This window comes from Bradyrhizobium sp. 186 (assembly GCF_023101685.1).
GTDB lineage: Bacteria > Pseudomonadota > Alphaproteobacteria > Rhizobiales > Xanthobacteraceae > Bradyrhizobium.
This window is the reverse complement of the sequence record NZ_CP082164.1, coordinates 6,817,324-6,872,275: the sequence shown is the minus strand read 5'-3', so window position 1 is coordinate 6,872,275 and position 54,952 is coordinate 6,817,324. Positions and strand designations below refer to the sequence as shown.

The window sequence follows — 54,952 nt, the reverse complement described above, 5'->3', positions numbered from 1 at the left end:
ACGTCGGTGAAGTCGCCCTTGAGATCGAGCTGGATTGTCGGCTGCGTGGCGCTCTGCGAGCGCCAGCTGTCGACGAGATTGACGAGGCTCACCTCCAGCCCGAGCTCCTCGGGTAGCGGATTGCGCAGGCGCTTCAGCGCATCGCGCAGCGACGTCATCAAATGATGGGTGGCCTGCGAAATCATGCGCGCGTCCTGCGCGATGCCGTTATCCTTGTTCTCCTTCGCGCCCGCCGTCTCGATCGTGTTGGCGAAGGCGAGGATCGCGGAGAGATTTTGCCCGAACTCGTCGTGCAGCTCGCGGGCGAGCGCGCGCCGCTCGTCATCGCGGATCTCGATCAGGCGCCGCGTCAGGGCCGCGCGCTGCTCGGTTGCCTCCTCCAGCCGGCCTCCGAGCGCGTCGACGGCGGTGCCGATCATCGCAAGTTCCATGGAGCGGAAGCGCGGAAGTTTCGTGCGGTACTGCCCGCGCGCCATGCGCTGCAGCGCAGTCACGATCGTGCGCGCCGGCGCCAGCGCGTGCGCGATTGCAAGCGAAGCCAGCAGCGCGATCGCCGCTGCCATCAAAAGCGCAACGTCGATCACGTTGAGGATGTACTCCCAGGCGAGCGAGATCGCGGCCGTGGCATCGGGTGTCGCAAGGACCGTGCCGGCGGCTGCGGCGCGGGGACTGACGGGCCGCACCACCTCGGCGTGGCTGCCAAGGAAGGTCGGCACGATGGAGGCAAACCAGCGCGGTGGCGCCTTGCCGATGCCCTGGCTCTGGCCGCAGAGCGGCTTTTCGAAAGCGGTCGCCGGCTGGAACTCGACGCAGACCCCCGGCGAGATCAGCTTCATCGTTTCCAGCGTGCGCCAGTCAGGAATAGGTAGCAGATGCTCGCGCGTTCTGCTGCTGCGCAACAGGAGCTCGTGCCAGTACAGCGCCTGAAGCGCCTGCGCGACCCGCTGAGCGGAGGCCGCAGTCGCCCGGTCGACACTGCGATAGGCCTCGAACGTGGCCCATACCGTCGCGGCACCAAGGCACAGCGCGACGATGAGGAGCAGACGGGCGACAAGCTGAAGCACAAGGCGCATGCGATCACCCCAAAGTTTGGTAAGGTCAGACTAACAACGCCGTCGCGCCTTGCCAATTGCGGGGATCGGCAGGATCGCTGCTCGGGCAAATTTCCCAAGCCGGATTGGGCATGGCTCTTTGGACCGGGCGCGGCGGCTTTGATCTAATGGGTGAGGAATCAGGCCGGGAGCAGTGCAGCATGAGTTCGATGACGATTGGACCGATCACGGGCACTGCTGCCGACCCATCCGAGCGCAGCGCGCTCCTGTTCTGGATGATCTTCACCGGGCTGTCCGTCTTCGCCGTCTTCCTGCTGTGGCGCTTCGGGCTGATCCGTCTGATGTTATCGTCGGATCGGACCTACATTTCGAGCGTGATTGCGCTCCTTTATGTCATCACCTGCGGTCACTGCTTCCTGCGGACGCGGGCGATTGCCCGTGAAGGCGCAGCGGCGCGGCGCTGCCGCGCGGTGCTCGCGGCTCCCGACGGCAGCAAGGCGCTCGATGCGAGCGCGACGACACTGCCGCGCGGGCTGGTGCGGGATCATATCGGGAGTCTGGTGACCAAGGCCACGGCACAGGACTACCGGCCGGTCGACCAGACGCTGCTGCTGCGAACGCTCGCCGACCGCCTGCGCGGGTCGAACGGGTTCGGTGCCTTCGTCTCCGACACGCTGATGAAGCTCGGCCTGCTCGGCACCATCGTCGGCTTCATCATCATGCTGGCGCCGATCGCGGGGCTCGACGCGGCCGACAAGGTCGCGATGCGCTCATCGATGGGGCTGATGAGCGACGGCATGGCGGTCGCGATGTACACGACGCTCGCGGGCCTCGTCGGCTCGATCCTGGTCCGCATTCAATACTACATGCTGGATGCCGCGACCCAGCGGGTGTTCTCCGACGCGGTGGTCCTGACCGAGACCTACGTCACGCCGGCTCTGGAACGCAGGCGTCCGGGAACGCCGTCATGATGGATGATTTCGGCCTCTATCCGCGCGAGGAGTCGTTCGATCCGCTGGGCGTGATGTTGTTCAAGGCGCTCCAGGTGATCGCCTTCCTGTTCTTCCTCGCGTTGCTCGCGGTGTCGCCGGACGCCAAGGAGGGCAAGATCGATTCCAAGGCCGAGTTCATAATCACGCTGGACTGGCCGGACAACCACCCCGACGATCTCGACCTGTTCGTGCAGGATCCCGTGGGCAATATCGCCTGGTATCGCCACCGCGAGGCCGGCTTCCTCACGCTCGACCGCGACGATCGGGGCGGGGCCAACGACTTCATCATGGTCAACGGCAAGAAGATCGCTTCGCCCATCCGCGAGGAGATCGTCACCGTGCGCGGCATCGTCGCCGGCGAATATACCGTCAACGTCTCGCATTTCGTGGCAACGACGGGCGAGCCGGTTTCGGCCAATGTGAAGGTGCAGAAGCTCAATCCGACCGCGCAGGTGATTTTCGACAACAAATTCACGCTCGATCACACCGGCGACGAGAAGACCGCGGTGCGGTTCCGGCTCGATCCCGAGGGCAAGGTCGTCAATGTGGACCAGCGGCCGAAATCGCTGCTGGAGACGTTCCGCAGCAGTTGGCGCAACGGCGCCGATCTCGACGCGAAGACGGGGGCGAGGGTGCGCCGTGAGTAATTTGCAAACGGTTATCCTCACGCTGTCGGTCGCCTACGCCGTCATTGGCGCGCTGTTGCTGGTCGTGCTGGTCTATGCGCGCCTTCACTGGTCGCTGAAGGCGATCGCGGTGGTCGTGACCAGCGCCTTCTATGTCGTCAGCTTCACGGAAATGCGTGGACTGCTCGGCTGGGCAAGCGCGGAACGCCTGCCGGCCTCCTTCAAGCTGCTGCAGTCCCGCATTGTCGAGCCGCATTCGCTGGAGGGTGATTCCGGCTCGATCTATCTGTGGGTCGAGGAGCTCGATGAGGACAACCGCCCGAGCGGCATCCCCCGGGCCTTTCGCATGCCCTACAACGACAGGGTGGCCGACAAGACCCACGCGGCGCAAAACGAGATCGCGGCGGGGCATCTGCAAGGCGGGCGCGCCGCCGATTTCGGCGGCGGCGACGGCAGCCTCATCGACGTGGTCCGGGAATATGTGACGCCCAAGACGATCATGGAGACGAGCGGCGGCGATTCCTCGACGGGTGAGTTCATCGCTCCGCCGGCCGGCGCGCAGGGTGCCCTGTTCACGCCGCTGCCGCCGCCCCGGATGCCGCCCAAGGACGAGCAATAGGCTCTTCGCCATCGCGGCAGAGGCGCGCTGGAAAACGGGCCCGCGCTGGCGCATCCTGTTGACCTCCCTCAATTTGGCCTTATCGGCTTTCGATAAGAACTTGAGGGTGGAGGGTGCGTGCTCCTAGCTGTCTTCTCGGATATCCATGGCAACCGGCAGGCATTCGAGGCCTGCCTGAAGGTGGCCCGCGCGAGGGGCGCGGAGCGGTTCGTCCTGCTCGGCGACTTCGTCGGCTATGGCGCAGATCCCGAATGGGTGGTGGATACCGCGATGGGGCTGGTCAAGGACGGCGCCATTGCCGTGCGCGGCAACCATGACGAAGCGGTCGGCACGGCCACCGAGACCATGAATGCCGAAGCGCAGGTCGCGATCGAATGGACTCGCGGGCGACTCGACGTGGCGCAGCGGCGCTTCCTGGCCGAGCTGCCGATGGCCGTGCAGGAGACGGAACGTCTTTACGTTCATTCGGAAGCTTCGCAGCCGTCGCGCTGGAACTATGTCCGCTCTACGGCGGATGCTGCCAAGAGCCTGATCTCGACGCCCGTCCACGTCACCTTCTGCGGCCACATCCACCGTCCCGCGCTCTATTCGATGTCGGTGACGGCGAAGATGACAAGCTTCGTGCCCAAGACCGATGTCTCGGTGCAGCTCCTGCGCGGGCGGCAATGGCTTGCCGTGCTTGGCGCAGTCGGGCAGCCGCGCGACGGCGATCCGTCCGCCGCTTTCGTGCTGTTCGACACGGTTTCGTGCGAGATCACCTATTGCCGCGTGCCCTATGATGTCGCGAGCGCGGCGACCAAGATCCGTGAAAATGGCCTGCCGCCTTGGCTGGCCGACCGGCTGTCGCAGGGACGCTGACGGCGATGCCGAAACCTCTGGTCAAGCCCGGCGCGGTGATCGACGGCTACACCATCGGCGAATGCGTCCACGCCGGCGGCATGGCGACGCTGTGGACCGTGACCTATCCCGGCATCGACGTGCCGCTGCTGATGAAGATCCCGCGGGTGTCGGAGGGCGAGGACCCGGTGGCGATCGTCTCCTTCGAGATGGAGATGATGATCCTGCCACGGCTGGCAGGGCCCCACGTGCCGTCCTGTTTCGGCACCGGCGATTTCGCCCACCAGGCCCATGTCGTGATCGAGCGGATTTCGGGGACCACGCTCTACAAGCGACTGCCCGACCTGCCGTTGCCTTACGAGGAGGCGCGGCTGCTGGTTGCGAAGATCGCGGCCGCGCTTGCCGATCTGCACCGGCAGAACGTGATCCATCACGACATCAAGCCGAGCAGCATCATGTTCCGCGATAGCGGCGAGGCGGTGCTGATCGACTATGGTTTGTCGCACCACAACCACCTGCCGGACCTGTTGCAAGAGGAGTTTCGCCTGCCTTACGGCACCGCGCCCTACATGGCGCCGGAACGGCTGTCAGGGGTGCGCGACGATCCGCGCAGCGATCTGTTTTCGCTCGGCGTCCTGCTCTATTTCTTCACGACGGGCGAGCGGCCGTTCGGTGAAGGCGAGACACTGCGCGCGATGCGGAGGAGGCTGTGGCGCGATCCGCATCCGCCGCGCAAGCTGCGCGCGGACTATCCGCCTTGGCTCCAGGAGGTGGTGCTGCGATGCCTGGAGATCGAGCCGGTCTGGCGCTATCCGACCGCGTCACAGCTCGCGTTCGATCTTACTCATCCCGACCAGGTCAGGCTCACCGCGCGCTCGGAGCGGATGAAGCGCGATCCGCTCAGCGTCGCGTGGCGGCGCCGCTTCAACCAGGGTGTCATGCAGCCGCGCGCGAAGTCGGATGTCGCAGAGCAGATCGCCTCGAGTCCGATACTTGCGGTCGCGCTCGACACCGTGGAAGGCGCGCCGGAGCTGAACGAGGCGTTGCGCATGACGACGGAGCGCATCCTCGCCACGCTGCCGTCAGCCCGGCTCGCCTGCGTCAACGTGCTCAAGCTCAACCGTATCGCGCTCGACCGCACGCTGGACGAGCAGGGCTCCAACAAGCATATCGACCGCCTGGTGGCGCTCCGCCATTGGGCGACGCCTCTGAAGCTGGACGAGAGCCGGCTGTCGGTTCATGTGCTGGAGGCGGTCGATCCCGCCGCCGCACTATTGGAATTCGCCGAGGTCAACCAGGTCGACCACGTCATCATCGGTGCGCGGCAGGGCTCGTTCCGGCGCACGCTGCTCGGCAGCGTTTCGGCCAAGGTGGCCTCCGAGGCGACCTGCACCGTCACCGTGGTGCGGCCGCCGCGGATGGCTGCGGATGCGGCTGATGCCGGCGACGCGGCTCGGTAGGCGAAATCAGGCCGCGTGGGCAGTGTGGACGGAGCGCTTGCGGCGGATGGGCCAGGAGAACCGCGGGCCGGGCTCGCTGTGCTCAGCATGGCCGCCGAAGAACTGGATGATCTCGCGGCAGGGCTCGCAGTTGAAGAGGTTGCGCGACGCGGTTGCCTTGGTCATTTCCTTCAGGCAGTTCGGGCAGTGCGGTTTCATGGGGCGTTCCGGAAAAAGGAATTCTCAGTGCCGGCGCGGCGCGTGCCACGGATGGTCCAGGTCCGAATTGTCGAACCCGGCATCGTCGATCGGTGCGCCATCGGCGTGCTCGAGGCGGCCGAAGAAATAGTCGAGGTTCGGATGTGGGCGGCGCGGGATACGGCACCTGCGCTTCGGCTGACGTTTCACGATGGCGACCTGCATGGCATCAACCCCGGCGAAGTCGAGAGTGAGTGATGCGGGCAGAACGTGCCGTGACCTTTACCGGTCCGGCTGATGGACCGAACACAACAAATGCACTGAAACCAAGCCACAACGCCACGCCAGTCCAAACCAGGGTCGTCGTCATGATGCGCTCCCGTCAAAAGCAGGCGAGATCACTTGCGGTGATTTGCGCGAATCAGGGAAGCCCGGATGAGTACGGATTCAGGTTGCAATTTTAGGCATTGCGCGCCGCAACAAGAGCCGCAGTTTTCGCCGGCTTGATGCGGCTCAGATCGCTTCGCCGCGGGCGCCTGCGGCAGCGTTGCGGATCGCGGCGATGTTGGTCTTGTAGGCCTCCATCGTGCCGCCCCTGAACACGGAGGTGCCGGCGACGAAGGCGTTGGCGCCGGCTGCGGCCAGCGCGCCGGCGACGTCGGGACCGACGCCACCGTCGACCTCGATGTCGATCGGCCGGCCTGCGGTCATCGCGCGGATGTCGCGGATCTTGCCGATCGCGGAGGGGATGAAGGCCTGGCCGCCGAAGCCTGGATTGACCGACATCACCAGCACGAGGTCGATCAGGTCGAGGACGTATTCGAGCGTGCTGATCGGTGTTCCCGGATTGAGCGAGACGCCGGCCTTCTTGCCGAGCGCGCGGATCGCCTGGAGCGACCGGTGCAGATGCGGACCGGCTTCCGCATGCACTGTGATGTGGTCGCAGCCCGCTTTCGCAAAGGCCTCGAGATAGGGGTCGCAGGGCGAGATCATGAGATGCGCGTCGAAGATCTTCTTCGTGTGCGGGCGCATCGCCTTGATGACGTCGGGGCCATAGGAAATGTTCGGGACGAAATGCCCGTCCATCACGTCGAGATGGAGCCAGTCGGCGCCGGCGGCGTCCACCGCGCGCACCTCTTCGCCGAGCCTGGAGAAATCCGAGGCCAGGATCGAGGGCGCAATTGCCAGGGGGCGGGGGGCGAAGGCTTGGGTCATGGCGCTGTTTCCCGTGGCGGCCGTGAGAATGGGCCTCGCCTAACATGGGCCTTGGCGTCGGGCAATGCAGGGGAGGCGTGCTTCCTGTGGGCGGAAATTTCTGCCGTCTGCGGCATGAATTGCCGGTGTTCCCAAGCTGCGCGAGGCGCGAGGGAAGCGGATTTCATTGAGCTTTTCGCGCTGGCACGACGCTTGCTGACCATCCGACGAACATTCGTCGCGGCATGCCGCATCGGTTGGAGTTGTGCAATGTTGTTTGCCCTCGGTGCCGTAGGCAGTGCGCTCGACGCGCTGCAGTCGCTGACGAGCTCGAAATCCTCGTCGACGCAGAAGACGCAGAAGACCGGCTCCTCGCAAGGAGCGACCAACCCGTTCGCGATCGACAGCGGCAGCAGCAGCACCTCCAGCAGCGCGACCTCGACGGCCAGTTCCGGCAATTGTCCACCAATTTCGCCGGAGACAATGAGCGCGCTGATCGCCGCGCAAAGCCAGTCGTCGGACAGCGCGAGCAGCACCACCAACGCGACCTCGTCGAGCTCTACTTCGACCTCGGCATCAACATCCACATCCACGAGCCGCGAGGACGCGCTGAAGGACCTGTTCTCGCAGATCGATGCAGACGGCGACGGCAAGATCACCAAGTCCGAATTCGAGGACGCGCTCGGCGCCGGCGGCACCAATTTGGCGCAGGCCGACGACGTGTTCTCGAAGCTGGATTCCAATTCCGACAGCAGCGTCAGCCTCGACGAGATGTCGAAGGCGCTGAAGAGCGGTCATCACGGCCACCACCAGGCCCAGGGCGCGGACGACGCGTCCGGCAGCGGTTCGGACTCCTCGTCGCAAGCGGGCGGCGGGTCGACCTCGACCACCACGACCGGCGCCGACGGCGCGACCACCACCACCGTCACCTATGCCGACGGCTTCAAGATGTCGACGACGGTCCCGGGTGCCTCCAACGCTTCAGGCGCCGGCAATTCGCCTTACAACTGGTTCGAGCAGATGATGCAGCGCCAGGCGCAGGCCTCGTCGGGGTCCGCGGCTTCTTCGATGTCGATGAGCGTGTGACGCAGGGTCGCTCGCTACGCAAATGACGGTGTCATGCCCCGCGTAAGCGCGGCATCCCGTACGCCGCGGCTTCTCGGTCCAATCACTGCTGTCTCTGGAATGCTGGATCGCCCGGTCTTCGCCGGGCGATGACCCGTGACGTGCGGCGCTAACCGAACCGATCCCTCCACGCCGGCAGCGCGCCGGTGAACGGCAGCGCCGTCGCGCTGAAAACGCCACGCGCGATAGCGCGTGCGACCACGTTGGCCGCGACCATGCCGAGCTCGGTGAGCTCGACCAGTGGCTCGATCGGCTTCTCGCAGGTGGCCGCGGCGAACAGCACGTCGCCGTCGAGCGGGGCGTGCACCGGATAGATCGCCCGGGCAAACCCGGTCTGGGCGATCATCGCGAGCCGCTTGGCCTGCACCTTGGTCAGGATGGCGTCGGTGACGACGAGGCCGATCGTGGTGTTCTCGCCCGCGCTTGCGGCAGGGCCGCCCTTGATCCGCATCGCCAGCATGTCCGGCGTGAACTTGTCCGGCAGGCCGCGCCCGCCGAATTCGCCGTTCTCCTCGAACGGCGCGGCCCAGAACCAGGGACCGGCGCCGACGGTGACACTGCCGACCGCGTTGACGACCATGATCGCTGCGACCTTGACGCCGTTGCGCATCGTCGCCGAGGCCGACCCGATCCCGCCCTTGAAGGTGGCCGTGGTGGCGCCGAGGCCCGCGCCGACGCTGCCGAGCGCCAAGTCGGTGCCGGCAGCCGCAGCCGCGGCGTAGCCGAGATCGCGATAGGGCGAGAAGCGGCCCCAGGCCTTGTCGCCGCCATTGAGCAGGTCGAACACGATGGCGCCCGGCACGACCGGGATCACGGCCTCCCGGATCCTGAAGCCGCGGCCCTGTTCGGCGAGCCAGGCCTGGACGCCGCCGCCGGCATCGAGCCCGAAGGCGGAGCCGCCCGACAGGGTGATCGCGTCGATCCGCTCGACCGTGTTGGCGACGTCGAGCAACGAGACCTCGCGGGTGCCGGGCCCGCCGCCGCGGATGTCGATCGCAGCGACCGCCGGGGAATCGAAGATGATCGCAGTCGTGCCCGAGGCGAGTTTCGCATCGCCGGCATGGCCGACGCGGACGCCGGCAATATCAGTGACGAGGTTTTTCAAGGACGGCACTCCATGCGCTGCAAGCGATTGGCCTGAAGCGATAGCGCACGCTTGCCACGGGCTCAACTGGCGAGCGCCGTCCTGAGCATTTTGGCGAGCTCGGACTTGCGGTAGGGCTTTGCCAGCAGCAGCACGCCGGAATCGAGCCGGCCGTGATGGACGATGGCGTTCTCCGTGTAGCCCGAGGTGAACAGCGTTTTCAGATCGGGGCGGCGCCGCGCCGCCTCGTCGGCAAGCTGGCGGCCGTTCATGGCGCCCGGCATGATGATGTCGGTGAAGAGCAGGTCGATCCCGGCGTCGGCATCGATGATGATGAGGGCTTCGGCCGCATTGGCGGCTTCGAGCGCGGCATAGCCGAGGCTCTTGATCTGGGTCACGACATACTGCCGCACCAGCGCGTCGTCCTCGACGATCAGGATTTTCTCGTCACCGCCGGTGACGGGCACGTTCTGGAGCACCTCGAACTCGGTCTCCTGCACGCCGGTGGAGCGCGGCAGGTAGATCTTCACGCTCGTGCCGTGGCCTTCCTCGCTGTAGATCTTGATGTGGCCGCCGGACTGCTTGACGAAGCCGAACACCATGCTGAGCCCGAGGCCCGTGCCCTTGCCGACCTCCTTGGTGGTGAAGAAGGGATCGAACACCCGGTCGATCAGATCGGCCGGGATTCCGGCCCCGGTGTCGCTCACCGCGATCATGACGTAGTTGCCGGGGGTGATGTCGACATTCATGCTGGCATAGCCGTCGTCGAGAAAAATGTTGCGCGTCTCCAGCACCAGCGTGCCGCCATCAGGCATGGCGTCTCGCGCGTTCAGCGCGAGATTGAGGATCGCGGCGGTGAGCTGGTTCGGATCGACCAGCGCCGGCCAGGCATCTTCGGTGAGCTGCGGCGTGATGGTGATCTGCTCGCCGAGGGTGGGATGCAACAGCTTGGCGGCCTCGAGCGCCAGCGCATTGACGTCGATCTCGCGTGGCTGGAGCGGCTGCTTTCGGGCGAAGGCGAGCAGATGCTTGGTCAGTTGCGCGCCGCGCTCGGCGGCATCGTCGATCAGCCTGGTGATGGCGGCGAGCTCGGGCCGGTCGGCGACGGCGTCCGCCAGGATGCCGATCGTGCCGGTGATGACGGTGAGCACGTTGTTGAAGTCGTGGGCGACGCCGCCGGTCAACTGGCCGATGGCGTCCATCTTCTGGACTTGCCTGAACTGGGCCTCGGCGGCCTGCTTGTCGGTCAGGTCGCGCCCGATGAAGAAATGGCGTTTCACCGGCTCCGACCAGGTGCCCATCCAGTTCAGCGTGACCTCGTGACCATCGTAGTGGTAGTAGCGCGCCTCGAAGCTGCGCTTGATCTGGCCGCGGCGCGCCGCGCGCATCTCGTTGCGCGTCCTTTCGAGATCGTCGGGATGGATGAACTCCGTCGCGCTGTGTCCGATCATGTCGTCCGGGCTGAAGCCGAGGATGTCCTTCGCGCTAGGGCTGACCTGGACGAAATTGCCGAAGCCGTCGGTGACCAGGATCAGGTCCTGCGAGGTCTCGAAGATGCGCTGGCGCTCCTCGATCTCCCGGCGCAGCTTCTCCCTGGACTGCTTCTCTTCCGTGATGTCATGCGCGATCTTGGAGACGCCAATGATCTCGCCGCGGTCGGATCTAAGTGGAGAAATATTCAGGACGACGTCAAGCGGGCGGCCGTCCTTTCGGATTCGGACCGTCTCATGCTGGGCGATCGTCTCGTTGCTGGCGATCCGGTTGAGGATACCCCTGACTTCATCCCTTCGATCCTGCGGGACGATGATGTCGATCGGCTGGCCGACCGCGTCCTCGGCGGAATAGCCGAACAGATGTTCGGCGGCCTTGTTCCAGCCGGTGATGATGCCGTCGAGCGTCTTCGTGATGATGGCATCGTTCGAAGACTCGACGACGGCGCCGTACAGGGCCAGGCGCTTGCCGTAATAGTCGCGCTCCGAGGCCGATTGCTGACGCAGCTTGCCGACAAGCCCCACCGTGTGCGCCTGGAGGCGGACGTTTTCGATCAGCAGCACCGCGAGCACGAAGCTCGACGCGCCGAGACCGTAGAGCCGACCGGCGTAGAAGCCGAGATCGAAGCGGGCGACGTTGACAATCGCGGACAGCGCAATATCGAACAGCCAGGCGCACATCACGACCATGAGCCAGACGTCGATCACCGAATGCGGTTTGCGGAACCACAGCGAGACAAGCGCGGCGAAGCTCAGCGACCAAACGAAGGACACGACACCGATCATGGCCGGCGTGTAACGGCCGTCGCGCAGCAGGACCGGTAGGAGATCGTGCTGGGCGGTGACGAGCCAGGTGAAGACGGCTATTGCCGCGACGACGCCGAGCGCGCTGGCGTAGATCGCGTTGCTTGTCGCGCCCCGGATCCTGACGCCGCCGTCGCTCTCCTTCAGCCAGGCATAGGCCAGAACGAAGATCGGGAAGCCGCCGTGCCAGATCATGTAGAGCCAGACGGTGGTCTGCGGTCCGGCGCCCAACAATCCGGTCGGCGTGAAAAGGCCGGGGAAGGTGAGGGCATGGGCCAGCGCTGCCGCAGCGGTGAACAGATAGCCGGTCGCGAGCAGTAGCAGCGCCCGCGTCCGCAAGACCGTAAACTGCGCCAGCAGCAGCACCGCTGTGACGATGTCGCTGACCGCGAGGGCGGATTGATAGCTCGCCACAAACGCGGGCACGGGCAGGAGCGGGGTACCGGCGAAGGGAACGGCAAGCGCAAAAAGGACCGCGGAAACGCCGACAATCGCCGTTGCTGCGGTGCGGTCTGTCCGGGTGGCCGGCAACGTCGAAAGAAATATGCCTCGATCGGTCGTCCCCGGCACGCCCACTTCTCGCAGGTCGGTCTTGCGCATCTCCGCCAATCTTATTCGGTCAATAGTTTTGCGTCCATGGTAGCCCGTTCCGGGCAGTCGTTGTGATGGAACCCGCTCCGACTCAACCGAAGGTTACAGATTACTTAATTTTGGTGAGAACGCGGAATAGGGATCGGGTAAGATGCGCTTTACTGAACGGTGCAATAATGCCCTTCCGCCGCGGCAGGTTCCAGGTTTGAATCAGGTGATTTGATCTCAATATCCGGGAGTTGTTTCCCATGCCCCGCATTCTCATCATCGATGACCAGAAGGACGTTCGCGCAATGTTTGCGATCGTGCTCCGGGTCAACCGTTATGAGGTCGTGGAGGCCGACGGCGGCGCGGCCGGGCTGAGAGCCTTCACCGAGGCCTCCTTCGACGCGGCGATCGTGGACATCTTCCTCGGCGACATCAGCGGCGTCGATGTCATTGCGACCCTGCGCGAGCGCGCGCCAGCGCTTCCGGTCGTTGCAGTGTCCGGCATGATGGCGCTCGATTTCATGGAGCAGTCGCCCCATCTCGCCGGCGTAGTCTGCCTGCAAAAGCCGTTTCGGCCGAACGATCTCCTGCAAGCGCTTCGGAAGGCGCAGGCCGCCACAGGCGGCGAGCTGCCGGCGGCGGTCTGACCGTGCCGCCGCAAAAAGAAACGCCCCGGCAAGCCGGGGCGTGTGATGGCGATTGCGTGGCAGTTCAGGGCTTGGCGGGGCTCAAGGCCCGGCAGCCCTTCAGGTGCCGTTGCCCTTGATCTCGGTGTAGCCGCCCTTGGCGTCCCACTTGTAGACGACGTAGTCGATCTGCTTGATGTCGCCCTTGGCGTCATATTCGATCGGGCCGATCACGGTGTCCCACTTGCCGGCCTTCATCGCCTCCATGACCTTCTTGGCGTCGGTGGTGCCGGCCTTCTTGGCCGCCTGCGACCAGACCTGCATCGCAGCGTAGGTGTAGAGCGTATAGCCCTCGGGGTCGATGTTCTTGGCCTTGAAGGCATCGACGATCTTCTTCGCGGTCGGCTTGTTGCGCGGATCGGGGCCGAAGGTGAACAAGGTACCTTCGCCGGCGGGGCCGGTGATGGAGGCATACTCCTTGTCGGCGAGCGCGTCGCCGGCCATCAGAATCGTCTTGAGGCCCTGGTCGCGCATCTGGCGCACGATGAGGCCGCTCTCCTGGTGGTAACCGCCGACATAGACCAGATCGATGTTGTCCCGCTTCAGACGCGAGACGATCGCATTAAAGTCCTTGTCGCCCTTGTTGTAGGACTCGTACATCTTCTCGGTGACGCCGGCCTTGTTGAGCGCCTTCTTGGTCTCGTCTGCAAGACCCTTGCCGTAGGTGGTCTTGTCGTTGAGGATCGCGATGTTCTTGCCCTTGAAGTTCTTGGCGATGTACTGCGCCGCGATCAGGCCTTGCTGATCGTCGCGGCCGCAGACGCGCGCCACGTTCCAGAGCTTGCGCTCGGTGAAGAGCGGATTGGTCGAGGCGGGCGTGATCTGGAGCACGTTGCCGTCGGCATAGGCTTCGGAGGCGGGGATCGACGACGACGAGCAATAGTGCCCGGCGACGAACGGCATCTTCGCGCCGGCGATCTTCTCGGCGATCGAGCGCGCCTGTTTCGGATCGCAGGCGTCGTCTTCGATGGCGAGCGCGAGCTTCTTGCCATTGACGCCGCCGGCGGCGTTGATGTCAGTCACGGCCATCTCGGCGCCGTTCTTCATCTGGCGGCCGAAGGCGGACTCGCCGCCGGTCATCGGGCCTGCGACTGCGATGGTGACATCCTGCGCGAACGCCGCGCTCGACAGCGCGATCGACGCTCCGAATGCCAGACCGATGAGCTTTAGTGACTTCATGAGATACCTCGCGGGTGGTCGTCTGTGGAAGTTGCCGGGCACGCCCGGACCAAACCGGCGCCATTGTCGAATGAATTTGGCGAGAAGTCACCGGCAAAATACGGGCATCGGCGGAGATATCGCGCCACATTCGGCCGCACGTGATCCGCCTTTGGGCAGCCTCAGCCGTGCCGGCCGCCTTCCAGGTAGGCGGCGCGAATTTCGGGGCGCTGCAACAGCTCGGAGCCGGTCCCGGCCAGCGTGATCAGGCCATTGACCATGACGTAGCCGCGATGGGCGAGCTTGAGCGCATGGTTGGCGTTCTGCTCGACGATCAGGACGGTCAGGCCGTCCTGCCGGTTCAGGGTGCGGATCGCGTCGAAGATCTGGCGGGCGATCAGCGGAGCGAGCCCGAGCGAGGGCTCGTCCAGCATCAAGAGGCGAGGGCGGCTCATCAAGGCGCGGCCGATCGCCAGCATCTGCTGCTCGCCGCCGGACAGGGTTCCACCGCGCTGGGCATAGCGTTCCTTCAGCCGCGGAAACAGCGTGAAGACGCGTGCCAGCGTCGCGTCGCGTTCCGAATCGGTGCATCCGGTGGCATCCGCCCCCATCCGGAGGTTTTCCGCCACGCTCATGCGAGGGAAGATGCGCCGCCCCTCCGGCGATTGCGCGATGCGCAAATGCGCGATCTCGTGGGTGGGCACATCGGTGATGTCGCGGCCTTCGTACAGGATCTGGCCGGCGCGGGCGCGCGGCTTGCCGAAGATCGTCATCATCAGCGTCGACTTGCCGGCGCCGTTGGCGCCGATCAGGGCGACGATCTCGCCGGCATTGATCTCGACGTCGACGCCCTTCAGCGCCTCGATCTTGCCGTAAGCGGCGCGCAGGCCGCGGATCGCGAGCAGGGGATTGGGCGCCGAAGTCACGACCCGCTCTCCATCACGGCCATCGCCTCTTCCTCGTCGGCGCCGAGATAGGCCGCGATCACCTTGGGATCGTCGCGGACCTCGCGCGGCGAACCTTGCGCGATCTTCACGCCATGGTCCATCACCACGATGTGGTCGGAGATCTCCATCACCACCGACATGTCGTGCTCGATCAGCAGGATCGAGGTGCCCTGCTCGTCGCGGATCGACAGCAGCAGCTCGCTCAGGGCGGCGCTTTCGCGGGCATTGAGGCCGGCGGCGGGCTCGTCAAGGCAGAGAAGCGCGGGCTCGGTACACATCGCGCGCGCGATCTCGAGGCGGCGCTGGTCGCCATAGGCGAAATTGCCGGCGGCGTCGTCGGCGCGCTCGAGCAAATTGACCCGCTTCAGCCATTCGGTGGCAAGATCAATCGCGTGCTTTTCGGCGGCGCGGTAGGCGGGCGCGCCGATCAGGCCGAGGAAGGTGAAGCCGGAGGCCCGCATCAGCGCGTTGTGCTGCGCCACCATCAGGTTTTCCAGCGCGGTCATGCCGGGAAACAGGCGGATGTTCTGAAAGGTGCGCGCGACCTTGGCCTGCTTGGCGATACGAAAATCGTTCAGCCGCTCCAGCGCGATGACCTTGCCGTCGTCATGGGTCAGGCGGATGGTGCCGCCGCTCGGCTTGTAGAAGCCGGTGATGCAGTTGAAGACAGTGGTCTTGCCGGCGCCGTTCGGCCCGATCAGCGCGGTGATCTTCTTCTGCTCGGCCGCAAACGACAGGTCCTGCACGGCGACGATGCCGCCGAAGCGCATGGTCAGCCGGTCGACGCTGAGGATATTCCCGTCGCTCATCCGTGTCCTTCCTTGACGAGGTCGGAGGAGATCGCCTGCGCCTTGGTCAGATACACGGTCGGCGCGCGATGGCCGATCAGGCCGCGCGGCCGCCAGATCATGATCAGCACCATCGCCATGCCGAACACCAGCATGCGGTAGGTCTCCAGGCCGCGGAACAGCTCGAAGCCGCCGATCATGGCCAGCGCCGCAAGCGCGACGCCGAGCTGCGAGCCCATGCCGCCGAGTACGACGATGGCGAGCACCAGTGCCGATTCCTGGAAGGTGAAGGATTCCGGGCTGATGAAGCCCTGCCGGGTGGCGAAGAATGCGCCGGCAAAGCCGCCGAACATGGCGCCCGTCGCGAACGCCGTGAGCTTGGTCGTCGTGGTGTTGATGCCGAGGGCGCGGCAGGCAACCTCGTCCTCGCGCAGCGCCTCCCAGGCGCGCCCGATCGGCAGGCGGCGCAGGCGGATCGTCACCCAGTTGGTGAGGAGTGCGAGCGCCAGGATCAGATAAAACAGGAAAACGATGCGATGGGTCGGCGAGTACTCGATGCCGAGCTTGGCGGCGAGCCCATCGTCGCTGTTGTCGAGCGGAATGCCGAAGAAGGTGGGGCGGGGAATGCCGGAGACGCCGTTGGGGCCGCCGGTCAGGCTCTGCCAGTTGATGATGACGAGGCGGATGATCTCGCCGAAGGCGAGCGTCACGATGGCGAGATAGTCGCCGCGCAGGCGCAGCACGGGGAAGCCGAGCAGCACGCCCCAGAAGGCGGCGAGGATGCCCGCGAGCGGCAGGCAGATCCAGAACGACCAGCCGAAATTGGTCGCAAGCAGCGCGTAGGAATAGGCCCCCACCGCATAGAAGGCGACGTAGCCGAGATCGAGCAGGCCGGCGAGCCCGACCACCACGTTCAGGCCCCAGCCCAGCATCACATAGGTGAGCACGAGGATCCCGAGGTCGAGGATGTAGCGCTGGTCATAGAAGATCACCGGCACCAGCAGGGTGAAGAACAGGAGCGCCGGAGCGAGGTAGCGGCCGACGAACGACATCCCGTGCTGCACGGCCGACGGCACCAGCTTCTCGGCGCCGGTCGAACCGATCCATTGCCGCAGCAATTCGATCACGATCGAGCCGCTGAACACGGCGGCGACGAGGGCTGCGACTTCGCCGAAGCGCGTCCAATAGGTGAGCTGGCCGCTCGAGCCCGCCTCGGTGCGGACGCCGACCATCAGTGAGAACAGCACCAGCGCGATCAGTGCGTTGACGAGGGCTGTCTTCAGAAGGGCGGGGAGGCCGGCGGTGCGACTGGTGTGCGTGGTCTCGTGCGGAATCGGTGTCACGCGGCGGTCCGTCAGACTTTTTCGACTTCGGGACGGCCGAGCAGGCCGGTCGGCATGAAGATCAGCACGACGATCAGGATCGAGAACGCCGCGACGTCCTTGTACTCGACAGAGAAATAGGCCGACCAGAACGTCTCGATCAGGCCGATCGCGAGACCGCCGAGCATGGCGCCCGGCAGCGAGCCGATGCCGCCGAGCACGGCCGCGGTGAAGGCCTTGATGCCGGCGACGAAGCCCATGAAGAAGTCGACCAGGCCGTAATAGAGCAGATACATCAGGCCTGCGACGGCCGCGAGTGCGGCACCGATCACGAAAGTCATGGAGATGGTGCGGTCGACGTTGACGCCGAGCAGTGCCGCCATGGTCTGGTCTTGCTCGCAGGCGCGCATGTCGCGCCCGAGCCGGGTGCGCGAGACCAGCCAGGTGAAGATCGCCAGCAGCACGATGGTGGTGACGACCACCATGATCTGGATGTTGGAGAGCTGGATCACGAAGCCGTCCTGGCTCTCATGCAGCGTATAGCCGCCGGTGATGAAGGGCGGGATCGGCTTGACGCGCGCGCCTTGCGCCACCTGCGAGTAGTTGGTCAGCACGAACGACATGCCGATCGCCGACAGCATGGGGGCGAGGCGGAAGGAGTGGCGCAGCGGCCGGTAGGCGATGCGCTCGATGGTCCAGCCATAGAGCGCGGTGATCGCCATCGAGACCAGCAGCACCAGGAGCAGGATCACCGGGATCGCGGTCAGGCCGAGCGAGACCAGGATCAGAAAGGTGATGAGGGCGATGAAGCCGCCGATCATGAAGACGTCGCCATGGGCGAAATTGATCATGCCGACGATGCCGTAGACCATCGTGTAGCCGATCGCGATCAGGCCGTAGATCGAGCCGAGCACGAGGCCGTTAATGAGCTGCTGGGCGAAATAATCCATAGGCTGCCGTACCCAAATCTGACGCGGCTCAAAGGGAGCTCTTTCAGAGAGTTCTTGGGCCCCGGCAGCCCTTGAGCGTTCTCCTGGTTTTGTAACAGGAGGGAACTGGCGGCCGCAACTGGCCCTGCCTGGGCATAAAGGCTTGTACAGAGGTCATTTCGTGTTCCGGTTCCCCGATCTGCAAGGAACCGGGTTCCGCAGGCAACCAAAGCGGGATGTCGGCCGTTGTCCGCCTCTGACGTCCAACAAACAAGGGAGATTTCCCAAATGTCGAAGCAGCAAGACCAGAATCCGGGCCAGCAGACTCAGAACCCCGGCCAGCGCCCCGGTCAGCAGCAGGGCGGCGGCCAGAAACCCGGACAGCAGCAGCAAGATCCGCAGCGCCAGGGTGACAAGCCTGGTCAGCAGCAGGGCGGTCAGCACGGTCAGGACAACAAGTAGATTTGAGAGCGCAGAGTGAAGGAAGGCCCCGCCGCGAGGCGGGGCCTTTTTCTCTGGCCGCGTCGCCCAACAGGGCGGTTAAGGTAAACAAAGGGTTTAAATTGCCGCCACAGTCTGATGCGAGTTAGCTCCCCGCAAAGCCGCTGCCTTCCGTCGGAGGCGTGGCAAACGAAGCGGGAAGCGGCATGTTTAGGAACTGGCGGATCGGCTCGGTCAATGGCGCGTTGCTGGCGGCCTATTTCATCCCGGCCTGGACCCTCGTCGCCTTCAACATCATGGTGGCGCCGGTACACGGCCTCTACGAGCGGCCCACGGTGGCAGTGGCGCTGTTCCTCAGCGACCATCTCCAGATGGCGGGGATGAGCACGGTGCGCGCGGCCTGGCTGCTTGCGCTGGGACGGCTGACGGTCGTGGCGTTCTTCGCGATCCATCTCGCGCTTCTCTGCTTTCCCCGTGTCCGCAAGAGCGGCGGCAGCGACGAGGCGCTCGGCATCGCGCTTGCGATCGGCAGCCTGATCTCGTTTGCGAGCATGCTGATGGCTTCGAAGGTCGGCGAGATGGCTGCGCTGCGGCTGCATGCCACCGAACTCCTGCTGCTGCTCGGCGCTGCGATCGTGATCGTGATCGAACGGCCGGAGGCGGCGCAGAAGACCGCCGAGGTCACCGCGCCGCTAGCCCTTGAGCAGGCCGAGCTCCTGCACAATCGCTGAGGCTTCCTTGACGGCGTGGTTCGCCGCCGGCACGCCGCAATAAATCGCCTGCTGGAGCAGGATCTCCCTGATGTCATCGGGGGTGAAGCCACCTTCCGCGAGCGCCGCGCGTACGTGGAGGCGGAATTCGTCCCATTGGCCAAGCGCGACCATGGTGCCGATCACCAGCACCCGCCGGGTGCGCTCGTCGAAATGCGGCCGGGTCCAGATCTCGCCCCACGCGTAGCGCGTGATCATGTCCTGGAAGTCGGTGTTGAAGGCGTTGCGATTGGCGATCGACTTGTCGACCCAGGCATTGCCCAGCACTTTTCGCCGCACATTCATGCCGGCATCGCGGCGCTTCTGGTCGTCCATTCTATCCTCCTCTCGCAATGACGAGCTTTGAGATCAGCGTTGCGTCAGGAAGCCGACCACCGCGTCGGTGAAGGCGTGCGGCTGCTCGACGTTCGAAATATGGGCGGCGTCGATGATGGTCATGCTCGCGCCGGGAATGTTCGAGCGGATCAATTCGCCCGCCGAGATCGGCGTCGCCATGTCGTGGCGACCGGCGATCACCAGCGTCGGGCTCTTGATCTTCGGCAGCAGCTCGCGCTGGTCGAGCGTCGACAGCGCTTCGCAACAGGCGAGATAGCCTTCGACGGGCGAGGCCAGCAGCATCGATTTCATCTTGGCGGTGATCTGCGGCTCGCGCTCGCGAAAATCGGCCGTCAGCCAGCCGCCGATCACGGCATCGGCCACCGCGGCGATGCCGCCTTCCTTCACCGCCTGAATGCGTTCCAGCCATTTGGTCGGCTCGGCATAATAGCATGAGGTATTGGCGAGGATGAGCTTGCCGAACCGCTCCGGCGCATTGGCGCCAAGCCATTGCCCGACCATGCCGCCCATCGACAGGCCGCACCAATGCACCTTCTCGATGTTGAGATCGTCGAGGATCGCGAGCACGTCGCGGCCGAAACGCTCCATCGAATAGGGGCCGGGCGGCACGTTCGACTTGCCGTGGCCGCGGCGGTCGTAGCGGATGACGCGGAACACCTGCGTCAGCGCCTTCATCTGCGGCTCCCACATCTGAAGCGTGCAGCCGAGCGAGTTGGAGAGCATCAAGGTCGGCCCGCCGTCGCGGCCCTCGACGGAGACGTTGATCAGGCAACCGTCGGCATCGATCATGGGCATGCGGCGTCTCCGTTTTATTTGCGCTCAGGGCTGCTTTATTCGCGCTCGAGGCTGTCGAGCAGGCGGTCGATCAGGGCCTGCGAAGCGCCTTGATAGGCCATCGGCTCGAACAGTGCTGCAATTTTTTCCGGCGCGAGATGCGCGGTGACCTGCGAATCGGCTGTGAGCACCTCGCGCAGATGCTTCTTCTCGGCGACTGCACGCTTGCTTGCAGCTTCAATGAGATGGTGCGCGTCGCTCTTGCCGACTTTCACCGCCAGCGCCATCGACACCGCTTCCGCCATGATCAGGCCGTGCGTCGCCTCGAGATTGCTGCGCATACGCGCGGCATCGACGTCGAGGCCCTCGGCAATGTCGACGATGGCGGCGAGCGCGCCCGAAGTCACCAGCATCAGTTGCGGCAGCGTCGGCCACTCCGCATGCCACGGACCGGCGCTGCGCTCGTGGTCCTGCACCTGCGCTGCAAAAATCGTCGCGGCGAGCTGCGGGGCCATGATCGCGGCACCGAGCGCGCTTGCGGCGGCGACCGGGTTGCGCTTGTGCGGCATGGTCGAGGATCCGCCGCGGCCTTCGCCGGCGGGCTCAAAGGCTTCGGCGACATCGGTCTGCATCATCAGCGAGACGTCGCGCGCGATCTTGCCGCAGCTTCCGGCGAGAATCGCGAAGCACGATGCGGCCTCAGCGATCCGGTCGCGGTGGGTGTGCCAGGGCGCCTCGGGCAGCGGAAGATTCAGCTCCTGTGCCAGCCGTTCGGCAACGGCAAGCCCGTTGTCGCCGAGCGCTGCGAGCGTGCCGGCGGCGCCGCCGAATTGCAGCGCGAGGCCTTCGCGGCGCACCCGGCGCAAACGGCAGCGCGCGCGGGCGAGGCTCGCGGCGTATTCGGCGGCCTTCAGGCCGAACGGCATCGGCAGCGCGTGCTGAAGCCAGGTCCGCGCCACCATCGCGGTGTTGCGATGCGTCCGCGCCAGCGCGGCAAAACCCTTGATAGCGCGGCTGAGGTCGGCGTCCAGCGCATCTATCCCGGCGCGCAGCGTGAGCATGGTGGCGGTGTCGATGACGTCCTGGCTGGTCGCGCCCCAATGCACGTAGCGCGCAGCATCCGCATCTGCCTTGGCGACATTGGCGGTCAGCATCTTGACCAGAGGGATCGCCAGATTGCCCGACCTGGTCGCGGCTTCGGCGAGGGCGGCCATGTCAAAGGTATCAGCCTTGCAGGCGGCTTCGATCGGGCCTACGGCGGCGGCGGGAATCACGCCGGTCGCGGCCTCGGCCCGTGCCAGGCCTGCCTCGAAATCGAGCATGTTCTGCAGGGTAGACCGGTCGTCGCAGACCGCGCGCATGGCCGCACTCGACAGCATCGGCGCGAGCAGGGGGGAGAGGGATGTGCTCATATTGTGCCGGACCTAACCACCATGGCCCGGCTGTGCCAATCCCAAACCGCTCGCGCAAGCTTTTTGCAGTTGCGAATATGCATTGCACGTGACCGGGTGTTGCCCTTTCCTTTGCGGCGCCCGTGCGTTACTTGAGCAGCGTTACATTTGCGCGATCCCCGGGAGGCACCCATGGCCATGACTATGAACGGCGAAGTCCAGCTTGCGGCGCCGCGCGAGGCCGTTTGGGAGAAGCTCAACAATCCCGAGGTGCTGAAAGCCTGCATTCCCGGCTGCGAGGAGCTGGAGAAGACCGACGACGGCGGGTTTCGCGCGGTGGCGAAAATGAAGGTCGGCCCGGTGTCGGCGCGCTTCAAGGGCAAGGTCACGCTCAGCGATCTCGACCCGCCGAACGGCTACAAGATCTCCGGCGAGGGCGAGGGTGGGGTGGCCGGCTTCGCCAAGGGCGGCGCGGTCGTGAAGCTCGCCGAGAAGGACGGTGGCACGCTGCTCGCCTACGACGTCGAGGCGCAGATCGGCGGCAAGTTGGCGCAGCTCGGCCAGCGCCTGATCAACGGTGCCGCCAAGAAACTGGCCGATGAATTTTTCGCGAACTTCGCCAAGGCGGTACAGGGCTAAAGGCCCAACACCTTTAGCATTGCGCGTTTTATCATGGCGCCTTGCGTGCCGGGCGATGTTGCCCCCGGCCATATTGGCCCATATGATGGGTTGGAATAATTATAAGAACCGCTTCGACGGGACCCGTCGGGGCGCTGATAGAGAGTGCTTATGGCAAAAATCTCCCTCATCGTGAACGGCAATCCTGTTACCGGTAACGTCGACCCGCGCACCCTGCTGGTGCAGTTCCTGCGCGAGAATCTGCGGCTGACGGGCACCCATGTCGGCTGCGACACCTCGCAGTGCGGCGCCTGTGTCGTGCTTCTCGACGGCAAGGCCGTGAAATCCTGCACCACGCTCGCGGTGATGGCCGACGGTCACGAGGTCAAGACCATCGAGGGGCTGGCGGCCGACGGCGCGCCGCTGCATCCGATGCAGGAGGCTTTCCGCGAGCACCACGGCCTCCAGTGCGGCTTCTGCACGCCGGGCATGATCATGACCGCGATCGACATCGTGCACCGCAAGGGCCACGAGCTCGACGACCACACCATCCGCGAGGAACTGGAAGGCAATCTCTGTCGCTGCACCGGCTACCAGAACATCGTCGCCTCAATCGCCGCCGGCGCGAAGGCGATGGCGAAATCCGATCTCGCCTAACCCGACACGCGCGCGCATCCCGCGATCAGGACACCCTCATGTACGAATTCAAGTATCATCGCCCCGGGACCGTGCGGCAGGCGGCCAATCTCCTGGTGAAGAACGAAGACGCCAAGTTGATCGCCGGCGGCCATACGCTCATTCCCGTCATGAAGCAGCGGCTCGCAAGCCCGCCGCATCTGGTCGACCTCTCCCACATCGAGGGGCTCGACACGATCGAGATGAAGGGCCGTTCACTCGTGATCGGCGCCACCGCCAGGCATGCCGAGGTCGCGAGCTCTGCCATCGTCGGTGAGGCGATCCCGGCGCTTGCCAATCTTGCCAGCCAGATCGGCGATCCCGCCGTGCGTCACAAGGGCACCATCGGCGGCTCGCTCGCCAACAACGACCCGACCGCGGATTATCCGGCGGCTGTGCTCGCGCTCGGTGCGACGATTGTCACCAACAAGCGCCGCCTCAAGGCCGAAGAGTATTTCCAGGGCCTGTTCTCGACCGCGCTGGAAGCCGACGAGATCATCACAAAAGTGATGTTCCCGCTGGCGAAGAAGGCGGCCTACATCAAATTCCGCAACCAGGCCTCGCGCTATGCGTTGGTGGGCGTGTTCGTGGCGCGGCGTCCGTCGGACGTCCGCGTTACCGTCACCGGTGCCGGTTCTGAAGGCGTGTTCCGAGTCACCGCGTTCGAGGAGGCTCTGAAGAAGCGCTTCTCCGCGAAGGCTCTGGACGGCATCGAGGTGCCGGCGGAAGGCCTCAACAGCGACATCCACGGCAGTGCCGAATACCGCGCGCACCTCATCGGGGTGCTGACGCGGCGTGCCGTCGACGCTGCCAACGCCAAGGAATGAGCGGGCCGGATCAATCCGGCCCAATACTTGCCCCGGTGAGGGCATAAGCGAGACTGGCCTTTCATGACTTCAGCGGCCCTGCCGGCATCGGTCGATGCGATGCTCGAACTTTTGACGTCGCGCGGTTACCTCGCGGAGCGGGCGCTCGCGACGGTGACGTATCTCTCGCTGCGCATGGGCCGGCCGCTGTTTCTCGAAGGCGAGGCTGGCGTCGGCAAGACCGAGATCGCAAAGGTGCTGTCGGCGGCGCTGGGACGGAAGCTGATCCGCCTGCAATGCTATGAGGGCCTCGACGTCTCCTCCGCGGTCTACGAGTGGAATAGCGCCGCGCAGATGATCGCGATCAGGATGGCCGAAGCCGCCGGCGACACCGATCGCGATCAATTGTCGTCCGACATCTTCGCCGACCGCTATATGATCAAGCGGCCGCTGCTCCAGGCGCTGGAGCCTGATGTCGCGGGCCCGCCGGTGCTGCTGATCGACGAGCTCGACCGTGCCGACGAGGCGTTCGAGGCATACCTCCTCGAAATCCTCAGCGACTTCCAGGTGACGATCCCCGAATTCGGCACCGTGAAGGCGCCGCACCCGCCGATCGTCATCATCACCTCCAACCGCACCCGCGAGATCCACGACGCGCTGAAGCGGCGCTGTCTCTATCACTGGGTCGACTATCCCGCCGCCGACCGCGAGCTCGCCATCGTCAAGACGCGCGTGCCCGGCATCTCTGCGAAGCTGTCGCAGCAAGTGGTGCGCTTCGTGCAGGCGCTGCGCAACCAGGATTTCTACAAGTCGCCGGGCGTCGCCGAGACCATCGACTGGGCGACCGCTTTGTCCGAGCTCGATGCCCGCTCGCTGACCCCGCAAGTGGTCGGCGACACGCTGGGCGCGCTGCTCAAGTACCAGGATGACATCACGCGGATGCAGGGCGACACCCTGCAGAAGGTGCTGAAGGACGCGACGAGCGATTAGCTGTCATTCCGGGGCGCGCGTAGCGCGAACCCGGAATCTCGTGCCGCAATTGAGCTGGTCATTCCGGGGCGCGCGTTAGCGCGAGCCCGGAATCCATCGGCCCGCGAGGACTGCGGATAAATAGATTCCGGGCTCGCCGCTTGCGCGGCGCCCCGGAATGACGAGTGAGGGTGCTGAACGATGGCCATCAACCACCTTGCGCCTGAGCTGACCGAGCAGTTCGCCGACAATATCGTCGGCTTTGCCCGCGCGCTGCGTGCCGCCGGCCTTCCGGTGGGACCGGGTGCCGTCATCGATGGCGTGAACGCGCTCCAGGTGATCGACATCGGCAGCCGCGCCGATGTGTTCACCACGCTGGAGGCGATCTTCGTCAAGCGCCATGAGCATGCGCTGATCTTCCGCCAGGCCTTCAACCTGTTCTTCCGTGCGTCGGAAGAATGGAAGCACATGCTCGACTCGGTGCCGCTGCCGGATGGCGCCAAGAAGAAGCCGCCGGCGGCCTCGCGCCGCGTGCAGGAGGCGCTGTCGCAGCCGCGGATGACGGAGACGCAGCAGCATCAGGAGCAGGATTTGCGCCTGTCGGTGTCCGACAAGGAGATCCTTCAGAAGAAAGACTTCGCGCAGATGAGCGCCGCGGAGATCACCGAGGCGCTGCATGCCATCGAAAGGATGCGGCTGCCGCAGGCCGAGCTTTTGACGCGCCGGCACCGGCCCGATCCGCGCGGCCTGCGTCTCGACCTGCGACGCACGCTGCGCGCCTCGCTCCACACCGGCGGCGATATCATCGACATCCATCGCCTCGGGCGGATCGAGAAGCCGGCGCCGATCGTGGCGCTGCTCGATATCTCGGGCTCGATGAGCGAGTACACCCGCCTGTTCCTGCATTTCCTCCATGCCATCGGCGATGCGCGCAAGCGCGTCTCCGTGTTCCTGTTCGGCACGCGGCTGACCAACGTCACCCGCGCGCTCCGCCAGCGCGATCCCGACGAGGCATTGGCAACCTGCTCGGCGGCGGTCGAGGACTGGGCCGGCGGCACGCGGATCTCGGCCTCGCTGCACAACTTCAACAAATTATGGGCTCGGCGCGTGCTGAGCCAGGGCGCCATCGTGCTCCTGATCTCCGACGGGCTGGAGCGGGAGGCTGATTCCAAGCTTGCCTTCGAGATGGACCGGCTGCACCGCTCCTGCCGGCGGCTGATCTGGCTGAACCCGCTGCTGAGGTTCGGCGGCTTCGAGGCCAAGGCGCAGGGCATCAAAATGATGCTCCCGCACGTTGACGAATTCCGCCCCGTGCATAATTTGAGTTCGATCCACGAGCTGATCAGCACGCTTTCCCGGCCGCTGCCGCCGCATCACCGCAGCCTGATCCGCTCCGCAGCTTGAGAGGCGACCCCATGCTCGATCGCGACGAGGACATTCTGAAGGCGGCAGAGGACTGGCAGCAGGCCGGCCATGGCGTTGCGCTGGCGACCGTGGTGGAGACCTGGGGCTCGGCGCCGCGGCCCGCGGGCTCCAGCCTTGTGATCAACGATGACGGCACATTCCTGGGATCGGTCTCCGGCGGCTGCGTCGAGGGCGCCGTGGTCACCGAGGCCATGGACGTGATCCAGAGCGGCAAGCCGAGGATGCTGGAATTCGGGGTGGCCGACGAGACCGCCTGGAATGTCGGACTGTCCTGCGGCGGCACCATCCGCGTCTTCGTCGAGAAGGTCGGTTAGCCGTGAAGCTCGAGATTTTGCACGAACTCAATGCCGAGCGCGCCGCGCGGCGTCCGGTCATTTTGGTCACCGATACCGAGAGCGGTGAGCAGCGGCTGGTGAAGGCCAGGGATTTTACCGGGGATCCGCTCGGTGCGGAGCTTGAGAAGCAGCTCCGCATGGGCAAGAGCGCCAATGTCGAGGCCGGCGGCAAGAAGTTGTTTCTCAACGTCTACGCGCCGACTGCAAAGCTTGTCATCGTCGGCGCGGTCCATATCAGCCAGGCGCTCGCGCCGCTGGCGCGCTCGCTCGGCTACGACGTCACCGTCGTCGATCCGCGCACGGCGTTTGCGAGCCCCGAGCGCTTCCCCGACATTCCGCTGGTCGCCGAATGGCCCGACACGGCGCTGCCGCCGCTCAATGTCGACCGCTACACGGCCTTCGTCGCGGTGACGCATGATCCCAAGATCGACGACCCCGCGTTGCTGCACGCCTTCGAGCGCGATTGCTTCTATATCGGCGCGCTCGGCTCGCGGAAGACGCATGCCAAGCGCGGCGACCGGCTCCGGGCGCAAGGCGCCAAGGGAAGCGACATCGCGCGCATCCACGCGCCCATTGGTCTCGCGATCGGCGCGGTCTCGCCGTCCGAAATCGCGGTATCGATCATGGCGGAGATCACCGCGGTGCTTCGCATGCCTCCCAAAGAAAAAGAAGAAGCGGCATGAAGTTCGGCCCGGCGAGCCCCAGGGATGCGATCGGCGGGGTGACCGTCCACACCCTGCGCCAGGGACCGCTGGTGCTGAAGAAAGGTACGACGATCGGCCCCGCTGAGGTCGACGCGCTGACGCGTGCCGGCATCCAGGACATCGTCGTGGTGCGCATGGAGGACAGCGACGTCTCCGAGGACGTGGCGGCTGCCAGCATCGCACTTGCCGTCGGCGGCGAGGGCATCCATGTCGAGCGCGCCTTCACCGGCCGCGCCAATCTGTTTGCCGCGCGCCCGGGTGTGCTGGTGATCGATCGCGCCGCGGTCGACCGCATCAACAATATCGACGAGGCCATCACCTTTGCGACGCTCTCTGCCTACAAGCCGGTGGTCGAGGGCGAGATGGTCGGCACCGTCAAGATCATCCCGTTCGGCGTTGAAGGAAACTTGCGCGATGCCGCGGTGAAGGCCGCGGGCCGCGACGTGCTGAAGATCGCGCCTTACGTAATCAAGCGCGTCGGCGTGGTCTCGACGCTGCTGCCGGGCCTGTCGTCCAAGGTGGTCGACAAGACGTTGCGGGTCACCGCCGAGCGGCTCGCGCCGGCCGGCTCCGGCATCATCGCCGAGCGGCGGGTCCAGCATGAGGAGCAAGCGCTGTCGGCCGCGATCAAGGAGCTGCTGGGGCTCGGCGCCGAGCTCGTGATCGTGTTCGGCGCCTCCGCGATCGCCGACCGCCGCGACGTGATCCCGGCGGCCGTCACGGGAATCGGCGGCGAGATCGAGCATTTCGGCATGCCGGTCGATCCCGGCAATCTGCTTCTGATTGCGCGGGCCGGCGGCGTGCCGGTGCTGGGCGCGCCGGGCTGCGCGCGCTCGCCGGTCGAGAACGGGTTTGACTGGGTGCTGATGCGCCTCCTGGCCGGCATCGAGGTGACGCGTTCCGAGCTGATGGGCATGGGCGTCGGCGGGTTGCTGATGGAGATCGTCACACGACCGCAGCCACGCGCCAAGCCGGAGATTGAGGGCAACAGCCAGATCGCAGCCATCGTGCTCGCAGCGGGACGCTCGACCCGGATGGGCGGGCCGAACAAGCTTTTGGCCGAGCTCGACGGCAAGAAGCTGGTGCGGATCGCGACCGAGCAGGCGTTGGCCTCCAAGGCCTCCGAGGTGATCGTCGTCACCGGCCATCAGACCGAGCTGGTCGAGCAGGCACTGAAGGGTCTCAACGTCAAGTTCGTCCGTAATCCGGATTTCGCTGGCGGCATCGCGAGCTCGGTCAAGGCCGGCATCGCGGCCGTGCCGGAAGGCTGCGACGGTGCCGTGGTCTGCCTGGGTGACATGCCGCTGATCGACGCCGGCCTGATCGACCGTCTCATCGATGGTTTCGCCCCGGACCGCGGCAATCTCATCGTCGTGCCGGTCAGCGAAGGCCGCCGCGGCAATCCCGTGCTGTGGTCGCGCCGCTTCTTCAAGGAGTTGATGACGCTCGACGGCGATGTCGGCGCGCGCCACCTGATCGCCAAGCATACGGAGGCGGTGGCCGAAGTGCCCGTCGACGGCGAAAGCGCCTTCCTCGACATCGACACGCCGCAGGCGCTGGAAGCGGCGCGGCGGGGATAGCACCGGAGGGTGGGCAAAGCGAAGCGTGCCCACGAATTTCTAGATTGCGGTGTGGATGATGGCGGGCACAGCGCTTCGCGCCTTGGCCTACCTATGGCGCTTCTCAATCGTCCGATTTCAACCGCCCGTTCACCATCTGGAAACGACCGCTGCTTAGAGTTCCCTTCCACTGCCTTGGGGGGAGGGGATTTCCATGGCTTCGAACGTCGTCGCGCGTCGTTGCGCGATGTTTTTCTTTGCGCTGTCCGTCTGTGTTGCCGGCGCCCGCCACATCACGGATGCGCATGCCGCAGGTGCCTTCGCGGTCGGCAAGTGCGGCGCCTATGGCCAGGCCTATGATTATGGCGCCGAGCACGAAGCGCGCAGCGCGGCGCAGAAGCAGTGCAAGGGCGAGTGCACGACCGTGACCATGAAGCGCGCCTGCGCTGCGATGTCGGTCGATCTTTCCAATCCCTGCGGCGCTTATGGCTATGCCGTGAAGCCGAAGATCTCGGCCACGCTCAACGCCGCCACGCGCGAATGCTACAAATTCGGCGGCAAGGAATGCGTGATCCGGGCCTGGGCTTGCGACGCGAAGGGCTGATTCTCCTTGCCGTCATTCCGGGGTTGTTGCGTAGCATCGATCCCGGAATGACAGTTGGGGAATTGCATGCAGTTCGACACCAAGATCACCGTCGTGATCCGCTCCGATCTTCAGGCCTGGCAGAAGCTCAACGTCGCGTCCTTTCTCACCAGCGGCATTGCCGGGGCCTTTCCGGACTGCATCGGCGAGCCCTATGAAGACGCCTCGGGCACGAAATATCACGCGCTGATCGGCCAGCCGATCCTGATCTACGGTGCCGACGGTCCGGCGCTGTCGCGCGCGCTCGACCGCGCCTTGTCGCGCAATGTGACGGCGGCGGTCTACACCGAGGACATGTTCAAGACCACGCACGATGCCGCCAATCGCGTGGCGGTGAGGGCGGTTGCGCGCGCCGACCTCAATCTCGTCGGCATCGCCATGCGAGCCGAGCGCAAGGTGATCGACAAGATCGTCGACGGGTTGAAGTTTCACAGTTAAACGAAGGTGCTGGTTGCTCACCTCTCCCGCTTGCGGGAGAGGTGTAGGCCGCCTTCGGCGGCCGTTTCAGGGGATGCCGAGGCGAAGCCTCGGCTATGGCGTAGCGCCGGGTGAGGGCTCTCTCCGCTCTGGGATTGCCTCGCCGTGGATGCACCCTCTCCCCAGCCCTCTCCAGCAAGCGGGAGAGGGAGCGCACCTCGCGCGGCTGTTTGATCGCCTCACATGGGCGGCATCTGCTCGAACTTCGGCAAGCTCGGATCGAGCCGATCCCAGCCGTGGCCGCGCGCAGCATAAGTCACCACCTGCGGCTTGTAGCGGGCGGGCTCGTCGAGGCTCGCGGCACGGATGGTGAAGATGTCGGGCATCGCGGAAAACGTCATGTAGACCGGCGCCCCGCAATCCGGGCAGAAGGCGCGCGTCTTCACATTGCCGCTGTCGGCCGTCATGTCCCAGTGCTTGGCCTGGCCCGTCGACGCGGGGAAATGTCAGATGCGAGCCGTGGCCCGTCGTCCCGGCATTGGCAATCATTGCTGAACACCGGCTCGCCAAAGATCTCGTAGCGAATCGCGCCGCAGGCGCAGCCGCCGGTATAAGGCTTGTCCATCGTGATACCTCCTTACTCGTCTTCGCCACTGATCTCATCGAGCCGCCGGACGACCTTGGTCCAGCCGTCGCTCATGTTCCTGTAGGCCGTGTCGTTCTTGGGCGTGACGAAGCCCGAATGCACCAGGCGGATGCGCGTGCCGGCTTCGACAGCGGTGAGGGACCAGGTGACCACGGTGTCGAGCGGCGAGCCGTAGCCGGTATTGCCTGCGTCGCCGCCCTTCCAGGCATAGGCGAGGCGCCGGTTCGGCACGACCTCCAGAACCCGGCAATGGATCACGCCGTCCCAGCCGCCGGCCGGGTTCGTCTTGAACGTGAAATTGTTGCCTTCGATGGCCTCGAAGCCGGTCGGCGGCATCAACCAGCGCGCGATCAATTGCGCGCTTGTCAGCGCCTTCCAGATCGTCGCGGTCGCGTGAGGGAAGACCTCGTCCAGAACGATGTCTTGGACGATGTCCTGTGTCTCGGCTTTCAGTTCGGCAGCAGTCACGGGTCGATCTCCTTCAACAGGCTACGCAGGTTCTGGAAGCGCTCGCGCCAGAAGACGCCATAATGATCCATCCATGCGACCAGCGGCTCGAGGCCCTGCGGCGCGGCGCGGTAGTAGACGTTGCGGCCCTCGGCGCGCTCGGCGACGAGGCCGGCCTGCTTGAGGGATTTCAGGTGCTGCGAGATCGCACCCTGGGTCACGCCGCTGCCTCGTGTCAGCTCGCCGACGGTGATTTCCTCGGCATCGAAAACGCGTTCGAATACGGCCCGGCGCGTCGGATCAGCGAGGGCGCGCATGACGGTCGTAACGGTGGTGAGGGCGACTTCGGTCATATCCAATCCATTAGTACACGCTTATGCATTAGTCAATACTAATTCATCCCACACCAAATTTGCGTTGACTATGACTGACTAGTCAGTCATAAATAGTAAATGACTTCGAAGCCGACCAAAGCCGCTATTCCGCGCCAAGCCCGCAAACCTGAGACGGGTTCTTTTCTGCCTGCGGACGAGGCCGCGGCGCCCGCCCCGAACCGCGCTGCGCGCACGGCGGAGCGGCGTGCCGCCATCGTGGAGGCGGCGCTGGAGGAATTCATCGCGCGCGGATTCGCCGCGACCCGGCTCGACGACATCGCAAAGCGCGCGGGCGTGGCGAAGGGCACGATCTACCTGCACTTCAAGGACAAGGAATCGATGTTCGAGGAGCTCGTCCGCATCGTAATCGTGCCCGTGGTGGAGCGGCTGACGACCTTGCCGGCGACGACCGGCTCGGTGCGCGACCTTGTTGAGGCGTTTGCCACCAACTTCCTCAAGGAAATCGCGAACACCCGTCGCGGCGATCTCGTGCGCCTGATCGTGGCGGAAGGGCCGCGCTTTCCGGCCGTTGCGGATTTCTACTATCGCGAGGTCGTCTCGCGCGGGATGGCCGGCATGCGCGCGCTGATCGAGCTCGGCATTGCCCGCGGCGAGATCCGCGAGAAGAACCTCGCGCGCTTTCCGCAGATCCTGGTTGCGCCGGCGATGATCGCGGTGATCTGGCAGAGCCTGTTTGCGCGGCATGCGCCGCTCGACGCGCAGGAGATGCTGCGCGTTCATCTCGATTTGATTTTTGGCGAACGGAGCACGACATGAGGTCGTCGCAAGGGATTTTCAGTTTCGCATTGGCCATTGTGCTCGCAGCCGGGCTTGCCGGCTGCAACGAGAAGCGCGATCCCGGCTTCCAGGGCTGGGTCGAGGCCGATATGATCTTTGTCAGCCCGGACGAAGCGGGCCGGGTCACAAGACTCAACGTCCGCGAAGGCGATGAGGTCAAGGTCGGCGAGGCCCTCTATTCCGTCGACGACGATCTCCAGCTTGCCGATCTCAACCAGAACAAGGCGACGCTCGCGAACGCGCAGCAAACCTATGATCGCGCGGCCTCGCTGAACAAGACCGGCTCCGGCACCCAAGCCAATCTCGATTCCGCCGTTTCCGCCCTGCGTGTTGCCGAAGCGCGGGTGGCGACGTCGGAGACGCGGATGGCGCGGCGCAAGGGTTTTGCGCCGGTCGCCGGCACCATTCAGCAGATCTATTTCCGCGAGGGCGAGATGGTGGCGGCGCAGCGGCCGGTGCTCTCGATCATGCCGCCCGGCAACATGAAGCTGCGCTTCTTCGTGCCGGAAACCGAGCTGCCGAAGCTTGCGATCGGCGACACGGTGCGGGTCGTCTGCGACAATTGCGCGGCCGATCTCACCGCAAAGATCTATTTCATCGCGACCACGGCCGAATACACCCCGCCGGTGATCTACAGCCTCGATGAACGCAACAAGCTCGTCTATCTGATCCAGGCGCGGCCCTCGCGGCCCGATGCCCTGCGCGTCGGGCAGCCGATCAGCGTCTATCTCAACCCCAAGACTCCTGTGGCGGACAAGCGATGAACGGCGCGGCGGGCAACGGCATCGCGATCGAGGTCAAGGGCCTGACCAAATCGTTCGGCGGCCGCGAGGTCGTGCACGATCTGTCGATGCAGGTGAAGCGCGGCTCGATCTACGGCTTCCTCGGGCCGAACGGCTCGGGCAAGACCACCACCATCCGCATCCTCTGCGGCCTGCTCACGCCCGACAGCGGCGAGGGCACCTGCCTCGGCTACGATATCCGCCGCGATGCCGACCGCATCAAGCGCCAGGTCGGCTACATGACCCAGCGTTTCAGCCTGTATCAGGATCTCTCGGTGCGCGAGAACCTGGAATTCGTCGCGCGGCTCTACGGCCTGCGCGATGCGCGCGGTGCGGCGCGTGACATGATCAAGCGGCTCGGGCTATCAGGTCGTGAGGAGCAGCTCGCGGGCGAACTCTCCGGAGGCTGGAAGCAGCGCCTTGCGTTAGGTGCCTGCACGCTGCCCAATCCGCAATTGCTGCTGCTGGACGAGCCGACCGCCGGCGTCGATCCCAAGGCGCGGCGCGACTTCTGGAACGAGATCCACGCGCTCGCTGCCGATGGCCTCACCGTTCTGGTGTCGACACACTACATGGACGAAGCCGAGCGCTGTCACGAGATCGCGTATATCGCCTACGGTCACCTGTTGGCGCATGGCACCGTGGACGAGGTGATCGCGAAATCCGCGCTGACGACCTACACCGTGACGGGTGAAGATCTGAACGGGCTCACGGCCGAGCTCACCGGCAAGCCCGGCGTCGACATGGTGGCGCCGTTCGGCACCTCGCTGCATGTCTCGGGCCGCGATGTCGCGGCACTCGAAGCGAGCATCTCGCCGTGGCGCGGCAGACGCGGCCTGCATTGGCAGAAATCGTCGCCGTCGCTCGAAGACGTGTTCATCGAACTGATGGGCCGCTCCAAGGATAATTTCCAATGAGCGTCGTCGATCATCCGGCTCCGGCACGCGAAATCCGCGAGCGCTTCGGCTTCTGGCGGCGCTCCTATGCGATGCTGATCAAGGAGTTCATCCAGCTCAAGCGCGATCGCGTGTCCTTTGCGATGATCGTGATGCTGCCGGTGATGCAGCTTATGCTGTTCGGCTACGCCATCAACACCACGCCGCACAATCTGCCGAGCGCGGTGCTGCTGCAGGAGGACAGCGATCTCGCCCGCTCGATCCTGAAGGCGCTGGAGAACACCGCCTATTTCCGCTTCATCTACGAAGTGCATGACATCGACGATTTCGACAATCTGCTGAAATCCGGCAAGGTGCTGTTCGGCGTCGAGATCCCGCGCGGCTTCGAGCGGGCGGTGCGGCGCGGCGACAGACCGGCGCTCTTGGTCGCAGCCGATGCGACCGATCCGGTCGCGGCGAGCGCAGCCCTCGGCTCGCTCGGCATGGTCGTGCAGACGGCACTTAAGCACGATCTTTTTATCGGCGATCCCCCGGAGATGCCGTTCGAGATCCGGGCACATGCGCGCTACAATCCGGCGGCATCTTCAAGCCTCAACATCGTGCCGGGCCTCGTCGGTACCATCCTCACCATGACCATGCTGATCTTCACCGCGCTCTCGGTGACGCGCGAGGTCGAGCGCGGCACCATGGAGAGCCTGCTGTCGATGCCGATCAAGCCGGTCGAGGTGATGTTCGGCAAGATCATCCCTTACGTGCTGGTCGGCTTCGTCCAGGCGTTCCTGATCATCGGCATCGGCGTCGGCCTGTTCGGCGTGCCTGTGCTCGGCAACCTGTTCCTGCTGGCGCTACTGTCGACCTTGTTCATCACCACCAATCTGTCGATCGGCTACACGATCTCGACCGTGGTGCAGAATCAGCTCCAGGCCATGCAGATGTCGATGATGTTCTTCCTGCCGAGCATCTTGCTGTCCGGCTTCATGTTCCCGTTCGCCGGCATGCCGGCCTGGGCGCAATATGTCGGCGAGTGCCTGCCGCTGACGCATTATCTGCGCATCGTCCGCGCCATCATGCTGAAGGGCGCGGCCATGCAGAATGTGCGCTATGATGCGCTGGCGCTGGCGGTTCTGATGCTGATCGCCATGACCATCGCCGTGACGCGCTTCCGCCGCACGCTGGATTGAGGCACAATGCCCAATGTCATTCCGGGGCACGCGAAGCGTGAACCCGGAATCCGGGTTCACGACTTCGTCGCGCCCCGGAATGACTAGGGGGCGGAATGGTCAGCTTTGCGAGCAGGAAGACGCGGCGGAAAGCCGTCTTGTCCGAGGATTTCGAGCGCGAGCTGACACGGGAAGTGCTGCGCACCGAGCTGTTGCGGGTGCGGACACTGATCATCACTGGCTGCGTCATGATCTTGTTCCTCACCGCAACCTATCTGATCGACCCTGCCCTCGTGAACCGGGTCTGGCGCGGGACGGAGGGCCTCGTTCACGAATACATCCTCTTGGCGGGCTTCATCCTCTTCGAGGTCTGGGTCCACAGCCAGATCAGGCGAAACCTCAAGCTCGATCGCGACCTGCCGGTGATCAGGCGCTATATCGGCGCCCTCATCGAAACGTCGCTGCCGACGATCATCCTGATCCTGCAGATTCGCAGCATGGGGGCGAGCCAGGCGCTCGGTTTCGTGCTGCCACTGGTCTATTTCATCTTCATCATTCTTTCGACGCTGCGGCTCGATTTCTGGCTGTCCACCTTCACGGGATTTGTGGCCGCAGCCGAACTCTTGGCCGTCGCGCTGCATTACAACTCGGCTAGCGACGCCGGCGACCCCCTGATCTACTTCCACTCAGTGCGCAGCACCATCATCCTGATCTGCGGCGTGCTCGCGGGCGCCGTCGGCGCGCGGCTGCGGCGGCAATTTGCAGCGAGCATCGCGGCGGCCACCGCGCGCGACCGGGTGACGAACCTGTTCGGCCAGCACGTCTCGCCGCAGGTTGTGGAGCGGCTGATGGCGGAGGAGACGAGTGCGGCCGGCGACCTCCGCCGCGTCGCCGTCATGTTCGTCGATTTTCGCGGCTTCACTGCCGGCGCGCAGTCGCGGACCCCGCAGGAGGTCGTCGACCGGCTCGACGGTGCCTTCGCCGTGCTGGTCGACATCCTCGACCGCCATGGCGGCATCGTGAACAAGTTCTTGGGGGACGGCTTTCTTGCCCTGTTCGGCGCGCCGCTGGAGGCTTCCGACGCCGCGCATCGCGCGGTTGCCGCCGGCCGCGAGATGCTGACCGCGATGGAGCGCATCAACGCGCAAACGAGCTGGCCGCTCAAGATCGGCATCGGCATCCATTTCGGCGAGGTCGTCGCCGGCAATATCGGCTCGCCGCGGCGCAAGGAATACACGGTGATCGGAGACACCGTGAACTTTGCCTCGCGGCTGGAGGCGCTGAACAAGGAGTTCGGCTCGCACTTCCTGATCTCGTCGGCGGTGCGCGAGGCGCTCGGTGAGGACGGCGGCGATGCGGTGGCGCTCGGCGAGGTCGAGGTGCGCGGCTATGAACGGCCGGTGGCGGTGTTTCAGTTAGGATAGGAGAGAGGTGTTTAGGTAGCGCTTGACCCGCCTCTCATCTAGTCATCTATATGACTATATGAATTCAGCGCCGCTCGACGACCGCCTGCCACGCTATCAGCGCCTGCGCGACGACCTCGCCGCGCGGATCAACCGCAATGAGTGGCGGCCGGGCGAGCCGATCCCGTCGGAAGCCGAGCTTGCCGCGCATTACGGCGTCGCCATCGGCACCGTGCGCAAGGCGATGGACCAGCTTGTCGCTGACTCCGTGCTGGAGCGGCAGCAGGGCCGCGGCACCTTTGTGCGCCGGGCGCGCTTCAACTCCTCGCTGTTCCGCTTCTTCCGCTTCCAGTCCGAGAGCGGCGAACGGCGCGTGCCGAAGAGCCGCATTATCAGGCGCAAGAGCGTGCCGGCGACATCGGCCGTCGCATCGGCGCTGCGCATCGCGGTCGGCGAGCCCGTGATCAGCCTGTCGCGCCTGCGCCTGATCGACGACGTGCCGCTGCTCGCGGAAGAAATCTGGCTCCAGCAGTCGCGCTTCGCGCAAATCCTCGAGATCGACACCGCCGAATTCGGCGACCTGCTTTATCCGCTCTATGAGGAGCGCTGCGGCGAGGTGGTGGTTTCGGCCGAGGAAGTCCTGACGGTCGAGATGGCCAATGAGATGCAGGCGCGTCTGTTGCGGCTCGAGGCGCACGCGCCTTTGATCGTCATCGAACGCCTCGCGCTCGACCTCGAACGGCGGCCGATCGAATGGCGGAGGTCGCGCGGGCCGGCCGACCGCTTCCGCTACCACGCGGAGATTCGCTGAAAGCGGCTTCAACAGCATCAAGCAACAAAAAGTTCAGGGAGAAACAATGTCGAACTGGTACAGCGAATGCTCGCCGCTCGAGAAGCGGACGTTTTGGGCAAGCTTCGGCGGCTGGGCGCTGGATGCGCTCGACGTCCAGATGTTCGGCCTCGCCATCCCCGCGCTGATCGCGGCGTTCGGCATCAGCAAGGCCGATGCTGGCCTGCTCGGTTCGGTCACGCTGTTCTTCGGTGCGTTCGGCGGCTGGCTCGGTGGCGCCCTCGGCGACCGCTTCGGCCGCGTCAAGGCGCTCCAGATCACCGTTGCGACCTTTGCGCTGGCGACCTTCGCCTGCGCATTCGCAATGAGCTACACCCAGCTCCTAGTGCTCAAGGCCATCCAGGGCCTCGGCTTCGGCGCCGAATGGGCCTGCGGCGCGGTGCTGATGGCCGAGATCATCCGCGCCGAGCATCGCGGCAAGGCGCTCGGCTCGGTGCAGAGCGCCTGGGCGGTGGGCTGGGGCGCTGCGGTGCTGCTCTCGGCGCTGGTCTTTACCTACGCGCCCGCTGACGTCGCCTGGCGGCTGCTGTTTGCGCTTGGACTCTTGCCCGCGCTCCTCATCATCTTCATACGCCGCGGTTTGAAGGAGCCGCCGCGTGTCACAGCCAGCGAGAAGACGCCGTTTCTCGCGACGCTCTCCGGCATTTTCCATCGCGACGTGCTGCGCGCGACCCTGATCGGCGGTCTCTTCGGCATCGGCGCGCATGGCGGCTATGCCGCGCTCACCACCTTCCTGCCGACCTACTTGCGCGAGGTGCGGCATCTGTCGGTGCTCGGCTCCAGCGGCTATCTCGCCGTCATCATCGTCGCCTTCTTCTGCGGCTGCATAGCGAGCGGCATCATCAGCGACCGCATCGGCCGCAGGGCCAATGTCGCCTTCTTCGCCAGCGCCTGCATCATCACTGTGCTGGTCTATATCTTCGCGCCGCTGACCAATGGCGAGATGCTGGTGCTCGGCTTTCCGCTCGGCTTCTTCTCCGCCGGAATTCCCGCCAGCATGGCGGCACTGTTCAGCGAGCTCTATCCGGCGGGCGTGCGCGGCACCGGCGTCGGCTTCTGCTACAATTTCGGCCGCATCGTTTCCGCCGCATTCCCCTTCCTGGTCGGCTACCTCAGCGATCACATCGGGCTCGGGCCTGCCATCGGCATCGATGCGGCGTTTGCCTATTCGCTGGTGCTGATCGCGGTGGTCCTGTTGCCCGAAACCCGCGGCAAGGTCTTTGAGCAGACCGCGCCGTCGCGCGCCTGACGCCGGATGGGGAGCAGCAGCCATGATGTTCGACCAACGCGGCCTCACGCGCCGTCAATTTGCCGCAGGCGTTGCGTCCCTCCTGCCGGCTGTGGCCCTCGCGGGTCAAGCGATGAGTGAGACGAGCTTGAAGACGATCGATACCCACGCGCATGTCTTCCATCGAGGCCTGAAGCTTGCGCCGGGCCGGCGCTATGCGCCGGACTACGACGCGCCGCTGTCGCTCTATCTGGAGCAGCTCGATCGTAACGGCATGACCAGCGGCGTGCTGGTGCAGCCGAGCTTTCTCGGCACCGACAACTCTTATCTGGTCGAGAGCCTGAAGGTGGCGGCGGGCCGGCTGCGCGGCATCGCCGTCGTCGATCCTGCTGTCTCTGCGGACGAACTCCGCGCGCTGGATCGTGCCGGCGTCGTCGGCGTTCGCCTCAATCTCGTCGGCCAGCCATTGCCTGATCTCGTTGCCGCCGAATGGAAGGCGCTACTGGCGAACGTGAAATCGATGGGCTGGCAGGTCGAGGTCCAGCGCAATGCGTCCGATCTCGCCGTGCTCGCGCCGCAGCTTCTCGACCACGACGTCGCTGTGGTGCTCGACCACTACGCGCTGCCTGATCCAAAACTCGGCGTCGCCGATCCCGGCTTTCAGTCGGTACTGAAGCTCGGCGCAACACGGAATGTCTGGGTCAAGATCTCGGCGCCGTATCGCAACGGCGCGCCCGGCGAAAGTTTTGCGAAGGAGGCCTATCCGCTGCTGCGCAATGCCTACGGCCTCGATCGCCTGTTGTGGGGCAGCGACTGGCCGCACACGCAGTTCGAGACGACACAGACCTACACCAAGAACCTGCAGTTTCTCGATGCGGTGATCGCCGATCCGAGCGAGCGGGCGCAAGTGCTGGCAGCGCCGCGGTCGCTCTTTCGCTTCTGACGCGTCATCCGCGATTGCTCTGAATGCTCCGAGTTTTGGGGCATGACGGATGGCATCGTCGGCTTGTAGACTGCCGGCGATGCAGCCGATCGCGGCTGCGATTTGCGTGAGGACAGCAAAGATGCAGCGCCGCTACATCACCGTCGACGTGTTCACCGACCGCGCCTTCGGCGGCAACCAGCTCGCCGTGGTACTCGACGCCGGCGGGCTGTCGACAACTCGGATGCAGGCGATCGCGACCGAGTTCAACTATTCCGAGACCACCTTCGTGCTGCCGCCGCGCGACAAGGCGAATGACGCCGAGGTGCGCATCTTTACGCCGGTCAGAGAGCTGTCCTTCGCGGGCCATCCCAATGTCGGCACCGCGTTCGTGCTTGCCACGATCGCGAAAGAGCCGAATCCGCGCTTTCTGTTCGAGGAAAAGGCTGGGCTAGTGCCGGTCGAGATTCGGAGAGAGCAGGGCCGCGTAGTCAGCACCGAGCTTACCGCGCCACAGCCGCTTTCGCGCCTCGCGCAGCTTTCCGCCGCCGACGTCGCGGCCTGCATCTCGCTGACCGCGAATGACATCAGCAGCGACCGCCACGCGCCGCAGGTTGTCGGCGTCGGAACGCCGTTCGTGGTGGCGGAGGTGCGCTCGCGCGAGGCCGTGCGGCGCGCGAAGCCCGACGATGCGGCGTTCGGCCGGGTACTGCCGCGCGACGGCGCCTTCTCGGTGTGGTTCTATACGCGCGATCTGTCCGCGGCGGAGGCGCCGTGCGAGCGGCAGGCGCGGATGTTCATGCGCGGCGCCAGCGGCTTGGCCGAGGATCCCGCCACCGGCAGCGCCACAGTTGCGGCCGCCGCGCTGTTCGCCGAACTCGATTCCACGCGCGACGGCGAGCTGAAGCTCACAGTCGGCCAGGGCTTTGACATGGGGCGGCCGAGCCTGCTCCTGACGCGCGTGCGCAAGCAGGCCGGCAGGATCGTCTCCGCCCATGTCGGCGGCAGTTGCGTGCAGATGATGGAAGGGACGTTCCGGCTGGCGGGGGAGGGGTAAGTCTCTCCATCCGTCATTCCGGGGCGCGCGTAGCGCGAACCCGGAATCCATTCATCCACCAACTCTGCGGCTCGATGGATTCTCAGATGCGCAATTGCGCATCATAGCTCGCGACTTCGTCGCGCCCCGGAATGACGAATGGCTACACCTGCCGCCCCGCCAAATTCCTCACCGCGACGCCATCCCGCTCCTCGATGACCTCCGCGATCATCTGGCGGTGACAATGCGTGTGGTCGCGCTCGTAGCAGAGCAAGCAGACCGGCCCGGCCTTCTTCACCAGCGCCGAGAGTTCGTCCATCTCTTCCCTGGCCTGCGGCGTCTTCAGGTGCTTTGAATAGATCTTCTCCAGCACATCGTACTGCCCGCTACGCGCGGCGAGACGTCCTTCCTTCGGGGTGCCGAGCGCGGCGAGGTGGACATAGGCGATGCCGCGTTCGTCCAGGCCCGCGGCGAGCTGCTTCTTCGAAAAGCCCGGTCGGCGCGAGGAGGTCACCGCGCGCACGTCGACCACGAGCTTGACACCGGCCTGCTCCAGCTCCAGCACGGCCTTCGGCGGTGTCTGCTCATAACCGATGGTGAAGAGCTTCTTCGCCTTTGCCATGGACTTTCCTCAGGCCACCCGCGCGATCAGTTCCATGGCGCCGGCGGGCGCGCGCACCTTGCCCTCATGGATCACGTAGGCGAACACGTCGCGCGGCTCCTTCTTCGGCTTGGCCTTGTCGACCTTCGGCAGGTCGTCGGGTTCGCTTCCCTCGGCCCAGGCCTGGAAGCGCTTGCTCCAGGCATCGAGCTGTTTCGGCGGATAGCAGGTCTTGATCTCGTCATTGCCCTTCTGAAGCCGGGCATAGATGAAATCGCCGGCAACGTCGGCGATCGCCGGATATTTGCCGTGCTCGGCGAACACCACCGGCGTCTCGAATTTGCGGATCAGCGTGATGAAGTCTGGCGTGCAGAAGCTGTCGTGGCGGACCTCCACCACATGGCGCAGCGCACGCCCCTCGAGCTTGCGCGGCAAGAGCTCGAGGAATTTGCCGAAATCGGCGCCGTCGAATTTCTTGGTCGGCGCGAACTGCCACAGCACGGGGCCGAGATGGTCGCCGAGTTCCAGCACGCCGGAATCATAGAACCGCTTGATGGAATCGCCGGCCTCCGCCAGCACGCGGCGGTTGGTCGCAAAGCGCGGCCCCTTCACCGAGAACACAAAACCCTCCGGCACCTCGCTTGCCCATTTGCGGAAGCTCTCCGGCTTCTGCGAGCCGTAATAGGTGCCGTTGATTTCGATCGAGGTGAGTTTCGAGGCCGCATAGGACAGCTCCTTGGCCTGCGTCAGCTTCTCCGGATAGAACACGCCGCGCCAGGGCTCGAAGGTCCAGCCGCCGATGCCGATGAAGATGTTGCCGGATTTTTTTGACGCGGTTTTTGCTTTGGCCACGGGATGATCTCGGATGGGAGGAGGGACTTCATCCTAATCAAACGAGATGTGATTGGCCAGTTGCAGCGTGCCGTCTAAGCTCGCGCCGGGATCTGCGAGAGGGAGAACAAGATGCGGATGCTGATCGTGGGAGCGGCGCTCGTGATGATGACATCTGCTGCCATGGCTGACGATGACGATGCGAAGGCAGCCCAGAAGCTCGCCATTCAGGGCCGCGACGACTACTGGCATTGCCTGGCGCGGGAATATTCGCGCGACAGCAATCAGGGCCTGTCGGAGCAGGATTTTGGCCGATCGGTCGCCGGCGCCTGTCGGTCGGAGCGGCAATACTACCGGGTGGCGCTGCTCGACTTTCTCTCCACGCAGTATCCGACCATCGATTCCGGCGCTCATCTCGCGACCGCGAACAGGGCAGTCGAGTCCGCGCAGAAGGACATCGTGACGGCCTTCGTCAAGCATAGGCCGCCAGCAAAGTAGGGGAGTGGCGAATGGCCAATAGCGAATAGGGCAGAAAGCCAGCTCTCCTTATTCGCCACTCGCCATTCGCTATTCGCCCCTCCGCGGAGGGCTCTTCCGGCCATGCGTCCATCCATGGTATCGTCGGCCGCATCTGGAACGGGGATAGGCTGCTATGTCGTCTGAGTCGGTGGGTGGCATTTTTGGCGCGATCGTCGCGGCGATGGTGCTTGCGGTCGCCGTCGTCTTCGGACCGATCGGTCAATACGGCAAGCCCGCCAAGCCTGTAAAAGTCGAGCCGGCTCCGGCCGCGACCCCTGCCGCGCCCGCGCCCAGAGGTCCTGTGATCCGGGACGTCCCCAACCAATAGGGGCTCGAAAAGGGCCTTTGGGCCCCTTGCGAAGCGTCTATGTCGTTCCTATCTAGCTTTGTAACGGCAACGTTGAGTGACAATCTCCGTTGCTGAGACGACCTTGGAATAGCTCAGGCTGCGCCGGATGTACGCGCGCCCGTTGTTCCGGGGTCGTTGCCATTTTGGGCCCCCTTTCGGCCTCTCCCCTGAAAAACCCCGGCTTGGCATCGCAGGACGCGGCGGATATACGCTCCCGTCATGAATGAAGCGATCAGACCGGGCCCCGACAGCCCGCAGGCCCCAGCGGCAGGTTCGCGGTCGCCAGAGCTGTCGGTCGTCGTCCCGACCTTCAACGAGCGCGACAATGTCACGGTGCTGTACCGGCGGCTGGAGGCGTCGCTTACCGGCATCGCGTGGGAGGTCGTGTTCGTCGACGACAATTCGCCCGACGGCACCTGGGACGTCGTGCGTGCGCTAGCCCAGCGCGACAGCCGCGTGCGTTGCATCCGCCGCATCGGCCGCCGCGGCCTGTCGGGCGCCTGTATCGAGGGCATATTGGCCTCGAGCGCGCCTTACGCGGCCGTGATCGACGCCGATCTCCAGCATGACGAGACGCAACTGCCGAAGATGCTGTCGTTGCTGGCGAGCGGGCAGGGCGATCTCGTCGTCGGCAGCCGCTACATCGAAGGCTACAAGAGCGAAGGCTTCAACAGCCAGCGCGCCGGTGCCAGCGCGCTTGCCACCGAAGTGGCAAAGAAGATGCTGCGGGTCGAGATCGCCGATCCCATGAGCGGCTTCTTCATGGTTCGTCGCGACCGTTTCGAACAATTGGCGCCAAAGCTTTCGGTGCACGGCTTCAAGATCCTGCTCGACCTCGTCGCGAGCGCGAACGGCAGCTTGCGCGCCGTCGAAATTCCGTACACGTTTGGCGAGCGCCAGCACGGCGAGAGCAAGCTCGATTCCATGGTCGCGCTGGATTTTCTCGGCCTGGTGCTGGCGAAGTTCACCAACGATGCTGTCTCGCTACGCTTCCTGCTGTTCGCGATGGTCGGCGGCATCGGCCTCGTGGTGCATCTCGCCACGCTATTCATCGCTCTCGAGCTGTTCAAGGAGCCGTTCGCGGAAGCGCAGGCCTGCGGCGCTATCGTCGCCATGACCAGCAATTTCATCCTCAACAACTTCCTCACCTATCGCGATCAGCGGCTGAAGGGCTTTGCGCTTCTGCGCGGCCTGATCGCCTTCTACATCGTGTGCAGCGTCGGCCTGCTTGCGAATGTCGGCGTCGCCTTCTCGGTCTATGACCAGGAGCCGATCTGGTGGCTTGCGGGGGCGGCCGGCGCGCTGATGGGCGTGGTGTGGAATTACGCGATGTCCGGACTGTTCGTCTGGCGCAAGAAATAGCGCGCCAAGGAATCGGGTATGGGCGGGGCTGACGCGCGGATCGTCCGCAACACGGCACTGGTGATCCTTGCGCTGATCGTGCTGCGGCTAGTCGCGGCTGCCTTCACGCCGATCACCTTCGACGAAGCCTATTACTGGATGTGGTCGAAGAACCTGGCGGGCGGTTACTACGACCACCCGCCAATGGTTGCCTACGTGATCCGCGCCGGCACCATGATCGCCGGCGACACCGAGCTCGGCGTTCGCCTGGTCTCGATCCTGCTCGCGCTGCCGATGAGCTATGCGATCTACCGCTCCGCCGCGATCCTGTTCGGCGGCGCGCGTGTGGCCGCAACCAGCGCCATCCTGCTCAACGTGACGCTGCTGGCCGCGGTCGGCACGCTGATCGTTACGCCCGATGCACCGCTTTTGGTGGCCTCCAGTTTCGTACTGTTCTTCCTCGCCAAGGTGCTGGAGACCGGCCGCGGTGTCTGGTGGCTCGCCGTCGGCGCAGCTGTCGGCGCGGCGCTGCTGTCGAAATATACCGCGATGTTCTTCGGCCCTGCGATCCTGATCTGGCTCGCGGCGGTACCAAAGATGCGGCGCTGGTTCCTCTCGCCTTGGCCCTATCTCGGCGGCCTCGTTGCGTTCGCGCTGTTTTCGCCGGTGATCCTCTGGAATGCGGACCATCAATGGGTCTCGTTCACGAAGCAGCTCGGGCGCGCCAGGATCGAGGATTTCCGTCCCGTCTTCATCGCCGAGCTGATTCCGACCCAGATCGCGTTCGCGACCCCGCTGGTCTTCATCCTCGGCGCGATGGGGCTGCACGCGCTGACCTGGCGCAGGGCCGGCGCGCTGGCCTCGCGCGTGCTGATCGAGACCTTGTTCTGGACCATCGTCGCCTATTTCGTCTGGCATTCGCTGCATGCCCGCGTCGAAGCCAACTGGTTCGCACCGGTCTATCCGCCCTTCGTCGTCGCTGCGGCCGCCGCGACCAACCTCGTGCAGTGGAAGCCACGCCAGCAGCGCCTGGTGGATTTCTGCCTGCGCTGGGCCGCGCCCACCGGCATCGTGATGTTTGCGGCCCTCATCGTGCAGGCCAATACCGGCATCCTGTCCGGCTATCGCCGCGATGCGACCGTGCGCAGCGTCGGCGTCGGCTGGCGCGAGCTCGCTGCCGGAATCGAAGCGGCGCGCGCCCGCAACGGTGCGACGTGCGTGCTTGCGCCGGACTACGGCACGACGGGCTGGCTCGCCTTCTATTTGCCGCGCGGCACCTGTGTGGCGCAGCAGAATCAGCGCATCCGCTGGGTCAACATGCCCGAGCCCGATGCAAAACTGCTTGCGGGCAAGCTGATCTATGTCGATGAGCTGCGCCCCGAGGGGCCCCCCTTTCTCAACGACCTCTTTGCGCAGGTGACGCGCGTCGCGGAATTGCAGCGCAAGCGCGGGCCGCTCGTGGTCGAGACCTATGGCATCTATCTGCTGGAAGGTACCAAGGGCGACGTCCTGGACCGCTCGCCGCCGCCGGAAGCGCGGTAGCGGCCACGACGATCAATCGATCATCTCGGCCTTGGCCGTGGCCTGGCTGGGCCTGTCTTGGTCGCGCCAGAACCAGACGGTCAGGACGCCCGAGCGGCCGCGGACTTGCGTGAGCAGGGGACCTGACAGAATGCCGTCGGGATCGCCGTGGAAGTCGGCGGCATCGAGCAGCGTATCACTCAGTGCGAACCGCGCATCGTTCCGGGCGGCAACCTCCATCAGCCGGCTCGCCACGTTGACGCTATCGCCCGTCGCCGTGATGTGCTGGTGGCTCTCGCCGAGGCGGGAGGCGACGATCGGGCCGAAATGCGCGCCGATTTTGAAGCCGACCTGATCCCCGATTTCAGGAGGCAGCGACGCGATCCAGCGTTCGACGCCGCGGTGCAGGTCGATCGCGCATTTGAGCGCACGGGCCGCGTCATCCGGCATCGCGCTCGGCAATCCGAACAGGATCATGGCGCCGTCGCCGAGAAAGCCGGTGATCATGCCGCCACAGTCGAGTGCTGCCTTGTCGATCAGCGCGTGAAACGCCTTCAGGAGATCCCGGAGCGCATCAGGATCGATCCGTTCGCTCAGCGCCGTGAAGCCGGACAAATCGATGAAGACGATTGCGGCGTTCTGCCGGACCGGCTTCGCCAGGAAGTTGGGATCGCGTGCCAGCCACTCCTGCACCGCCGGCGCCTGGAACTGCGCGAGCGATCGGCTCTTGGCCGCGAGATATTGCGTGCGACGGCCTCCCGCCCACAGCTGCACTCCGGCGAAGACCGCAACCGGCGGCACCGCGGCCGCGAGCGTGGTCGCGGCATTCAGCCAGACGCCGTGCGTGAACGCGAACAGGTTGAGCCCGGCCCAGGCCAGCATCACCGCGGCCGCCGCGACGAGGCCGAACGCGCTTCGCCGCCAGGCGAGCAAGCTCACCAGCAGCATCGGCAAGAGGATCGCCGCGAGCGCGTCGGCGATATGGACCTTACGGTCGCGCACGATGCCGTCGCCGGCCACGAGATGCGTGATTGCGGTCGAGACCACCTCGACGCCGGGCATCAGGGAGTCGAACGGTGTCGGGTAGAAGTCGCCGCCGCCGGAGACCGAGGCGCCGATCACGACAATCCGGTTCTCGATCGCCGCGCGGTCGAGCGTGCCGTCGAATATGCTCTGCGCGCTGACGGTGCGGATGGTGCGGCGCGGGCCGTAAAAGGTGATCGGCAGCGCGAAGTCGGTGTCGGTCGGCACCGCGCGATCGCCGAGCATGAGATGGTCCGGCGCTATCGTCAGTGGCTGATCGAGCGCACGGCTCGCCACCCGCAAGGGGAACGACAGCTCGACCTTGTCGCGCGTGCGAAACAGCATCGGGACTGAGAGCGGCGAGCCCGATTGTCCCGTCGCGACGTTGACGACGCCGACGTCGGCGTGATCGGCGAATGCGGGAAGCGGCAGCAGGAAGCGCTCGGCCTGGGGCAGGGCGGCGAGGTGGCCCTCGCTGCTCGTTGCCACGGCCTCGCTGGCGGTCGGGAAGATCGCCGCGGCGGCAAGGACCATGGGACCGGTGGCCAGCGTATGCGCCAGCGTGGCGTCGCCGATCGCAGCGCTGCGGTCGACCAGGAGCAGGTCGATCGCGACGACCTTGGGCTTGAACTGCACGATGGTGTCGACGACGCGGGCGAGATCGGCGCGCGGCAGCGGATAGCTGCCGCCACGCTTCACCACAGTGTTGTCGATCGCGACGATGGTGACGAGATCGGGCGGACGCTGCACGCCGCGGACCAGCGTGCGCAGGTCGGTCAGCGTTGCCTCGAGACGATCGAGAAAGCGCAGATGGCCGTTCGCATGGCCGGCATAGATGCCGGCGCCCCACAGCGCGGTGAGGACGAGTGCCACCAGGATCTGAACGCGTCGGCTATTCATAGGTCGTTCTGCAATCTTCTTTTTGTCCAAGCCTTACCGTGTAAGCCTTACCGTCCAAGTCTTACCGTCCAAGCCTCGCCATCAGGGCGTCAATGCGCGGCTGGCCCCATTGCTTGACGGTCAGCGGGCCGGTTGCTTCGACGTCGACGCCTTCGCCCGGTCCGAGCACGACGCCGCGTCCGCGCGCCCTGCGGCTCACGCCGACGCGTCCGTCGGCAACGAACACGGAGGTCTTTGCCTCGGCGACATCGACGGCCCATCTGGTGCCGCGCACCGCGGCGATCGCCTGCGGCGTCAGCACCTTGAAGGGGTTGCCGCCCGGCTTCCTGGGAACCTCGATCAGCAGGGCTTTGCTGCTCAACTCCACGGAGTCAATATGTCCGTCGCGGTTGGCGTCCTTAAGTTCAAATCTGGCGCCGTTTTCCGCAACGATCGTGATGCCGTTGTCGCAGCGCCAGGTCTGCGTGCCGGCGGCCGATGCCGACGGCGTGCAACCGGCATTGGCGGCAGGCTGCGCGGCTGCGTATCCAATCAACAAAAACGATAGCCCCAGAGCAAATGACCCGGCGCCCGCGACCCTTCTCATGGCGGCCTCCATTCGTGCGCGGCACATTCCAAGGCGATGTTGATACGGCGCCGTATCACGCGCAGAGGCTGCTGAAAAGTGCCCCAATGGGAGCTATTTTCTCGCGGGGTCCATTTCCAGATTGCGCGCGATCAACTTTCGGTCAGGCGGCGTTCGCGCCGGCCGCTGCCGCGCCGACGATTGCGCACGCGTGCCGGATGGAAGGCGGAGCGCGCCAGCCTCGCGCAATGCTTCGGAGCTATGGTCCGGCGACGTTGAAGACCACGAAAATGACTTGGTTGGATGCGCCATAGGAGACGGCCGGAGGCACCCGATGATCGCGCCAAACCGGCCGAGAAACATGGTTAACAGATGCGACTAAGTCCGTAGTTCTGCGGGCTTTTTTCTTGAAATGGGACAGCGTTAACCGTTGCCCAACATCCGCCCGAACTTAATCCGCATTTAACTAAAAGTCGCCTTAATGACGCTCCGCCCCTCTGCGAGATGCTGTTCCCGGAACGTGACCAGCGGCACTTCGAAGGGGGACTGAGTGACACCGTCCTGGACGCAAGGCGAATGAGTACGAGTATCGCTGCGCAAAGTAACGCGGCACGGAAGTCCAAGAAGCTCTCGAAAAATTCTCTTCGGAAGTCTTCCCGAAAAATGACCACCCACAACCTGCTTGGCGCCGCCGCGATCGGCTGCGCCGTGATTGGCGCCGGCTGGACCATCTACAGCAACATCTTCGCCGCCAGCGTCTATCCGACCGTCGGCAGCCTCGGTTACGACGAGCCCGTGATCAGGCGCGCGCCCAAGGTCGTGCTGCGCGAGGCGGGCGAAGCCGTCAAGGAAGCCTTCGCGCTCTTGCCCGACCGGCTGCAGGTGGCCGCGCCGATCTCGCGCGAGATGTTCAACGAACGCTTTGCCGCGGCTGCAACGCAGGGCGTGCAATCGAATGCGGCGAGCGCCGTAGCTCAGGCTCCCGCAACAAAGATTGCCGACACCGCGAAGCCGACCGTCATCGCGAAGGTCGCGGAGGCGCTGAAGCCGCTGAGCCCTGCCAAGGTCACCGACAAGATCAGTGACAAGATCGCGGATGCGAAGGCCAAGCGCGCCGATGCGCCGGTGCAGCTTGCCTCGGCCGACCCGGCCGAGATCGTGCCAGCACCTGAGGCAAAGCCCACAAAATCCTTCGCCGATCGCGCCAAGGCGGCGGTGATGTCGATCACCGGGCCGCGGCAGTCGATGGTCGAAAAGCTCTGGGGCAAGCGCGATCCGTCCGGCGGGCTGCTCGCCTATGCCTCCGCCGATGCCAGCGTGACCGCGAGCATCGCGCCGAAGGAGCAGAATCCGATGCTCGGCGGCGCGCCGCCCTATGACCGCTCGACCGCGGTCTACGACATCAGCGCGAAGATGGTGTATCTGCCCGACGGCACCAGGCTCGAGGCGCATTCCGGCCTCGGCTCCAATCTCGACGATCCCCGTTCGTCGCGCATTCGCATGCGTGGCGTGACCCCGCCGCACATCTACGACCTGAAGCCGCGCGAAGCGCTGTTCCACGGCGTGCCCGCGCTGCGCCTGACCCCGATCGGCGGCGAGAACGCGATCTACGGTCGCGACGGCCTGCTCGCCCACACCTTCATGCTCGGGCCGAACGGCGATTCCAACGGCTGCGTGTCGTTCAAGGACTACTACGCGTTCCTCGATGCCTACCGCAACAAGGGCATCCGCAGGCTCGCGGTGCTGTCGCGGGTCGACTGATCCGCGCCCAGCTAGTTCTACTGAGTCAGAAAGTCGCAGTACCAGGGATTCAGGAATCAGGTAGTGGGCGGGATTCAGGCCAGCGGTAGGGGCTGAGGATGGATCGCCGAAGGTTTAAGAGCAGTGAATCGCGATTTGCCGCCTATGTCGAGGGGCTTGCGAGCGTGATCGGGCACAAAGACCGAGAGCAGCCGCTTCGCGATTATTGCACCGGGCTGATGCTGCGAGGCGAGCGCAAGAGCGTCGAACCGATCGCAGCGGTCACGGCACCGGCGCGGGTGGCCGCCCAGCATCAATCGCTTCTGCATTTTGTCGGCGAGGGACGTTGGTCCGACGAACGCGTCTTGGCCAAGGTGCGCGAGAAGGTCTTGCCCGAGATCGAGCGTCACGGCCCGATCGAAGCGTGGATTATCGACGATACTGGACTGCCGAAGAAGGGGCGGCAGTCGGTCGGTGTTGCGCGGCAATATTGCGGTCAACTTGGTAAGGAGGACAACTGCCAGGTCGCGGTGTCGCTGTCGATTGCCAACGAACATGCGAGCCTGCCGGTGGCGTACCGGCTGTATCTGCCGCAGGAATGGGCGGAGGATAGCGATCGTCTGCGCAAGGTGGGGGTTCCTGAAGATATTGGCTTCAAGACCAAGCATGAGATCGCGCTGGAGCAACTGCACTGGGCCTGCGCGGCTGGTCTGCCGCGTGGCGCGGCGCTGCTGGATGCCGGCTATGGCAATAACAGCAATCTGCGCGCCGACATCACGGCCCTGGGGCTGGCTTACGTCGCGGGCATTCTGTCGAATACGACGGTGTGGGCAGACGGGACGGGACCGCTGCCGCCGAAGACTTGGTCGGGCCGCGGACGGCCACCAAAGCGCCTGCAGCGCGACGCCAAGCATTGGCCGGTCTCAGTCAAAGACCTTGCACTCGGCCTGCCCAAGCGCGCCTGGCGCACCATCGAATGGCGAGAAGGTTCGGCGGAAACCATGTCTTCGCGCTTTGCGCGGGTGCGGGTGCGTGCCGCGCGGCGTGACGAAAGGCGCCACGAGCCGTGCCCGCAAGAATGGCTCTTGATCGAGTGGCCCAAGGACGAGACCGAGCCGACCAAATACTTTTTGTCGACGCTTCCCGCCGATATCGCCTTTCACCGTCTGGTCTACTTCGCCAAGCTGCGTTGGCGCATTGAGCGCGACTATCAGGAGCTCAAGCAAGAAGTCGGCCTCGGGCATTTTGAAGGTCGGGGATGGCGTGGCTTCCATCATCACGCAACGCTCTGCATCGCAGCTTACGGATTCCTGATCTCCGAAAGGGAGACGATTCCCCCCTCAGGACCTCGTCACGCCCCGATCTTCCCGCAACTTGCCCTTCCCGCAGGTTACCGACCCAGAGGTACTGCCGTTGCGGCCTGAACGTCACATCCCGAACTCAATCGCGACCATGCGCATCCGTTTGGCCAACGCGATCGCCAGAACCTTGCCGCGATGCCCGTGTTGCGGCCAAAGCAAAATGCGACCACGCCCGAAATTTGTGACGCAGTAGAACTAGAGCATGATCCGGAAAAGTGTGCAGCAGTTTTCCGAAAAGATCATGCTCAAAACAATTAAGCCGCCACCGTCTTTCGTAGCGCCATCTCGATCCCAATTGCCTCCCGTACGGCAGGCCGCGCCTGCATCCGTTCGAGATAATCGACCAGCGACGGATGGCGGTCGATATCGACGCGGGCATAACGCAGCAGCAATAGCGCCCAGGTGAGGTGAGCATCCGCCACGGAGAAACGGTCGCCGACGAGATGCTCACGCACCTTGAGATGATCGGCCGCGATCGCGACGCTCTCATCGATCCGCTCGCGCGCGGCCCTGGGCGCATCCTCTTTGTACCAGAAGGTCGGAAACAGAAATCCCTTGTGGATCTCGGTGCCGATGAAGCTCAGCCATTCCTGCAGCCGGTAGCGGTCGGGATCGCCGAACCCCGGCGCGAGGCCGGTCTCCGGTTTCAGATCGGCGATGTATTGCAGCACAGCCGCACTTTCGGTCAGCCGCTCGCCGTTCTCCAGCACCAGGACCGGGACCGCGCCTTTCGGTGAAATGCCGCGGAAGTCGGCATCGTCCTCGATGCGCTTCTTGGTCCAGAGATGCACGAGGTGATAGCGCGCCTCGATGCCCGCTTCCATCAGGGCGATGCGGCTGGCGAGTGAGCAGGCCATCGGCCAGAAGTAGAGTTGCAGCATGGCGTTCCGCTCCAGGATGATCAGCTCAGCGCATCGCCGCGCGCGATGATCGCGAAACGGTCCGACAGCTCGGCCAGTGCGACCTCGTGAATGGTCTTTGCGGCCAGCGCCCCGCCGCGTCCGTCGGGCAGGTCGCGCGTAGCGCAGGCATCGGCCGCTATCGTGGTGCGCAAGCCGAGGTCGAGCGCGGCGCGCGCGGTCGAGCTGACGCACATGTGGGTCATGAAGCCCGCCAGCACGATGTCCTTGCGTCCGGTCGTAGCGATCCGGGCTTGCAGGTCGGTTCCGGCGAAGGCGTTCGGCAGCGCCTTCTCGATCACGGTCTCGGTCGCGAGCGGCGCCAGGCTCGCAACGATCGCGCCGCGCTCGGCCTCGCGGTCGAACAGGCCGCCGGCGCGGCCCTTGTGCGCGACATGGATGATCGCAGCGCCGCTCTGCCGGGCCCGTGCGAGCAGGCGGGCAGCCGCGGCAATCGCGGTCTCGGCATCCGGCAGCGCCAGCGGGCCTGTGCGGTATTCGTTCTGGATGTCGATCAGCACGAGACAGGATTCCCCAAGCTTCGGTGGATTGAGGTCGGCGCCGGCGAGTTCGAGCAGGGTCTTTGGAGCGGTCATCCCGGTCAGGCCTTTCGAGAATATCGGATGGTCCGACACTAGCGCGGCGGCGGCCTGCCATTGTGCAGGACTATTGCAGCAGATGGCTGCGAATTTGCAGGCGTCGGCGGTGCCTGCTAGGCTCGCTGCGATGAACTGGGACGATCTGCGCATTATCGCGGCCGTGCGGGACGAGGGCACCTATGCCGGCGCCAGCGCGCGGCTGCGCATCGACGAGACCACCGTCGGCCGCCGGCTGGCGCGCATCCAGCGCGATCTCGGCGTGCCGCTGTTCGAGGCCGCGGACGGGCTGCGCCGCCCGACGCGGCATTGCGAGGCGGTGCTCGAGCATGTCGGCGCAATGGCGGCGCATGTCGCGGCGATCGATCGTCTGCGTGAGAGCCAGCCGGGTCCGGTCGGCCGGCTGCGCATCGCCTCGACCAGTTCGGTCGCGGAGGAGCTGCTGGCGCCGCGCGCCGCAAAATTCCTGGGCGACAATCCGGGCCTGACGCTGCAATTCCTGACCTCGAGCGAAAACGTCAAGTTCTCGCGCTGGCAGGCCGACCTCGCCATCCGGCTGCGCAAGCCGGACAAGGGCGACTTCACGATCTCGAAGCTCGCGGAGGTGCGGCTGTATTTCTTCGAGCCGGCCGAGGCCGCCGATGCCACATCGATCGTCTGCGCCTATCCGGACGAGCTCGACGCCATCCCGGAGCAGCAGTTCCTGCGCGCAAAGCGGCTGCAGGCCGCGCGCTGCATCACCGACAATGTCCGCGTCATCAGCACGATGATCAGGTCGCATCAGGCCGTCGGCGTGCTGCCCGAACACAATTGCGGATCGCTGCTGGCCGACCGCAGCCTGCGCGCGACCTTGCTTCCGAAGCGCCGCGACGTCTGGCTGCTCGTGCAGAACCATCTCAAGCGCGATCCCGCGACGCGGTTGACGATCGAATGGGTGCGCCACTGCTTCAGGGATTTGTCACGTGGCTGATGGCTTGTGCCGGCCCTGTTGAACACGGTCCGAGAACAGAACGACCAAGTCTGGCAAGCACGGGGATTGCGCGCGCCCACAGGTTGCGTAATCTCGCGACAACCTCAGTCTTGGGCGGGGCATGCGCATGACCACTCTTCAGGAAACCATCCGGCCGCAGGCCAAATCCCGGGAATGGAAGGCGATCGTCATCCTGATCCTGCTGATCCCGGTGCTGTGGTCGCCACCGTTCCTGTTTCGCATCTTCCTGTATCAGCCCTTCAACATCCCCTCCGGTTCGATGCAGCCGACGCTGATGGTCGGCGACTACGTCCTGGCCGCGAAATATGCCTATGGCTACGACCGCTATTCGTTTCCCTTTGCACCGTCCTGGATCTCGGGCCGCTTCTTCGCCGCGGAGCCCGACTACGGCGACGTCGTCGTGTTTCGCAACCCGAAGGACACCTCGGTCGACTACGTCAAGCGCGTGGTCGGTCTGCCCGGCGATCGCATCCAGGTGCGGGAGGGGCAACTCGTCCTCAACGACAAGCCGGTCACCCGCACAGCGCTTCGGGATCTGGCCGGCGGCGGGTCCGCCTGCGGGTTAGAGGCCGGTGCAAAAATCAAGCGCTGGCGCGAGACGCTGCCGAACGGCGCCAGCTACCTGACCTACGACTGCATCAACAACGGCTATTACGACAACACCAATGTCTACACGGTGCCCCCGGGCCATTTCTTCGTGCTCGGCGACAACCGCGACAACTCCACCGACAGCCGCGCGATGAGTGCGATGGGCTTTGTGCCGATGGACAATCTCGTCGGCCGTGTGACGACGCGGATATTCTGGTCGCTCAACGCCAACGGCGAGCCGCGCATGGAGCGGCTGGGCAAGGTGTGGTGAGGCCCCGCTCGTCATTCCGGGGCGGCGCAAAACGCCGAGCTATGATGCGCAATTGCGCATCATAGCTCGCGCCCAAGGGGGGCGCCCCGGAATGACGAGTGGAGAGATTGGGACCCTAAAAAACAAAAACCCCGGCATCGCTGCCGGGGTTTCGCATTTCTTGGCTTCGCCGGAGGTGGCTGGACTTAGAAGTCCATGCCGCCCATGCCGCCGCCCGGGGGCATTGCCGGACCGGCGCCGCCCTTCTTGGGCAGCTCGGCGACCATGGCTTCCGTGGTGATCAGCAGAGCCGCAACCGAGGCTGCGTTCTGGATCGCGGTGCGGACCACCTTGGTCGGGTCGATGATGCCCTTGGTGACCAGGTTGACGTACTCGCCGGTCTGGGAGTCGAAGCCGTAAGCATACGTCTTGTTCTCCAGGATCTTGCCGACGATCACCGAGCCGTCTTCACCGGCGTTGATCGCGATCTGGCGAGCGGGCGCGGAGAGCGCCTTGCGCACGATCTCGACGCCGGTCTTCTGGTCGTCGTTCTTGGTGCGCAGACCCTTGAGCTGCTCGGAGGCACGGAGCAGGGCGACGCCG

General features: G+C 65.1%; 59 protein-coding genes and 1 pseudogene (2 of these 60 running past the window's edge). 36 read left to right on the top strand and 24 right to left on the bottom strand.

What is annotated here, in order from left to right; all coding sequences use genetic code 11:
- On the bottom strand, positions 1-1,073 hold the 5' portion of the coding sequence (locus tag IVB18_RS33255; RefSeq protein ID WP_247984545.1) for a histidine kinase. The gene continues 298 nt to the left of window position 1, outside the view; only the first 1,073 of its 1,371 coding nucleotides appear in the window; it begins with the start codon at positions 1,071-1,073; its stop codon lies off the left edge, out of view.
- Positions 1,074-1,252: 179 nt separating this feature from the next.
- Between IVB18_RS33255 and IVB18_RS33250 the strand changes: the two genes are divergently transcribed.
- From IVB18_RS33250 to IVB18_RS33230, 5 genes are all read left to right on the top strand, one after another.
- On the top strand, positions 1,253-2,023 hold the full coding sequence (locus tag IVB18_RS33250; RefSeq protein WP_247984544.1) for a MotA/TolQ/ExbB proton channel family protein: 771 nt from the start codon (positions 1,253-1,255) through the stop codon (positions 2,021-2,023).
- Positions 2,020-2,691, top strand: coding sequence for a hypothetical protein (locus IVB18_RS33245; RefSeq protein WP_247984543.1), 672 nt, complete (start codon positions 2,020-2,022; stop codon positions 2,689-2,691). Before IVB18_RS33250 ends, IVB18_RS33245 begins: the two co-directional genes overlap by 4 nt.
- Positions 2,684-3,289, top strand: a complete 606-nt coding sequence (locus tag IVB18_RS33240; RefSeq protein WP_247984542.1) for a hypothetical protein — start codon at positions 2,684-2,686, stop codon at positions 3,287-3,289. Before IVB18_RS33245 ends, IVB18_RS33240 begins: the two co-directional genes overlap by 8 nt.
- A gap of 117 nt (positions 3,290-3,406) precedes the next feature.
- Positions 3,407-4,147, top strand: a complete 741-nt coding sequence (locus IVB18_RS33235; RefSeq protein WP_247984541.1) for a metallophosphoesterase family protein — start codon at positions 3,407-3,409, stop codon at positions 4,145-4,147.
- A gap of 5 nt (positions 4,148-4,152) precedes the next feature.
- Complete coding sequence (locus tag IVB18_RS33230; protein WP_247984540.1) at positions 4,153-5,586, top strand: bifunctional serine/threonine-protein kinase/universal stress protein; 1,434 nt, start codon at positions 4,153-4,155, stop codon at positions 5,584-5,586.
- A gap of 6 nt (positions 5,587-5,592) precedes the next feature.
- Here the strand turns inward: IVB18_RS33230 and IVB18_RS33225 are convergent, their stop codons facing one another.
- The 3 genes from IVB18_RS33225 to rpe form a co-directional block, all read right to left on the bottom strand.
- Positions 5,593-5,784, bottom strand: coding sequence for a hypothetical protein (locus tag IVB18_RS33225; RefSeq protein ID WP_247984539.1), 192 nt, complete (start codon positions 5,782-5,784; stop codon positions 5,593-5,595).
- Between the two features lie 24 nt (positions 5,785-5,808).
- On the bottom strand, positions 5,809-5,988 hold the full coding sequence (locus IVB18_RS33220; protein ID WP_247984538.1) for a hypothetical protein: 180 nt from the start codon (positions 5,986-5,988) through the stop codon (positions 5,809-5,811).
- Positions 5,989-6,276: 288 nt separating this feature from the next.
- Positions 6,277-6,978: a ribulose-phosphate 3-epimerase gene (rpe, locus tag IVB18_RS33215; RefSeq protein WP_247984537.1), complete on the bottom strand. Its 702-nt coding sequence runs from the start codon at positions 6,976-6,978 to the stop codon at positions 6,277-6,279.
- Positions 6,979-7,227: 249 nt separating this feature from the next.
- Between rpe and IVB18_RS33210 the strand changes: the two genes are divergently transcribed.
- Positions 7,228-8,043, top strand: coding sequence for an EF-hand domain-containing protein (locus IVB18_RS33210; RefSeq protein WP_247984536.1), 816 nt, complete (start codon positions 7,228-7,230; stop codon positions 8,041-8,043).
- 148 nt (positions 8,044-8,191) lie between these two features.
- On the opposite strand, the gene IVB18_RS33205 is transcribed toward IVB18_RS33210, so the two are convergent.
- Both IVB18_RS33205 and IVB18_RS33200 read right to left on the bottom strand, forming a co-directional pair.
- Positions 8,192-9,187, bottom strand: coding sequence for a P1 family peptidase (locus IVB18_RS33205; protein ID WP_247984535.1), 996 nt, complete (start codon positions 9,185-9,187; stop codon positions 8,192-8,194).
- A 62-nt stretch (positions 9,188-9,249) separates the two neighbouring features.
- Positions 9,250-12,060: a PAS domain S-box protein gene (locus IVB18_RS33200; RefSeq protein WP_247984534.1), complete on the bottom strand. Its 2,811-nt coding sequence runs from the start codon at positions 12,058-12,060 to the stop codon at positions 9,250-9,252.
- 239 nt (positions 12,061-12,299) lie between these two features.
- Here IVB18_RS33200 and IVB18_RS33195 point away from each other — a divergent pair, with 239 nt between their 5' ends.
- Positions 12,300-12,686 carry a response regulator gene (locus tag IVB18_RS33195; protein ID WP_247984533.1) on the top strand — a complete coding sequence of 129 codons (387 nt, stop codon included), beginning with the start codon at positions 12,300-12,302 and terminating at the stop codon, positions 12,684-12,686.
- A 99-nt stretch (positions 12,687-12,785) separates the two neighbouring features.
- Here the strand turns inward: IVB18_RS33195 and IVB18_RS33190 are convergent, their stop codons facing one another.
- The 5 genes from IVB18_RS33190 to IVB18_RS33170 form a co-directional block, all read right to left on the bottom strand.
- Positions 12,786-13,904 (bottom strand): branched-chain amino acid ABC transporter substrate-binding protein, encoded by a 1,119-nt coding sequence (locus tag IVB18_RS33190; RefSeq protein ID WP_247984532.1) that lies wholly within the window; start codon positions 13,902-13,904, stop codon positions 12,786-12,788.
- 161 nt (positions 13,905-14,065) lie between these two features.
- Positions 14,066-14,809 (bottom strand): ABC transporter ATP-binding protein, encoded by a 744-nt coding sequence (locus tag IVB18_RS33185; protein WP_247984531.1) that lies wholly within the window; start codon positions 14,807-14,809, stop codon positions 14,066-14,068.
- Entirely contained in the window at positions 14,806-15,639 is an 834-nt protein-coding gene (locus IVB18_RS33180; protein WP_247984530.1) for an ATP-binding cassette domain-containing protein, read from the bottom strand. Before IVB18_RS33180 ends, IVB18_RS33185 begins: the two co-directional genes overlap by 4 nt.
- Positions 15,636-16,952, bottom strand: a complete 1,317-nt coding sequence (gene livM / locus IVB18_RS33175) for a high-affinity branched-chain amino acid ABC transporter permease LivM (protein ID WP_247991794.1) — start codon at positions 16,950-16,952, stop codon at positions 15,636-15,638. The genes IVB18_RS33180 and livM overlap by 4 nt, the downstream gene beginning before the upstream one ends.
- Before the next feature lie 20 nt (positions 16,953-16,972).
- Positions 16,973-17,890 (bottom strand): branched-chain amino acid ABC transporter permease LivH, encoded by a 918-nt coding sequence (locus IVB18_RS33170; RefSeq protein WP_247984529.1) that lies wholly within the window; start codon positions 17,888-17,890, stop codon positions 16,973-16,975.
- A 267-nt stretch (positions 17,891-18,157) separates the two neighbouring features.
- Between IVB18_RS33170 and IVB18_RS33165 the strand changes: the two genes are divergently transcribed.
- On the top strand, positions 18,158-18,331 hold the full coding sequence (locus IVB18_RS33165) for a hypothetical protein (RefSeq protein ID WP_247984528.1): 174 nt from the start codon (positions 18,158-18,160) through the stop codon (positions 18,329-18,331).
- Positions 18,332-18,516: 185 nt separating this feature from the next.
- Positions 18,517-19,041 (top strand): hypothetical protein, encoded by a 525-nt coding sequence (locus IVB18_RS33160; RefSeq protein ID WP_247984527.1) that lies wholly within the window; start codon positions 18,517-18,519, stop codon positions 19,039-19,041.
- Here IVB18_RS33160 and IVB18_RS33155 read toward each other — a convergent pair.
- From IVB18_RS33155 to IVB18_RS33145, 3 genes are read right to left on the bottom strand one after another with little or no spacing between them, the layout of a single operon-like run.
- On the bottom strand, positions 19,003-19,395 hold the full coding sequence (locus tag IVB18_RS33155; RefSeq protein WP_247984526.1) for a carboxymuconolactone decarboxylase family protein: 393 nt from the start codon (positions 19,393-19,395) through the stop codon (positions 19,003-19,005). The two genes, IVB18_RS33160 and IVB18_RS33155, sit on opposite strands and share 39 nt — an antisense overlap.
- A gap of 33 nt (positions 19,396-19,428) precedes the next feature.
- Positions 19,429-20,211 carry a 3-oxoadipate enol-lactonase gene (gene pcaD / locus IVB18_RS33150; protein ID WP_247984525.1) on the bottom strand — a complete coding sequence of 261 codons (783 nt, stop codon included), beginning with the start codon at positions 20,209-20,211 and terminating at the stop codon, positions 19,429-19,431.
- 35 nt (positions 20,212-20,246) lie between these two features.
- Positions 20,247-21,602 carry a 3-carboxy-cis,cis-muconate cycloisomerase gene (locus tag IVB18_RS33145; protein ID WP_247984524.1) on the bottom strand — a complete coding sequence of 452 codons (1,356 nt, stop codon included), beginning with the start codon at positions 21,600-21,602 and terminating at the stop codon, positions 20,247-20,249.
- A 171-nt stretch (positions 21,603-21,773) separates the two neighbouring features.
- Here IVB18_RS33145 and IVB18_RS33140 point away from each other — a divergent pair, with 171 nt between their 5' ends.
- From IVB18_RS33140 to IVB18_RS33095, 10 genes are all read left to right on the top strand, one after another.
- A complete protein-coding gene (locus IVB18_RS33140; protein ID WP_247984523.1) occupies positions 21,774-22,220 on the top strand; it encodes a carbon monoxide dehydrogenase subunit G in 447 nt (148 codons plus the stop codon).
- 150 nt (positions 22,221-22,370) lie between these two features.
- Positions 22,371-22,856 (top strand): (2Fe-2S)-binding protein, encoded by a 486-nt coding sequence (locus IVB18_RS33135; protein WP_247984522.1) that lies wholly within the window; start codon positions 22,371-22,373, stop codon positions 22,854-22,856.
- A gap of 38 nt (positions 22,857-22,894) precedes the next feature.
- Positions 22,895-23,701, top strand: coding sequence for a xanthine dehydrogenase family protein subunit M (locus IVB18_RS33130; protein ID WP_247984521.1), 807 nt, complete (start codon positions 22,895-22,897; stop codon positions 23,699-23,701).
- Positions 23,702-23,764: 63 nt separating this feature from the next.
- Complete coding sequence (locus IVB18_RS33125) at positions 23,765-24,670, top strand: MoxR family ATPase (protein ID WP_247984520.1); 906 nt, start codon at positions 23,765-23,767, stop codon at positions 24,668-24,670.
- 180 nt (positions 24,671-24,850) lie between these two features.
- The gene (locus tag IVB18_RS33120) at positions 24,851-26,053 is read left to right on the top strand and encodes a VWA domain-containing protein (RefSeq protein ID WP_247984519.1); all 1,203 of its coding nucleotides are present in this window, start codon (positions 24,851-24,853) and stop codon (positions 26,051-26,053) included.
- Between the two features lie 11 nt (positions 26,054-26,064).
- Positions 26,065-26,388, top strand: a complete 324-nt coding sequence (locus tag IVB18_RS33115; RefSeq protein WP_247984518.1) for an XdhC family protein — start codon at positions 26,065-26,067, stop codon at positions 26,386-26,388.
- Between the two features lie 2 nt (positions 26,389-26,390).
- Positions 26,391-27,092 (top strand): XdhC family protein, encoded by a 702-nt coding sequence (locus tag IVB18_RS33110; RefSeq protein WP_247984517.1) that lies wholly within the window; start codon positions 26,391-26,393, stop codon positions 27,090-27,092.
- Complete coding sequence (locus IVB18_RS33105) at positions 27,089-28,693, top strand: molybdopterin-binding/glycosyltransferase family 2 protein (RefSeq protein ID WP_247984516.1); 1,605 nt, start codon at positions 27,089-27,091, stop codon at positions 28,691-28,693. The genes IVB18_RS33110 and IVB18_RS33105 overlap by 4 nt, the downstream gene beginning before the upstream one ends.
- 193 nt (positions 28,694-28,886) lie before the next feature.
- Positions 28,887-29,276: a DUF4189 domain-containing protein gene (locus tag IVB18_RS33100; protein ID WP_247984515.1), complete on the top strand. Its 390-nt coding sequence runs from the start codon at positions 28,887-28,889 to the stop codon at positions 29,274-29,276.
- Positions 29,277-29,342: 66 nt separating this feature from the next.
- Positions 29,343-29,753, top strand: coding sequence for a DUF2000 family protein (locus IVB18_RS33095; RefSeq protein WP_247984514.1), 411 nt, complete (start codon positions 29,343-29,345; stop codon positions 29,751-29,753).
- A gap of 218 nt (positions 29,754-29,971) precedes the next feature.
- Here the strand turns inward: IVB18_RS33095 and IVB18_RS33090 are convergent.
- From IVB18_RS33090 to IVB18_RS33080, 3 genes and pseudogenes are all read right to left on the bottom strand, one after another.
- Positions 29,972-30,357, bottom strand: a pseudogene (locus tag IVB18_RS33090) (GFA family protein).
- A 12-nt stretch (positions 30,358-30,369) separates the two neighbouring features.
- On the bottom strand, positions 30,370-30,846 hold the full coding sequence (locus tag IVB18_RS33085) for an SRPBCC domain-containing protein (RefSeq protein WP_247984513.1): 477 nt from the start codon (positions 30,844-30,846) through the stop codon (positions 30,370-30,372).
- Positions 30,843-31,178 (bottom strand): metalloregulator ArsR/SmtB family transcription factor, encoded by a 336-nt coding sequence (locus tag IVB18_RS33080; RefSeq protein WP_247984512.1) that lies wholly within the window; start codon positions 31,176-31,178, stop codon positions 30,843-30,845. Before IVB18_RS33080 ends, IVB18_RS33085 begins: the two co-directional genes overlap by 4 nt.
- A gap of 99 nt (positions 31,179-31,277) precedes the next feature.
- On the opposite strand from IVB18_RS33080, the gene IVB18_RS33075 reads away from it, so the two are divergent.
- From IVB18_RS33075 to IVB18_RS33035, 9 genes are all read left to right on the top strand, one after another.
- Positions 31,278-31,976, top strand: a complete 699-nt coding sequence (locus IVB18_RS33075; protein ID WP_247984511.1) for a TetR/AcrR family transcriptional regulator — start codon at positions 31,278-31,280, stop codon at positions 31,974-31,976.
- Entirely contained in the window at positions 31,973-32,761 is a 789-nt protein-coding gene (locus IVB18_RS33070) for an efflux RND transporter periplasmic adaptor subunit (protein ID WP_247984510.1), read from the top strand. The genes IVB18_RS33075 and IVB18_RS33070 overlap by 4 nt, the downstream gene beginning before the upstream one ends.
- Positions 32,758-33,696 carry an ABC transporter ATP-binding protein gene (locus tag IVB18_RS33065; RefSeq protein ID WP_247984509.1) on the top strand — a complete coding sequence of 313 codons (939 nt, stop codon included), beginning with the start codon at positions 32,758-32,760 and terminating at the stop codon, positions 33,694-33,696. Before IVB18_RS33070 ends, IVB18_RS33065 begins: the two co-directional genes overlap by 4 nt.
- Positions 33,693-34,856 carry an ABC transporter permease gene (locus tag IVB18_RS33060; RefSeq protein ID WP_247984508.1) on the top strand — a complete coding sequence of 388 codons (1,164 nt, stop codon included), beginning with the start codon at positions 33,693-33,695 and terminating at the stop codon, positions 34,854-34,856. Before IVB18_RS33065 ends, IVB18_RS33060 begins: the two co-directional genes overlap by 4 nt.
- Before the next feature lie 95 nt (positions 34,857-34,951).
- Positions 34,952-36,259 carry an adenylate/guanylate cyclase domain-containing protein gene (locus IVB18_RS33055; RefSeq protein WP_247984507.1) on the top strand — a complete coding sequence of 436 codons (1,308 nt, stop codon included), beginning with the start codon at positions 34,952-34,954 and terminating at the stop codon, positions 36,257-36,259.
- Positions 36,260-36,317: 58 nt separating this feature from the next.
- Positions 36,318-37,049 carry a GntR family transcriptional regulator gene (locus IVB18_RS33050; protein ID WP_247984506.1) on the top strand — a complete coding sequence of 244 codons (732 nt, stop codon included), beginning with the start codon at positions 36,318-36,320 and terminating at the stop codon, positions 37,047-37,049.
- A 46-nt stretch (positions 37,050-37,095) separates the two neighbouring features.
- Positions 37,096-38,337, top strand: coding sequence for an MFS transporter (locus tag IVB18_RS33045; protein WP_247984505.1), 1,242 nt, complete (start codon positions 37,096-37,098; stop codon positions 38,335-38,337).
- 22 nt (positions 38,338-38,359) lie between these two features.
- The gene (locus IVB18_RS33040) at positions 38,360-39,259 is read left to right on the top strand and encodes an amidohydrolase family protein (RefSeq protein ID WP_247984504.1); all 900 of its coding nucleotides are present in this window, start codon (positions 38,360-38,362) and stop codon (positions 39,257-39,259) included.
- A 121-nt stretch (positions 39,260-39,380) separates the two neighbouring features.
- Positions 39,381-40,295 carry a PhzF family phenazine biosynthesis protein gene (locus tag IVB18_RS33035; RefSeq protein ID WP_247984503.1) on the top strand — a complete coding sequence of 305 codons (915 nt, stop codon included), beginning with the start codon at positions 39,381-39,383 and terminating at the stop codon, positions 40,293-40,295.
- A 142-nt stretch (positions 40,296-40,437) separates the two neighbouring features.
- Here the strand turns inward: IVB18_RS33035 and IVB18_RS33030 are convergent, their stop codons facing one another.
- Entirely contained in the window at positions 40,438-40,896 is a 459-nt protein-coding gene (locus IVB18_RS33030) for a DUF488 domain-containing protein (protein WP_247984502.1), read from the bottom strand.
- A 9-nt stretch (positions 40,897-40,905) separates the two neighbouring features.
- A complete protein-coding gene (locus tag IVB18_RS33025; protein WP_247984501.1) occupies positions 40,906-41,727 on the bottom strand; it encodes a DUF72 domain-containing protein in 822 nt (273 codons plus the stop codon).
- A 111-nt stretch (positions 41,728-41,838) separates the two neighbouring features.
- On the opposite strand from IVB18_RS33025, the gene IVB18_RS33020 reads away from it, so the two are divergent.
- The 4 genes from IVB18_RS33020 (at position 41,839) to IVB18_RS33005 (ending at position 45,457) form a co-directional block, all read left to right on the top strand.
- Positions 41,839-42,204, top strand: coding sequence for a hypothetical protein (locus tag IVB18_RS33020; RefSeq protein WP_247984500.1), 366 nt, complete (start codon positions 41,839-41,841; stop codon positions 42,202-42,204).
- A gap of 154 nt (positions 42,205-42,358) precedes the next feature.
- Positions 42,359-42,553: a hypothetical protein gene (locus IVB18_RS33015; protein ID WP_247984499.1), complete on the top strand. Its 195-nt coding sequence runs from the start codon at positions 42,359-42,361 to the stop codon at positions 42,551-42,553.
- Positions 42,554-42,793: 240 nt separating this feature from the next.
- Positions 42,794-43,936, top strand: a complete 1,143-nt coding sequence (locus IVB18_RS33010) for a glycosyltransferase family 2 protein (RefSeq protein ID WP_247984498.1) — start codon at positions 42,794-42,796, stop codon at positions 43,934-43,936.
- 18 nt (positions 43,937-43,954) lie between these two features.
- Positions 43,955-45,457 carry a glycosyltransferase family 39 protein gene (locus IVB18_RS33005; RefSeq protein WP_247984497.1) on the top strand — a complete coding sequence of 501 codons (1,503 nt, stop codon included), beginning with the start codon at positions 43,955-43,957 and terminating at the stop codon, positions 45,455-45,457.
- A 12-nt stretch (positions 45,458-45,469) separates the two neighbouring features.
- Here the strand turns inward: IVB18_RS33005 and IVB18_RS33000 are convergent, their stop codons facing one another.
- Together IVB18_RS33000 and IVB18_RS32995 are read right to left on the bottom strand one after the other, a co-directional pair.
- The gene (locus tag IVB18_RS33000; protein ID WP_247984496.1) at positions 45,470-47,359 is read right to left on the bottom strand and encodes an adenylate/guanylate cyclase domain-containing protein; all 1,890 of its coding nucleotides are present in this window, start codon (positions 47,357-47,359) and stop codon (positions 45,470-45,472) included.
- 61 nt (positions 47,360-47,420) lie between these two features.
- Positions 47,421-47,945 carry a FecR domain-containing protein gene (locus tag IVB18_RS32995; RefSeq protein WP_247984495.1) on the bottom strand — a complete coding sequence of 175 codons (525 nt, stop codon included), beginning with the start codon at positions 47,943-47,945 and terminating at the stop codon, positions 47,421-47,423.
- Positions 47,946-48,587: 642 nt separating this feature from the next.
- On the opposite strand from IVB18_RS32995, the gene IVB18_RS32990 reads away from it, so the two are divergent.
- Together IVB18_RS32990 and IVB18_RS32985 are read left to right on the top strand one after the other, a co-directional pair.
- Positions 48,588-49,685, top strand: coding sequence for a DUF2778 domain-containing protein (locus IVB18_RS32990; RefSeq protein WP_247984494.1), 1,098 nt, complete (start codon positions 48,588-48,590; stop codon positions 49,683-49,685).
- Positions 49,686-49,783: 98 nt separating this feature from the next.
- Positions 49,784-51,088 (top strand): IS701 family transposase, encoded by a 1,305-nt coding sequence (locus IVB18_RS32985; protein WP_247984493.1) that lies wholly within the window; start codon positions 49,784-49,786, stop codon positions 51,086-51,088.
- Between the two features lie 191 nt (positions 51,089-51,279).
- On the opposite strand, the gene IVB18_RS32980 is transcribed toward IVB18_RS32985, so the two are convergent.
- On the bottom strand, positions 51,280-51,906 hold the full coding sequence (locus IVB18_RS32980; protein WP_247984492.1) for a glutathione binding-like protein: 627 nt from the start codon (positions 51,904-51,906) through the stop codon (positions 51,280-51,282).
- A gap of 20 nt (positions 51,907-51,926) precedes the next feature.
- Complete coding sequence (locus IVB18_RS32975) at positions 51,927-52,520, bottom strand: cysteine hydrolase family protein (protein ID WP_247984491.1); 594 nt, start codon at positions 52,518-52,520, stop codon at positions 51,927-51,929.
- 130 nt (positions 52,521-52,650) lie between these two features.
- Here IVB18_RS32975 and IVB18_RS32970 point away from each other — a divergent pair, with 130 nt between their 5' ends.
- Together IVB18_RS32970 and lepB are read left to right on the top strand one after the other, a co-directional pair.
- The gene (locus tag IVB18_RS32970; RefSeq protein ID WP_247991793.1) at positions 52,651-53,490 is read left to right on the top strand and encodes a LysR family transcriptional regulator; all 840 of its coding nucleotides are present in this window, start codon (positions 52,651-52,653) and stop codon (positions 53,488-53,490) included.
- A 127-nt stretch (positions 53,491-53,617) separates the two neighbouring features.
- Positions 53,618-54,370: a signal peptidase I gene (lepB, locus tag IVB18_RS32965; RefSeq protein WP_247984490.1), complete on the top strand. Its 753-nt coding sequence runs from the start codon at positions 53,618-53,620 to the stop codon at positions 54,368-54,370.
- Between the two features lie 185 nt (positions 54,371-54,555).
- Here the strand turns inward: lepB and groL are convergent, their stop codons facing one another.
- A protein-coding gene (groL, locus tag IVB18_RS32960) for a chaperonin GroEL (RefSeq protein ID WP_247984489.1) crosses the window boundary here: on the bottom strand, positions 54,556-54,952 show its final stretch. It continues 1,244 nt past the right edge of the window; the window shows 397 of its 1,641 coding nt (coding positions 1,245-1,641); its start codon lies beyond the right edge, outside the window; it ends in the stop codon at positions 54,556-54,558.

Coding starts and splice junctions, on each gene's coding strand:
- IVB18_RS32990 (WP_247984494.1), top strand. CDS start 48,588: ATGACCACCCACAACCTGCTTGGCGCCGCCGCGATCGGCTGCGCCGTG.
- IVB18_RS33065 (WP_247984509.1), top strand. CDS start 32,758: ATGAACGGCGCGGCGGGCAACGGCATCGCGATCGAGGTCAAGGGCCTG.
- IVB18_RS33210 (WP_247984536.1), top strand. CDS start 7,228: ATGTTGTTTGCCCTCGGTGCCGTAGGCAGTGCGCTCGACGCGCTGCAG.
- IVB18_RS33135 (WP_247984522.1), top strand. CDS start 22,371: ATGGCAAAAATCTCCCTCATCGTGAACGGCAATCCTGTTACCGGTAAC.
- IVB18_RS33045 (WP_247984505.1), top strand. CDS start 37,096: ATGTCGAACTGGTACAGCGAATGCTCGCCGCTCGAGAAGCGGACGTTT.
- IVB18_RS33230 (WP_247984540.1), top strand. CDS start 4,153: ATGCCGAAACCTCTGGTCAAGCCCGGCGCGGTGATCGACGGCTACACC.
- IVB18_RS33040 (WP_247984504.1), top strand. CDS start 38,360: ATGATGTTCGACCAACGCGGCCTCACGCGCCGTCAATTTGCCGCAGGC.
- IVB18_RS32975 (WP_247984491.1), bottom strand. CDS start 52,520: ATGACCGCTCCAAAGACCCTGCTCGAACTCGCCGGCGCCGACCTCAAT.
- IVB18_RS33000 (WP_247984496.1), bottom strand. CDS start 47,359: ATGAATAGCCGACGCGTTCAGATCCTGGTGGCACTCGTCCTCACCGCG.
- IVB18_RS33100 (WP_247984515.1), top strand. CDS start 28,887: ATGGCTTCGAACGTCGTCGCGCGTCGTTGCGCGATGTTTTTCTTTGCG.
- IVB18_RS33125 (WP_247984520.1), top strand. CDS start 23,765: ATGACTTCAGCGGCCCTGCCGGCATCGGTCGATGCGATGCTCGAACTT.
- IVB18_RS33035 (WP_247984503.1), top strand. CDS start 39,381: ATGCAGCGCCGCTACATCACCGTCGACGTGTTCACCGACCGCGCCTTC.
- IVB18_RS33170 (WP_247984529.1), bottom strand. CDS start 17,890: ATGGATTATTTCGCCCAGCAGCTCATTAACGGCCTCGTGCTCGGCTCG.
- lepB (WP_247984490.1), top strand. CDS start 53,618: ATGACCACTCTTCAGGAAACCATCCGGCCGCAGGCCAAATCCCGGGAA.
- IVB18_RS33050 (WP_247984506.1), top strand. CDS start 36,318: ATGAATTCAGCGCCGCTCGACGACCGCCTGCCACGCTATCAGCGCCTG.
- IVB18_RS32985 (WP_247984493.1), top strand. CDS start 49,784: ATGGATCGCCGAAGGTTTAAGAGCAGTGAATCGCGATTTGCCGCCTAT.
- IVB18_RS33075 (WP_247984511.1), top strand. CDS start 31,278: ATGACTTCGAAGCCGACCAAAGCCGCTATTCCGCGCCAAGCCCGCAAA.
- IVB18_RS33250 (WP_247984544.1), top strand. CDS start 1,253: ATGAGTTCGATGACGATTGGACCGATCACGGGCACTGCTGCCGACCCA.
- IVB18_RS33055 (WP_247984507.1), top strand. CDS start 34,952: ATGGTCAGCTTTGCGAGCAGGAAGACGCGGCGGAAAGCCGTCTTGTCC.
- IVB18_RS33245 (WP_247984543.1), top strand. CDS start 2,020: ATGATGGATGATTTCGGCCTCTATCCGCGCGAGGAGTCGTTCGATCCG.
- IVB18_RS33225 (WP_247984539.1), bottom strand. CDS start 5,784: ATGAAACCGCACTGCCCGAACTGCCTGAAGGAAATGACCAAGGCAACC.
- IVB18_RS33190 (WP_247984532.1), bottom strand. CDS start 13,904: ATGAAGTCACTAAAGCTCATCGGTCTGGCATTCGGAGCGTCGATCGCG.
- IVB18_RS33195 (WP_247984533.1), top strand. CDS start 12,300: ATGCCCCGCATTCTCATCATCGATGACCAGAAGGACGTTCGCGCAATG.
- IVB18_RS33130 (WP_247984521.1), top strand. CDS start 22,895: ATGTACGAATTCAAGTATCATCGCCCCGGGACCGTGCGGCAGGCGGCC.
- IVB18_RS33120 (WP_247984519.1), top strand. CDS start 24,851: ATGGCCATCAACCACCTTGCGCCTGAGCTGACCGAGCAGTTCGCCGAC.
- IVB18_RS33080 (WP_247984512.1), bottom strand. CDS start 31,178: ATGACCGAAGTCGCCCTCACCACCGTTACGACCGTCATGCGCGCCCTC.
- IVB18_RS33095 (WP_247984514.1), top strand. CDS start 29,343: ATGCAGTTCGACACCAAGATCACCGTCGTGATCCGCTCCGATCTTCAG.
- IVB18_RS33070 (WP_247984510.1), top strand. CDS start 31,973: ATGAGGTCGTCGCAAGGGATTTTCAGTTTCGCATTGGCCATTGTGCTC.
- rpe (WP_247984537.1), bottom strand. CDS start 6,978: ATGACCCAAGCCTTCGCCCCCCGCCCCCTGGCAATTGCGCCCTCGATC.
- IVB18_RS33140 (WP_247984523.1), top strand. CDS start 21,774: ATGGCCATGACTATGAACGGCGAAGTCCAGCTTGCGGCGCCGCGCGAG.
- IVB18_RS33015 (WP_247984499.1), top strand. CDS start 42,359: ATGTCGTCTGAGTCGGTGGGTGGCATTTTTGGCGCGATCGTCGCGGCG.
- IVB18_RS33160 (WP_247984527.1), top strand. CDS start 18,517: ATGTTTAGGAACTGGCGGATCGGCTCGGTCAATGGCGCGTTGCTGGCG.
- IVB18_RS33010 (WP_247984498.1), top strand. CDS start 42,794: ATGAATGAAGCGATCAGACCGGGCCCCGACAGCCCGCAGGCCCCAGCG.
- IVB18_RS33105 (WP_247984516.1), top strand. CDS start 27,089: ATGAAGTTCGGCCCGGCGAGCCCCAGGGATGCGATCGGCGGGGTGACC.
- IVB18_RS32995 (WP_247984495.1), bottom strand. CDS start 47,945: ATGAGAAGGGTCGCGGGCGCCGGGTCATTTGCTCTGGGGCTATCGTTT.
- IVB18_RS33020 (WP_247984500.1), top strand. CDS start 41,839: ATGCGGATGCTGATCGTGGGAGCGGCGCTCGTGATGATGACATCTGCT.
- IVB18_RS33145 (WP_247984524.1), bottom strand. CDS start 21,602: ATGAGCACATCCCTCTCCCCCCTGCTCGCGCCGATGCTGTCGAGTGCG.
- IVB18_RS33220 (WP_247984538.1), bottom strand. CDS start 5,988: ATGCAGGTCGCCATCGTGAAACGTCAGCCGAAGCGCAGGTGCCGTATC.
- IVB18_RS33200 (WP_247984534.1), bottom strand. CDS start 12,060: ATGCGCAAGACCGACCTGCGAGAAGTGGGCGTGCCGGGGACGACCGAT.
- pcaD (WP_247984525.1), bottom strand. CDS start 20,211: ATGCCCATGATCGATGCCGACGGTTGCCTGATCAACGTCTCCGTCGAG.
- IVB18_RS33155 (WP_247984526.1), bottom strand. CDS start 19,395: ATGGACGACCAGAAGCGCCGCGATGCCGGCATGAATGTGCGGCGAAAA.
- IVB18_RS33115 (WP_247984518.1), top strand. CDS start 26,065: ATGCTCGATCGCGACGAGGACATTCTGAAGGCGGCAGAGGACTGGCAG.
- IVB18_RS32980 (WP_247984492.1), bottom strand. CDS start 51,906: ATGCTGCAACTCTACTTCTGGCCGATGGCCTGCTCACTCGCCAGCCGC.
- IVB18_RS33030 (WP_247984502.1), bottom strand. CDS start 40,896: ATGGCAAAGGCGAAGAAGCTCTTCACCATCGGTTATGAGCAGACACCG.
- IVB18_RS33180 (WP_247984530.1), bottom strand. CDS start 15,639: ATGAGCGACGGGAATATCCTCAGCGTCGACCGGCTGACCATGCGCTTC.
- IVB18_RS33060 (WP_247984508.1), top strand. CDS start 33,693: ATGAGCGTCGTCGATCATCCGGCTCCGGCACGCGAAATCCGCGAGCGC.
- IVB18_RS32970 (WP_247991793.1), top strand. CDS start 52,651: ATGAACTGGGACGATCTGCGCATTATCGCGGCCGTGCGGGACGAGGGC.
- IVB18_RS33005 (WP_247984497.1), top strand. CDS start 43,955: ATGGGCGGGGCTGACGCGCGGATCGTCCGCAACACGGCACTGGTGATC.
- IVB18_RS33165 (WP_247984528.1), top strand. CDS start 18,158: ATGTCGAAGCAGCAAGACCAGAATCCGGGCCAGCAGACTCAGAACCCC.